Origin of the sequence: Streptomyces sp. NPDC007025, from assembly GCF_042869455.1 — a bacterium.
GTDB lineage: Bacteria > Actinomycetota > Actinomycetes > Streptomycetales > Streptomycetaceae > Streptomyces.
Genome location: NZ_JBIAFT010000002.1, coordinates 495082 through 551820 on the forward strand (window position 1 = coordinate 495082; position 56739 = coordinate 551820).

The following is a 56739-nucleotide window of genomic DNA, read 5'->3' on the forward strand; positions in this document are numbered from 1 at the left end:
GTGGCGGCGAGGTTGCGGCAGACCCGCGCGCCGTGCGCGATATGGATCTTCTCGTCCAGGATGATCGTGCGGACGGCCTCCGCCCACGGCTTGTAGCTGCTCTCCGCGAACTCGCGCAGCATCACCATCGCGGTCTCCTCGCCGATGTAGGAGTACACCCCCCGCTCGGCCCACGTGGTGCAGGAGTGCATCCGCTCGTCCGCGAACAGCATCCGCTCGGAGACCGCCTGGGTCTCCATGTAGGTGGTGTCGATGCCCAGATCGGCCAGCACCCGCTTGCCGATCTTGTAGTGGTCGTATTCCTCAGCGGCCCGCTCCGCGCACACCTGGCGCTCCTCGGCGTCCGGCGCCAGCGGCAGGAACATCTGTACATAGTCATCGCCACCCGAGAGTTCGCCCTCGGTGTTGATGGTGACCTGACTGATCAGCATCTTCTGGTAGTCGCGGGGCATCCGGTGGAACTCGTCCGGGGTGCGCACCACGACTTCCTCGTCGTCCAGGACCGCGATCGTCATAAGCGACCTCTCAGCTCTGCCTCGTCCGGCGTGCGGGAAGCAGCACGATCGCGACAGCCGCACGACGCGGCGCACGGCCCGAACCGACCCCCCGTTGTCCCTCAAGCACACAGTGCCACAACGCGCACTGCCAGGAACAGCCTTGACATCCAGGACCGGGATATGGATGCCTTGGTTCAACTGGGCGCTGTAGACGCTCAGTTCGATCGACCGGTGCGGGGCTGGAATCGCCGCCGCCACCTGCTAGCGTCGCGGCCGATGTCAACTTCCCAGCAGTCGGACGCTCACCCGCCCGGCGCGGCGGCGGAGGCGCCCGCCGGGCCGCTGCGCCGCGCCATGGAGACGATCCGCGCCCTGCGCGGCGAGCTGGCCGCACTGCGGGGAGCGCAGCGGACGGCCGTCGTCGGCACCGGTCTGCGCGCCCCCGGCGGCATCGCCGGCCGCGACGCCTACTGGCAGGCACTGTCGGCGGGGCAGGACCTGGTGGGCGAGCTGCCCGAGCAGCGCCGCCGCGCCTTCCCCGGCGGCTGGGAAGGGCTGCTGACCCGCGGCGGTTATCTGCCCGACGTCCTCGGCTTCGACGCCCGGTTCTTCGGCATCTCGCCGCGGGAGGCGCGCAGCCTCGACCCGCAGCACCGGCTGCTGCTGGAAGTGGTGTGGGAGGCGTTCGAGGACGCCGCCCTGCCCCCGGAGGACGTCGCCGAGCGCACCGGGGTCTACGTCGGCATCACCGGTCAGGACCACCGGCTGTGGGACGAGGGCGAACCCAATGCCTCCTGGCTGATCGGCAACGGCCACTGCTTCGCCGCCGGCCGGCTGGCCTACACGCTCGGCCTCCGGGGCCCCGCCCTGGCGCTGGACACCGCGTGCTCGTCGTCGCTGGTGGCGGTGCACACGGCCTGCCGGGCGCTGGCCGCCGGAGACTGCGACGTGGCCGTGGCCGGCGGCGTCAACCTGGTGCTCGCGCCCCGGTCGACGGCGGAAATCCAGCGCACCGAGGCGCTCTCGCCCGACGGCCGGTGCCGCCCCTTCGACGCACGCGCCAACGGGTTCGTCCGGGGCGAGGGCGCCGGGGCCGTGGTGCTCAAGCGGCTGGCCGACGCCGAGCGCGACGGCGACCGGATCCTCGGGGTGATCGAGGGCAGCGGGGTCAACCAGGACGGCCGCTCCTCCGGGTTCACCGCACCGGACCTATTGGCCCAGCAGACCCTGATCGAGGGCGTCCTCACCGCGGCCGGCCTCACCGGCGCCGACATCGGCTACCTGGAGGCGCACGGCACCGGCACCCCGCTGGGCGACCCGATCGAGATCGAGGCCGCCCGGGCCGCCCTGGACTCGCCGGGGCGCACCTGGCATGTCGGATCGGTCAAGGCGAACCTCGGCCATGCCGAGGCGGCCGCCGGAGTCCTCGGCCTGATCAAGGCGCTGCTCTGTCTGGAGCGGCGGCAGATCCCGCGGCAGGCCCACTTCGAGACGCTCAACCCCCGGATCCGCCTGGACGGCAGCGGCCTGACGGTACCGGCCGAGACCCGGCCCTGGGAGCCGTCGGCGGGCCGGTGCGCGGCCGTCAGCTCCTTCGGGATGAGCGGCACCAACGCGCACGTCGTCCTCTCCCGCCCCACCGCCGAGCCCGCACCGGCTCCCGCACCGGCCGCCGGATTCCCGGTGTCCGCGCACACCGAAACCGCCCTGCGCACCCTGGCGGGCCGGTACGCGCGAAGGCTGGCCGAGCCCGGGGACGCCGCGTCCGCCGGGGACGGGTACGCCGCCTTCGCCGCGACCGCGCTTCACGGGCGCACCCGCCTGCGGCGGGCCGCCTGGATCACCGCGGCGGGCTCCGAGGAGGCCGCGGACGCGCTGCGCGCCCTCGCGGCGGGCCGGGACCACCCGCGGGTGCGGATGCTGGAGACCGCCGAGCACCCCCCGCCCGGCAGCGCGGACGGCACCGCCCAGGAACGTCCGGCCCGCGCGAGCATGACAGCGCTGCCGGGCTACCCGTGGGAGCGGACGACCTACTCCAGCCGCTGAACGCGCACGCACCGCCGTCCGGTGCGCCGCCGCACGGGCGTCCGCTCCCGCCCTCAGCGCGCGCCCGCGCCGGGCCGGCTCCTCCTCCCCGGAAACGAGAAGTGCAGCGTGGCCAGGGCGACGGGACACCCGTCCAGGCTCTCGACCCGGGCCGAGACGACCGCCGTACGCCGGCCGATCCGCTCGGGCACGACGCGCGCGTGCAGCCGCTCCGGCGCGGCTGCTTCCAGGAAGCTGATGCTGCTGGAGGTGAGCATCGCCGACGGCGTCCTGCCCAGATAGGCGTTGACCGCCAGATAGCCTGCCACGTCCGCGAACGCGAACAGGGCGGGCCCGGAGACGGTGCCGCCGGGCCGCACCGTGAGCCCCGCCGGGTCCGCGGCGAACACCAGCCCGCCGGGTCCGACGTCGAGGAGATCGACGCCCGGCGGGTCGGGCAGATATTCGGCGATCAGTTCCCGGATCTCCGCGGGCCCGAGGGCCGGACGGTCACCCATGGGCCCCCGCCTCGTGCGGAGCCGGGGCAGCCGAGGGGCGGGGCTCCGGCTCCGCCTCCGCTTCCCCTCCCGGTTCCGGTCCGGCCTCCACCAGCGCGGCCAGGGCCGGGGCGAGCCGGGCCAGGGTGCCGTACTTCCACAGCAGTGTCGGACTCAGCCGCACACCCAGGAACGCCTCGAGTCTGTTGCGCAGCTCCAGCGACATCAGCGAGTCCAGCCCGAGCGCGCGCAGCGGCACATCGTGCGGCAGCTTCTCCGGCGCCAGGCGCAGCACCGCCGCCGCCGTACGGCGCACCTCCGCCTCCACCACCTCGCGCCGCCGCGCCGCCGGGATGCTCCGCAGCTCTGTCGGCGTGACCGTCCTGCCGGTCCCGGTGAGCGGCTGCCAGCTCGCCAGCGCGGCCGCCGCCGGGTAGGACTCCAGCCACTGCCGCGGATCGAGGTCGAGGCAGGCCACCTGCGCCTCGTCCGACTCCAGATACCGGCGCAGCGCCCGCCAGCACACCTCGGCCGGAACACTGCCCAGCCCGCGCGCGGCGAGCCGGTCCCCGCGCCCGGTGCCGGTGGCCATACCGGCTCCGGAGACCGGCCCCCACTGCACGCTCAGCGCCGGCAGCCCCGCCGCCCGCCGCTCCGCCGCCAACGCGTCCAGCGCGCTGTTCGCCGCCGCGTAGGCCGCCTGCCCGGCCGTGCCCACGAACGCGGCGGCGGAGGAGAACAGGACGAACAGGTCCAGCGCGTCCCCCGCGGTCAGCTCGTGCAGGACGCGTGCCCCGTCGGCCTTGGGGCGCAGCACCCGCGTCAGAAGCGCGCCGTCCAGGGTCCCCACGGTCGCGTCCGCCAGCACTCCCGCGGCATGGAAGACCCCGCACAGCGGTGGCAGTTGTGCGCGGATCTCCGCCAGCACCGTGCGCATCCGCGCCTCGTCCGCCACGTCCGCCGACCACACCCCCACCCGGACACCGCGCTCGCGCAGCGCCTCGACCCGCGCCGGGTCCCCGGGCGCCGAGCGCCCGACCAGGGCCAGGGCACCGGCTCCGGAGGCGGCCAGGTACTCGGCGAGCGACATGCCGAGCGCCCCGAGCCCGCCCGTGATCAGATAGCTGCCCGAGGCCCGGAACCGCCCCTCGGGCAGCGGCTGCGGGGCGACGGGGACCGTGCCGTCTCCGGTCGGCTCGGTGAGCACGAGCTTGCCGGTGTGCTGCCCGCGGGAGAACGTGCGGAAGGCCTCCTGCGCCTCCGTGAGGGGCCACTCGCGCACCGGCAGCGGCCGCAGTTCCCCGCCCGTCACCCGTGCCCACACGGTTGCCAGGAGCGCGGCGAAGCGTTCGGGGCGGCGGCGGAGCAGCCCGGCGATGTCCACGGCGGTGAAGGACACCGCCTTGCGGAAGGCGCCCAGCTCGACGGACGTGTCCCGATGGATGTCGCGCTTTCCGGCCTCCACGAACCGCCCGTCCTCGGCCAGCGCCTCCAGACCGAGCGGAATCGCGGCCCCGGGCAGGGAGTTGAGCACCACGTCGACGCCGCGCCCCCGGGTCGCGGTCCGCACCCCCTCGGCCCACTCCAGGGTGCGGGAGTCGAAGACGTGCTCGACACCCCGGGCGCGCAGCTGCTCCCGCTTCTCCTCGGTACCGGCCGTGGCGATCACCTCGGCACCCGCGAGCCGGGCCACGTGCAGCGCGGCGAGCCCGAGCCCGCCGGTGGCCGAGTGGACGAGCACGGTCTCGCCCGGCTCCAGCCGGGCCACCTCCATCAGCGCGTACCAGGCGGTGACCAGCACCATCGGCAGCGCCGCCGCCTGCGCCGCGGTCAGCTCCCGCGGGATGCGGGCGGTGTGCCGGGCCTCGACCAGCGCGTGCGAGGCGAGGACGCCGAAGCCGCAGGCCGCCACCCGGTCACCGACCGCCACGGTGCCGGCCCCCGGACCGACCGCGGTCACCGTGCCCGCGCAGTCCAGGCCGAGCAGTTCCCGGTCGGGGGAGTCGTCCGGGTAGACGCCCATCGCCTTCATCACGTCGATGAAGTTCAGCGACGCGGCCTCGACCGCCACCTCGACCTGTCCGGGACCCGGCCGGGGCCGCTCCAGCGGACGGGCGCACAGCGCCGACAGGTCGCCGGGCCGCGGAGTGCCCAGCCGGAACGGCTGGGTGCCCGGCCCCGTCCGCCACGGCGGGCCGGCGGCGGGCGAACCGCCGCTCACCCGCTCGCCGACCAGCCGCTCGCCGCCCGACAGCACGACCCGGTCCTCCGCGGCGGCGAGCTCCGCCACCAGATCGGCGCCGAACGTGTCGGTCTCGATCAGCCGCGTCCCGAACTGGGGGTACTCCGCCTGCACGACCGCCACGAACCCCGGGTACAGCCCGGCGTCCGGGTCGCCCCGGCGGACCACCACCGCCAGCCGCGCGGACGGGTTCTCGTCCGCGCAGCGGCTGACCAGCTCCGCCAGCTCCAGCAGCCCGTCACGGCCCTCCTGCGGCGCGACGAACACCACGGTGTCCGCCCCGGCCAGATCCTCCCCGGCCGCGTCCGGCAGCACTCCGGGCCGCCCGCGGACCACCACCCTGCCCGGCAGCCCGCCGCCCCCGGGCGGGCCGTCCGGCCCCGCAGCCGGGGCGGCGGGCCGCTCCCGGGGCATGAAGCGCATCCGGTAGGTGAGCCGCCCGGTCTCCGCCGCGTCGTCGGCGCCGCCGGGAAGCGCAGCCAGCAGCACTCCCTCCAGCCGTCCCAGCGGGCGCTGCCCGGTGTCGAAGAGCGCCAGGTCGACCTCGCCGTTCGCGCCCGGCCGGGCGTGCACCCACAGGGCGTCGGCGTCCGTCACCGCGACCGCCGCCCGCCGGACCCGGCGCGGCAGGACCGGGCCGTCGCACACGACCAGCGCGGCCTGCAGCATGCCGTCCCACAGCACCGGGTGCGGTGTCCCCGACAGCGCCCCCGAGCGGCTGCCGGGCGGCAGCTCGAGCCGGACCAGCGCCTCCCGTCCGGGCCCCGACGCGGCTTCGGCGACGTGGCCGCCGGTGACCGGCCGGAAGGCGGGGCCGTAGCCGAGGCCCTTCGCCGCGCAGTCCCGGTAGAAGCCGTCCGCGTCCAGCGGCGCGGCAACCAGCAGGTGTTCGGGGAACCCGCCGGCCGGCGGGGCGCTGTCGCGGGCGGCTGTCGCACGGCAGTGCCGCGTCCACCCGGCATCCGCCTCCGCGTCCGCGCCGGGTGCGGGCCCGGTCGCGGCCGTCTCCCGGGACCGCACCTCCAGCACGCCCGAGTCCCCGGGGCCGGGGCGCCAGGTGAGGGCGGTGCGGACCGGTTCCTCGCCCAACGCCAGCGCGGCGGTCAGCTGCACGTCCCGCAGCACGGGCGTCCCGTGCCCGGCGGCTCCGGACTCGTGGGCTTCGCCGTGCAGCGCCTGGTGGAGCAGCGCCAGGAAGCCGCCTGCCGGGAACAGCACCGTGCCGTGCACCCGGTGGTCGGCCAGCCACGGGTGGGTGCCCGTGTCCAGTTCGACGGCGCTCTCCCCGACGCCGCCCGCGGTCGAGGGCACCTCAGCCAGGGCCAGCCGCCCGCTGCGGACTCCGCTGTGCCGCCCCGGCGCGACCCAGTAGCGCTCCCGCTGGAAGGGGTAGGGCGGCGGAACGGCGTCCGGGCGCCGCGCCGGGCGCGGACCGAGCGCGGGCAGCCCCGAGACGTAGGCCTCCGCGAACGCCCGCATCAGGTCGGCGTGTTCGCCCTCGTCGCGGCGCAATGTGCCCAGCACCACCGGTGGCTCCGGCCGCTCCTCCACGAGCTGGCGCAGTGCCGCACCGAGCCCGGGATGCGGGCTGACCTCCACCAGATGGGTGACGTCCTCGTCGATCAGGGTGTCCACCGCCTCGGCGAACCGCACCGGGCGGCGCAGGTTTTCGGCCCAGTAGTGGGCATCTGCCTCCGGCCCGTCCAGCCAGGTGAGGCCGACCGTGGAGAGCAGCGGCATGTCCGCGGGGCCCGGCGCGACGGCTGCGAGCGCCTCGCGGATCCGCGGCACGAGGGGATCGACCTGCGGGCTGTGCGAGCCGTAGTCGACGTCGACCAGCCGGCAGAACACCCCGTCGGCCTCCAGGATCTCCCGCAGCAGCAGGACCGAGTCGGTGTCGCCGGACAGCACGCAGGAGCGCGGCCCGTTGTACACCGCCGGTTCTACCAGTCCCTCGAAGCCCGCGACGGCCTGCCGGGCCGCGTCCGGAGCCAGGTCCACGGCCAGCATCCGCCCGCCGCCGGCGATCTCGCGCAGCAGGTCGCTGCGGCGGCAGACCACCAGTGCCCCGTCTTCCGGGGTGAGCACCCCGGCGACCGTGGCGGCGGCGATCTCGCCCTGGCTGTGCCCGACGACGACGTCCGGCTCCACCCCGGCCGCCCGCCACGCCGCGGCCAGCGACACCGACATCGCCCACAGCGCGGGCTGCACCTCGGCCACGTCCCGCGGCGCCGGGCCGCCCGTGACCATCTCGCGTACATCGCGCGGCGCGTGCGGTGCCAGCGCCCGTGCACAGCGGTCCATGGCCCGGGTGAACGCGGCGTCGCGCCCGTAGAGGCCCGCGCCCATGCCCGCCCACTGGGCGCCCTGGCCGGGGAAGACGAAGGCGACCTTGCCCCGTCGCCCGGCGCGGCCCCGCGCGACCTCCGCCAGGCCCGGGCCCAGCAGAGCGCACCGCTCCGCGAAGTGGTCCCGGTGCCAGGCCATGGCCCGCGCCAGCTCCGGTGCGGACGTACCCGCGGCCAGCCGCTCCCGGATGCCGCGGGTCCGTTCCTCCAGCGCCCGCGGGGTGTGCCCGCTGACCGGCAGCAGGAATGGCTCACCGGCCTCCTGCCGCGCCGCCGCCCCCGGCTCCTCCGGCACGGCTGGCGCGTCCTGCTCCGGCGTCCGGTCCTGCTCCGGCGTCCGGGCGGGAGCCGGTTTCGCGGCCCGGGCGGGCGGCCGCGCGGTCGCGGCCTGCGGCGTGGTGACGACGGCGTGGGCGTTGGTGCCGCCCCAGCCGAAGGAGTTGACGCCGAGGAAGCTGCCGGGCTCCAGCGGCAGCGGATCCCGGGCGACGGCGAGGTTCAGCCCGGGGAAGTCGATGGCCGGATTGGGCACCTGCGCGTGCAGGCTCGGCGGGACGGTGCCGTGCTCCAGCGCCAGGACGGCCTTGACGAGTCCGGCGAGTCCGGCGGCCGGCTCCAGATGGCCGATGTTGGTCTTCACCGAGCCGATGTGCAGCGCACGGCCGGGCCGGGCCGCTCCCAGCACCTCGCCGAGCGCCTGCGCCTCGGCCGCGTCCCCGCGTGCGGTGCCGGTGCCGTGCGCCTCGACGTAGGCGAGCCGGTCCAGCGGGATGCGGCCGGAGGCGTAGACGCCGCGCAGCAGGTCGCGCTGCGCGGCCGGATGCGGAGTGACCAGGCTCTCGCCGCCGCCGTCGTTGTTGACCGCGCTGGCCGCCACCACCGCGCGGATCCGGTCGCCCGCGCGGAGGGCGTCCGCCAGTCGCTTGAGGTAGACGACGGCGACGCCCTCGCCGCGGACGAACCCGTCCGCGGCGGCGCCGAAGGCGTGGCAGCGGCCGGTGGGGGACAGGCCTCCGAAGTGGGTGAGGCCGACCGTCACCTCGGGCGTGAGCATCAGGTTGGAGCCGCCGACCAGGGCTCCCTCGATCTCGCCGGAGCGCAGTGCCTGGCAGGCCTGGTGCACGGCGACCAGCGAGGAGGAGCAGCTGCTCATGACCGTCAGGCTGGGCCCGGTCAGCCCGAGGTGGTAGGAGACCCGGGAGGAGACGATGTCCAGCGAGTTCCCGACGATGCTGTGCTGGGTCACCGCGGCGCCCCGATCCTTGCGCAGCAGTTCGTAGTCGTGCCAGAGCCCGCCGACGTAGACTCCGGTGCGCGAGCCGCGCAGCCCGGCCGCGGGTGCACCGGCGTCCTCCAGGGCCCGCCAGGTCGTCTCCAGCATCAACCGCTGCTGCGGGTCGAGCACTTCGGCCTCGCGCGGTGAGATCGTGAAGAAGGCCGGGTCGAACGTGTCGATGTCCTCCAGGAACGCGCCGACCCGCTGGATCTCCCGGGTCGCGTCGAACACCTCTGCCGGATCCCAGCGTTCGGGCGGCACCGGCCCCACCGCGTCTCCGCCGCCGATCAGCAGCTCCCAGAACGCCTCCGTGTCCGGCGCCTTCGGGAAGCGCCCCGCCATGCCGACGACCGCCACCGCACCGCTGTCCGCGTCACTCATCGGTCCTCCCCCGTGATCACGCCGCCGGTCCATCCTGGAGCGCTTTCCCCTCGGTGTCGACCCCCGCCCGGACCTCCCGCCCGCGTCGGCGCCTGGGTACAAAACCCCGCTGAGTCACAGGTGTTGAGGCACCCGGGTGTCCGCCCGGTGCGCCGGCGTGCGGCTCACCGGAGCGAGGAGCCCTCGGCCCGGACGGGGAACGTCTCCGTGCCGAGCACCGACAGCAGCTCCATCCGCTCGCGGGTCTCCGCGTCCGCCGGGGTGAGCACCAGCAATTGCTGCAGCCGGTCAGGGGTGACCAGGGTCTCGCAGTCCATCAGCAGCCGGCCCACGCGCGGATGGAGCAGGGTCTTGCGGTCGGCGCGCCGGACGGCCACCTCGTGCTCCGCCCACAGCCGCCGGAAGTGGTCGCTCGCGTCGCGCAGCCGGTCGACGAGGCCGGTGACCGCGGGGTCCCCGGACCGGCGGCCGACGGACGCGCGCAGGTCCGCCACGAGCTGACGGGAATGGTGTTCGTGTTCCTCGGGCGGATGGACGGCACGCACGGCGGGATCGGTGAACCAGCGGTACACGAGGTAGCGGGTGTCGCCGGAGCGGCGGGTGTGATCGCCCGTCAACAGGACGGCTGGCCGGTTCTGGGCGAGGACCTCGCCCAGATCGGACAGCACCAGCGCCGGGGTGCCGCCGAGCAGGCCGAGCATCCGCACCAGGCCGGCCCGGGCCTGCCTGGCCGCCCCGTCGCCGGGCGCGGGCTGGTGTCCCGCCAGATGGAAGAGGTGTTCGCGCTCGTCGTCGGACAGGCGCAGCGCCCGGGCCAGCGCCTCCAGCAGCCCGGCCGAGGGCCGGCTGCTGCGTCCCTGCTCGAGGCGGACCACGTAGTCCACCGACATCCCGGCGAGTCCGGCCACCTCTTCCCGACGCAGACCGGCGGTGCGGCGCCGGGGCCCGGCGGTGATGCCGGCCTCGGCCGGGTCGGTCGCCTCGCGGCGGTGGCGCAGGAAGGCGGCGAGCTGTTCGCGTTGCATGGCTCCATGGTCGTCCCCGTGGATGCGCCGATCCAGGGAGCGCCGCTCCCAGGATGCACGCTCCGCTCCCGCGGGCCGCGCTGCCGGAGCACAGTGGGAAGCCGAACGACGACGAACACGACGGACACCACGAACTCGTCGAAGGGGAAGCTCGATGCAGGCACGATCCCTGGGCAGCACCGGCCCGACCGTCTCCACGCTGGGCCTGGGTGCCATGGGCATGTCGGGCGCCTACGGTGCGGCCGACAGGGCTGAGAGCATCGCCACCGTGCACGCCGCACTGGACGCAGGCGTCACACTGATCGACACCGGCGACTTCTACGCCATGGGGCACAACGAACTGCTGCTCGCGGAGGCGCTGCGCGGCCGGAACCGGGACACCTACGCACTGAGCGTCAAATTCGGCATGCTGCGCGGGCCCGATGCGGGCTTCGGCGGATGCGACGCCCGGCCGGAGGCGGTGAAGAACTTCCTCGCCTACTCGCTGACGCGGCTGGGCACCGACCACATCGACATCTACCGTCCGGCAAGACTGGACTCCTCCGTACCGATCGAGGAGACAGTGGGCGCGATCAAGGAGATGGTCGAGGCCGGGCACGTACGGCACATCGGCCTCTCGGAGGTCGACGCGGCGACGGTCCGCCGCGCTCAGGCCGTGCATCCGATCGCCGACCTGCAGATCGAGTACTCGCTGATCTCCCGCGCGGTGGAGGCGGACATCCTGCCCACCCTGCGCGAACTCGGCGTCGGCCTGACCGCCTACGGTGTCCTCGGCCGCGGGCTCATCTCCGGACACTGGTCCCCCGGCCGCACCGCCGGCCCCGGCGACATGCGCGGCTTCAGCCCCCGGTTCTCCGAAGGCAACGTGGAACACAACCTCACCCTGGTGGAGGCGCTGCGCCGGGTCGCGGAGGCCAAGGGATGCAGCGTCGCGCAGCTGGCCATCGCCTGGGTGGCCGCCCAGGGCGACGACATCGTGCCCCTGGCCGGCGCCCGCACCCGCGAGCGGCTCGCCGAGGCACTCCCCGCGACGGAGCTGACCCTGACGCCGGAAGACCTCGCCGCCGTCGAGCGCGCCGTGCCGCCGGGTGCGGCCCGGGGAGACCGGTACCCGTCCGCGCTCATGCCCGGCCTCGGCGCGGGCAACTGATCCGGGCCGCGTTCCGGAGGCCGGTCCGGTCATCCCCCGGCACGGCCCGCGCACGCTTCGGCCTCCGCGAGGTAGCGCTCGACCGGGCCGAGGGTGAGCATGCCGCTGGCGGCGCCCGCCTGTTCGGTGCGGGCGCCGCGCAGCGCCGCTGCGGCCCGCGCGGCGGCGCCGGGCTCCTCCAGGCGGGCGGCGGCGTGGGCGGTCAGGCACCAGAGCGCTTCCTGGAGGTGGTCGTGCGGCGGCTCCGGAACGGTGGCGAGGGCTGCTCGGGCCTCCGCCGGACGGTCCCGGGCGAGGAGTACGAGCGGCGCCGCCCAGGACAGGTACGGGCCCCAGTCCAGCTGCGGGTCGGCAGGGGCCGGGCGGCCGTGCAGCAGACGCAGACCGAGCAGCGCGAGCGGCAGCAGGCCGCGGTGCAGCCCCGGCATCCCGGCCGTGCGCAGGGCGCCGTCGGCGGCGCGGTAGGCGCCCGCGGCGGCCGCCGCGGACGGCCCGTCGGGTCCGGTGCTCCGCGCTGCGGCGGCCCGGGCCCGGAACCAGGCGGTGAGGACCGGGACGAGCGGGGCCTCGTGGACGGCGGCGACCTCTTCGGCGGCGGCCGCGTGCCCGGCGGCGCCCTTCAGGTCACCGACGGCCGAGGCGGACTGCAGACGGATGAGCCAGCCCAGGATGGCGAAGGTCGGCAGCTCGTGCCGGGTGGCCAGCGCGACGAGTTCGGCGCCGATGGCGTCCCGGCGCGCCGCGAGCCCCGGGCGACCGAAGGAGTGCAGGAAGACGCCGTTGAGCGCGAAGGCCAGCAGCGCGGGATCGCCCAGGCCGCGCGCGAGCGCCTCGGCCCGGTGCGCGGCCTCGTACCCGGCCCGCAGGGCGGCCCCGCGCAGGTCGCCGCTGCGGCTCTCGACGGCGACGGTGGCCAGCAGCCGCGCCCGCAGCGCGGGAGGACCCCCGGGCCCCAGGGCCCGTAGCGTGCGCTCGGCGAGTGCCACGACGGCGCGGCACTGCTCGGGATCGTCGGCACGGCTCCAGATCGAGGGCACGTCGTAGGCGCCGACGACCCGGGCGGTCAGTTCCGCGTTCCCCGTGCGCTCGGCGGCCCGGGCGGCGGCGAGCCGGTCGCGCCGCGAGAGGACGAGCGCGTCGCTGCCCGCCAGGGCCAGGGTGCGGGCCAGTTCCACGGTGGTACGGGGGCCGAGCCGGGCAGCGGCCCCGGAGCGGAGGTCGAGGGCCGGCTCCAGGGACGCGGACTGGTCGAGGATCTCCGCCTCCAGCCGCCGCAGTTCGGTTCCGGGGTCGAGCCCCAGCTGTTCGACGAGCATCGTGCGGGCGCGGCGGAGCGTGGCCAGTGCGTCGGCCTGGCGTCCGTCCCGGTGCAGGGCGCGAGCCAGCAGCGCCCAGGCCGCCTCGCGCCAGGGGTGCTCGTCGGTGTGTGCGCCGAGTTCGGCGACGAGTCCGCCGCTGGCGCCCGCGTCGAGGAGGAGGCCGGCCCGGAGCTCGATCCCCTGCAGCCGCAACTCCTCCAGCCGGGCGCGCTCCCGCTGCGCCCAGGCGGCGTCGGGCAGGTCGGCGTAGGCCGGTCCGCGCCAGGAGGAGAGGACCTCGCCGAGGGCGGCTACCTCGCCGGGCGAGCGGCGAGCGCGGTCCAGGACGTCCTGGAACCGGTGCACGTCCACGGCCTCGCGCGGCAGCCGCAGGGCGTAGCCGGGGCCCTCCGTGACCAGGATCCGCGGCGGGGTGCGCGGTGGCCGGTCGGGTTCGACGGCGCGGCGCAGGGCGGCGACGAAGGTGCGCAGCGCGCCCGGGCCGCGGGCCGGGGGCTCGGGCCACAGGTCCGCCACCAGGGTGTCGGTGGCCACCATCCGCCCCTCGGCGGCGACGAGCCGGGCGAGCACCTCCCGGTGCCGGGGTCCGCCCAGCGCGATCGGGGTGCCGTCGCCGCGCAGCGCCCGTACCGGGCCCAGGACATCGATCCGCATGCCCCCATCCTGCGCCCGCCGGCTCCGCTCCGCTGCGCTGTACTGATCGGCTGCTCATCGGGCTGGTGCACCGTGGTCCGGTCAGTCACCCGACCTGGGGAAAGGACCCCTATGGCTTCCGCTCTGCCTGCCCTGCCCGGCTTCGACCACCTCCGCGTGCCCGGTGCGGAGGGCGTGGACCTCTCCGTCGCCACCGGCGGGAGCGGTACCCCCGTGGTGCTGCTGCACGGCTTCCCGCAGACCCACCTGATGTGGCGGCACGTCGCGCCGCTGCTGGCCGCCGAGCACACGGTGATCTGCCCCGACCTGCGCGGCTACGGCGCCAGCGACAAGCCGGCGGCCGCGGATGCGGACGTGTACGCCAAGCGCACCATGGCCGCCGACATCGTCGCCGCCGCGGCGGCGCTGGGGCATGACCGGTTCGCGCTCGTCGGTCACGACCGCGGCGCGCTCGTCGCCTTCCGGGCCGGGCTGGACCACCCCGAGACCGTCACGCACCTCGGCATCCTCGACGTGGTGCCCACGCTGGACATGTGGAATGTGTTGCAGGGAGTCTCGGCCGCGGTCGGCTACCACCTCTTCCTGATGGCCCAGCCGCCGGGACTGCCCGAGACGATGATCGCCAACAGCGCCGACGCGTTCTTCGGGTCCTTCCTCGATGCCTGGGCGGGGGACCGGGCGGCGATCCCGGATCCGGTGCGGAGCGCGTACCTGCGGGCGAGTGCCGCTGCGGTGCCCTCGATCGTGGCCGACTACCGGGCGTCCGCCGGTGTCGACGTCGACCACGACCAGGCGGACCTGGACGCCGGTTCCCAGCTCGCGATGCCCGTCACCGTCGTCCAGCAGGACTGGGGAGCGCGGCTCGGCTACGACGCCGCACAGGTGTGGCATGCGTGGGCGCCCGACCTCGACCACCGTCTCACCGGCGCGGGGCACTTCATGGCGGAGGAAGCTCCCGAGGAGATCGCGGAGGCGATCCGGGAGCTGCTGGCGCGCTGACGGTCCGCGGAGCGGTGCTCACAGCCATGCAGTCCCCAGCCAGGCGGTGGTGGCAGCGGCGCACAGGAGCGTGAGGCTGAGCGCGATCCTGCGGTCCCCGAGCCGCAGATGGACACCGATCGCACCGATCTGAAGGGCCGTGAATCCGAGGGCAGCGGCCGGGGCCGGCCAGGGTGCGATGCCGGTCGCGGGCGGCAGCACCAGCCCGAGCGCACCGAGCACTTCGAGCAGCCCGATCCCCCGGACGGCCGTCATCGGCACACTGTCCACCCAGGCCATCATCGGCCGGAGCCGTGCGCGGCTCCGGACCGCTTTCGCTCCGCCCCCGTAGAAGGAGAAGAGGGCGAGTGGACCGGCGACGAGCCAGTATGCGACGTTCACAGTTCCGCTCCAGGACGGTTGATGAAAATTGACATACCGTCACCGAGCAAACGGATGCATGGACTTCGGGCCGCCGGCGCCGGGGGCGAAGTCGGTGGCCGGTTCTGTGGCGTACCGGCTCATCGTCCGGATGTGTGCCCCGGGTGACGCCGCGTCCTCGGAGCCCAGGTCCCGGAGGTCCCGGAAGTACTGCACATAGAGGTCGGGGGTGAAGGCGCTGAGCAGCACGGCCGGCCGGTCGGAGATGTTGGCGAAGGTGTGCGGGGCTCCCGGCGGGACCATCACCAGTGTTCCCGCCGGCGCGTCGTGCTCCTGTTCTCCGACCGTGAACCGCACGGTGCCGGAGACGACGTAGAAGCCCTCGTCGTGCTCCGCGTGGCGGTGCTGCGGCGGGCCGGCGGTGCGGGGAGCGAGGACGGACTCGGCGATCCCCAGCCGGTGCCCGGTGGTGCTGCCGTCCTCGAGTATGCGCATGCGGGTGGTGCCCAGCGCGATCGTCTCGCCTTCGTCCGGACCGACCACCGATACCGCGGGGTCGGCTGCCGGGGCGCTGTTCTTCGGTTCGTCAGCCATGCCCCGATTCCACGGGCGGGGCGCCGCCTGCGTCCAAGACCTCTTCCGCACCCGCGATACCGCGGGAGTATCGTCGCAGCATGGAGCTACGCACGCTGCGCTACGTCGTGGCGGTCGCCGAGGAACTCCACTTCGGCCGGGCGGCCGCCCGGCTGCACATGAGCCAGCCGCCGCTGAGCCGGGCGATCAAGCAGTTGGAGACCGAGCTCGGCGCTGTGCTCCTCCACCGGTCGTCCTCGGGTGCCTCCCTCGCCCCGGCGGGAGAGGTGCTGCTCGACGACGCCCGGAGGCTGCTCGCCCGGGCCGACCGGGCCCGCGCCCGGGTGGCCGCGGCGTCCGGTGCCGCCGTCCTCACCGTCGGACTCCTCGGGGACAGCGCCGACCCCGCTGTACGGCGGCTGGCCGCCACCTGCCGCCGGCGCCATCCGCAGCTGGAGGTCAGGCTCCGCGAGACGGACCTGAGCGATCCCACCTGCGGGCTGCACCGGGGCCTGGTCGATCTGGCCCTCACCCGCGCCCCGTTCGACGAGACCGGCCTGGCCGTGCGCGAGTTGCGTGCCGACCCGGTGGGAGCGCTGCTGCGCAGCGACGACCCGCTGGCCCGCCGGGGGCGGTTGCGGTCGTCCGAGGTCGCGGACCGCCGCTGGTTCCTCTTCCGGCAGGCACCGACTCCCGCTGGCAGGCGTACTGGAGCGGAGGCGAGCGCCGTGAGGGGCCGGTGGTGCGCACCGTCCAGGAGTGCCGGCAGGCCGTCCTGTGGAACGGCACGGTGGGCATGACGCTCTTGGAACACCGGCCTCCGGAGGGGCTGACCGGGGTGCCGCTGACCGACCTGCCGCCGAGCCGTGTGGTGGTGGCGTGGAAGCAGGGCGACCGGAATCCGCTGATCCGCTCCTTCGTCCGGACCGCGCTCGAGGTCTACCGCGGCTGAGCTGCCGCACCGGTGGACGGCGGGCGCGGGAGGTCAGGTGACCGCCCAGGCCGCCTCGATCATGCGGAAGACCTCGTCCACCGCCGCCTGCGGATCGGCCGACTCGCGGGCCAGTGAGTAGGCGTCGACCGTGAACCTGGCGAGCGTCCGGCAGGCGGTGCTGGTCCGGGCCAGGCCGGGGTCCGCTGCCATGGCCGCCGCCAGCGATTCCGCGTGGCGCAGCCTCATCGACTCCTCGTACGCACGCAGCGCGGGCGAGGAGTCGATCATGTGCCAGACCGGAGAGGCGCTGTCGGCTGTGCAGTGCCGCACCAGGGCGTGGATCTCCCGGCGCAGGGCGGAGACGAGGGGCTCCTCGGGTGTCCGGTCGGTGACCGCCCGGACGAGGCGCTGCTCGAAGTCGGCGTCCTGCTCGAACACCAGCGCCTCTTTCGAGGCGAAGTGGGAGAAGAGCGTGGTGACGGCCACGTCGGCCTCGGCGGCGACCTCGCGGATGCCCACCGCGTCGTATCCGCGCTCCAGGAACAGCCGGAGGGCGGTGTCCGCGATCTTCTGACGGGTCGCCGCCTTCTTGCGTTCGCGGCGTCCGGGCGGCGTGGTCATGCGCTGAAGCTACCAGATGTGAAACCCTAACCGTTTCGGAAAACTAACCGTTAGTGCTACGGTCTGCCTCATGAGAAAAGTGAGCTTCGCCGAGTTCGGCGGTCCGGAAGTGCTGCGTCTCGTGGACGCCGACGAGCCCCACGCGGGTCCCGGCCAAGTGCGGGTCGCCGTCCGCGCTGCCGGTGTGAACCCCGTCGACTGGAGGATCCGGGAGGGGCAGATCCTGCAGGCCCATCCGATCGAACTGCCCGCCGGAGTCGGGCTGGACGCCGCCGGAGTGGTGGACGAGGTCGGCGAGGGCGTCGAAGGCGTCGAGGCCGGGGACCCGGTGTTCGGCGAGGGGGCCGACACCTACGCCGAGTTCGCCGTGCTCTCGGCCTGGGCCCCGATACCCGAGCGTCTGACCTTCGAGGAGGCGGCCGGATACCCCTCCGTCGTGGAGACCGCGCTGCGCATCATCCGCGAAGTCGGGGTGCGGCCCGGCCAGATCCTGCTGGTCAGCGGCGCGTCCGGGGGAGTCGGCTCGGCCGTGCTGCAGATCGCCCGCGACCGCGGCATCGCGGTGATCGGCACGGCCGGGGCGGCGAACCAGGACTATCTGCGCGGCCTGGGCGCCACCGCCACCACCTACGGCGCGGGCTGGACAGAGCGGGTCCGGCGACTCGGCCGCGTCGACGCGGCGCTCGATCTCGCCGGTGCGGGCGTCCTGGCCGAACTCGTCGAGCTGACCGGGGACGCGCGGAAGGTCGTCTCCATCGCCGACCTCGCCGCACCGGAGTTCGGTGTCCGGTTCTCCGGGACGGCCGGGAGCGTCCCGGCGGCGCTGGCCGAGGCCGGCCGCCTCATCGCGCAGGGAAAGCTCCACATCCCGGTCGAGAAGTCCTACCCGCTCGCCGAGGCCGCGGCCGCGCACATCGACAGCCAGGCGGGCCATACCCGCGGGCGCCGGGTCCTGGTCGTCTGAGCCGTCCCCGGCCCGGTCACGCCGCCCGGTGCCGTCACTTGCCGGCGCCGACGGGGCCGACCGTGACCCCGGACTCGGTGGTTTCGGAGACCGGCAGGTTGAAACTGATCGGCAGGGTCTGCGAGCTGGTCTCGTTCGGCGGAGTGACCACGAGGCCGGTGACGTCCACGCCGCTGCCGCCGGTGTCGTTGGGCGGGTAGTGCAGGGTGAACCGGGTCGACTCACCGGGGCTGACGCGGACCGTCGGGGCGGCGACGCCGTTCCGGGCGGCGTTCATGGTGCCCGCTTCGCTCTGCAGGTCGACCCCGGGGTATCCGTGCATCGTGCACGCCGTGGCGGTGGTGTTCTTGAGGTTCACCAGGAAGCTGCCCCGGGCCATGCCGGGCGAGGTGCTGAAGTCGAGTCCGGAGGTCTTGCAGGGGCCGATCTCGGGCGTCCCGCCATCGGGACCGCCCTGCCCTCCGGAGGAGCCCGCCCCCTCGCTCTTCCCCGAGGAACCGGACGTCTCCTTGCCGGAGTTCTCGCTGCCACCGTCCCGGGTGCGGGACGAGGGCGAGGGGGAGGTGCCGCTCTCCTTCCGCGAGCTGTCCTCGGACGAGTCGCCGGGCACGGGGGCCGCTTCGCCGGCCACCTTCTCGGGTGCGTCAGCCGCCTGTTCGCCGCATCCGCTCAGCAGGGCCGCCGTGAGTCCCACCGCGAGCCCGGCCGCGAGCCGCGCGCCCCCCGTGCCGCGCGACCTTCCGGACCTGCCCCCCGCGGCCCTCCGGGCCGCCCGCACCGCATGCTGCTCTCGTTCGCTCATCGCCGCCACGCCCTGATCATCCCATCGTGTGTCCATGCCGGATGCGGGGGAGTCACTGCCCGGACCGCCCCGTGCCGTACGAGTTCGATGCCGGAGGCCGGGGAAAAGTTCACAACGGGGCGCATGCGGCGGTCCGTTGCGGCGGGGATCCGGTGTCGGACCGCGCAACTCGCTGCTCCCGGCAGTACGTTCTCCGTTCCCGGGGGAAGCGTTCGCGGGCGGCACGGCCACCGTCCACCGCGTTCCCCTCGCGGGGCCGGGGCACCGGCCGGTCGCGGCCGGGCGGCCCGGGGGTCAGGTGTTCCGCGCGCAGGACGAGAGGCGGTCGGCGAGCGCTGTGACGAGGTCACGCAGCTCCGCGGGGCGCTCGATGACGAACGGCCGGTCCAGCGAGGCGAGGACGGGCGGCAACCAGCCGAGCTCCGCCACCCGCAGCTCGGCCCGAAGCCACCGCTCGGCCGGAGCGTCCGTGCCCTCCGCGGGCTCCGTCAGGCGCGCGACCGAGGCGGGCAGACCGGCGCGGATCTGCTCCACGGTCCCGTGGATCCGCAGGACCACCTCGTACCGGTACTCGGCCGTCGCGAAACCGTCCAGTACGCGCTGCGCCGGGTCGGTCCCGGCCGGGATCCCGAAGGTGCCGGGCAGGGGCCGGGCGCCCTCGATGCGGTCGAGGCGGAGGGTCCGGTCCTGCTCGGCCCCGGGATCCCTGCCCGAGACGTACCACCGGCCCGCGTGGGCGACGATGCCGTAGGCGTGCAGGGTGCGTTCGCTGTGCCGGCCGTGGCGGTCGCGGTATCCGATCGAGAGCGGCCGGCGGTGGCGTACCGCGTCGGCCACGGTCAGCAGGACCTCGGCGTCCGGGGTGGTGAACTCGCCGGGTGCGGAGGTGAAGGCGAGGGACTCCAGGACCGTGTCGAGTCTGCGGGCCACATGCCTGGGCAGCACCCTGCGCACCTTGGCCGCCGCGGTCTCGCCGGCCGTGCCCGCCGCCGTCGTCAGCCCCGCCCGGCGCCCGGCGACCAGGCCGAGCAGCACGGCGAGGGCCTCGTCGTCGCTGAGCATCAGCGGAGGCAACCGGTGCCCCGGGGCGAGCCGGTATCCGCCGTAGCGGCCCCGCACCGTCTCCACGGGTACGTCCAGGTCGATCAGCTGGCCCACGTACCGCCGCACGGTCCGGCCGTCGACGCCGAGCCGGTCGGCGAGTTCGGCCACCGGCCGGATGCCGCCCGACTGCAGAAGTTCCAGCAGGGTCAGCACGCGCCCGGTGGGTCGAGACATGGCGGCAGCCTAGCGCGCATACCGGACCGATTCCGTCCGCTATCTGTCCTAGCGTGCGCAGCGCAGCCGCTTCACCGGCACTTCACCGACTTGGGAGAACACCGTGGACTTCGTTTCGATCCGCATCATCACCGGCGACGTCGCGCGCCTCGTCGCCTTCTACGAGAGGGCCACCGGGGTGTCGGCGGCCTGGGCGACCGAGGAGTTCGCCGAACTCGTCACCCCCAGGGCCACCCTCGCGATCGGCGGTACCCGCACCGTCCCGATGTTCGCACCGGACTCCGCGCGTCCCGCGGCGAACCACAGCGTGATCATCGAGTTCCTCGTCGAGGACGTGGACCGGGTGCACGGCAACCTGAGCGGCCTGGTGGAGGAGTTCGTCGCCGGGCCCACCACCATGCCCTGGGGTAATCGGGCGCTGCTCTTCCGCGACCCCGACGGCAACCTCGTCAACTTCTTCACGCCGGTCACCCCGGCCGCCGTGGCGAAGTTCGCCCGCTGACCCGGCGCCCGGCCCGCGCACGCCGCGGGCCGGCGGCGTGTCCCGTCGGGCGCCGCCGGGCACCGGCCCCGCGCGGCCCCGTGCGGGGCCGCGCGGTTCTGCCCCGTTGCCGCTGCGCGGGGTGAGGGGCGCCCCCCGGGTGCGGGGAGGCGCGGTGGCGCGCCCCTCAGAAGGAGGTCACCAGGAGGACTTGGTCACTCCGGGGAGTTCACCCGCGTGCGCCATCGCGCGCATACGGACACGGGAGAGACCGAAGGCCCGCAGGTGGCCGCGGGGACGGCCGTCGACGCCGTCCCGGTTGCGTACCCGCGTCGCACTGGCGTCCCGCGGCTGCCGCCGCAGTTCCCGGAGCGCGGCCCCGCGTTCGGCGGGTGTGGAGCCCGGGTGGCGGAGGATCTCCTTCAGCTCGGCCCGGCGCCGTGCGTACCGCGCCACGACCGCCTTGCGCTTCTCGTTCTTGGCGATCTTGCTCTGCTTGGCCATCAGACTTTTCCTCCTCGTGCGCGGATCCGCGCGACGGCGGCCTCGACGCCGATGACGTCGACCGTCCGGATCCCTTTCGCGCTCAGGGTGAGGCGCACGTGACGGTTCTCATCGGCGAGCCAGTAGCGCTTGCGCTGGATGTTGGGGTCGAAGCGCCGGTTGGTGCGCCGATGGGAGTGGGAGACGGACTTGCCGAACACCGGCTGTGCGCCGGTCAACTGGCAGTGGGCGGACATGGGAGACCTTTCTCTCGGTGGAGCAGACTTGGTAATGGTAACCATTTCCATATACTGGTCTCATGGCACGCGACGAACTCCGCCCGATCATCAAGCTCACCTCCACCGCCGGAACCGGCTACACCTACGTGACCCGCAAGAACCGCCGGACCACTCCCGACCGGCTGACGCTGCGCAAGTACGACCCCGTCGCCCGCCGGCACGTCGACTTCCGCGAAGCCCGCTGATCGCTGACCCCCTCCCGCACACCTGGCACCGACCCCAGCAGAAGGACACCGCTGTGCAGCCCGGAATCCACCCCGCCTACCGGCCTGTCGTCTTCCGCGACACCGGCTTCGCCTTCCTCACCCGCTCCACCATGACCGGCGACGCGACCGTCGCATGGGAGGACGGCAACACCTATCCCGTCGTCGACGTCGAGATCTCCTCCGCGAGCCACCCCTTCCACACCGGGGCCGCACGCGTCCTGGACACCGCCGGACGGGTCGAGCGGTTCGAACGCCGCCACGGCCGCCGGGGAGCCCGCTGATGGCCGCCGACCGCACCCTCCCCGTCGTACTGGTCGGCGGACTGCACGCCGAAGCGCGCACCGAGGTCGTCCGACGGCTGCTCGCCTCGATGCCCGGCAGCGTCTCCCTGCACCACGATCTCGCCGCCGGGCCACAGGGCACGGTGCTGCGGACGGTCCGCGACCGCGACGGCCTGCGCAGCGCCTCCGAGGCGCCGCTGGTGAACAACTGTGCGTGCTGCGCACTCCGCGAGGACCTGATCCCGGAGCTGACCCGGCTGGCCGGCGACGGCACCACCCGCTGCGCCGTCGTCGAACTGTGGGACTCGGTGGAGCCCAGGGCCATGGCCGAGGTCGTCGCCGCGCACAGCCACGGCGTGCTGGAACTCACCGGCGTCATCACGGCGATCGACCCGGCCCTCGTGCTGCCCTTCCTCGCCAACGGCGACGATCTCGCCGAGGCCGGTCTCGCCGCGGCACCGTCCGACCGGCGCACCGTCGCCGACACCTGGGCCAGGCAGCTCGAATACGCCGCCGTGCTGGCACTCGTGGAGGACGAGGAGTGGCCCGCCGACGAGGAGGACCGGGCGCTGCTGGCCCAACTGCATCCCACGGCACGCCAGGTGGACGCCGCCTCGGGCGAACTGGTGGCGGCAGCCCTGGCGGGCTTCGACGCCGAGGCCGCCGCGGCCGCGCAGCACCCCGCGTGCGCGCTGCTGCCCCAGGCAGCCGACGAGGCGGGCGTCGCCACCTGCGTATGGCACCGGGACCGCCCCTTCCACCCCGAACGGCTCTACCAGGCGCTGGAGGAACTCACCTGCGCCGCCGCGCGCAGCCGCGGCCGTTTCTGGCTCGCCGACCGGCCCGACACCCTCCTCTCCTGGGACGCGGCGGGCGGGGCGCTGTGCGTCGAGGAGGTCGGCCCCTGGCTGGCCGCCCTCCCCGACGCCGCCTGGGAGATGGTGCCCCCGGTACACCGCGCCGCCGCTGCGCTGGACTGGCACCCCGAACACGGCGACCGCTGCCAGCACCTTGTCTTCACCGCTCCCGGCCTGGACCGGGACGGGCTGGCCGAGGTCCTGGAGTCCTGCCTGCTGACGGACGCGGAGTTCGCCGCGGGGCGCGAGGCGTGGAAGCACCTGCCACCCGCCTTCGACGCCCTCCTCGACCCCGTTCCCTGACGTACCCAAGCGCCCCCCGCCCCGCAAGCGAAGGACTCCCCATGGCTCAGCGCCCCGGCGCCCGCAAGGCCCGTGCCCCCGACCGAACCCGCTGGACACTGCGGGCATCACCCGCGTCGACCACAAGGACACCGACCTGCTGCGCACGTTCCTCTCCGACCGCGGCGAGACCCGCTCCCGCCGCGTCACCCGCCTCACCGCCCAGCAGCAGCGGCAGGTGGCGCGTGCTGTCAAGAACGCCCAGCGAGATGGCGCTCCTCCCGTACCCCACCGCTGACGGTACGGGCCGTGCCCGACGCGCCGACGGGGACTCCCGACGCCGACGGGCGGTGCCGGGGAGGAGCCGACGCCGCCGCAGAGCTTCCGGCCCGCCGAGGGCTCCGCCGCCCGGTGGCTGTCGAGGCGCGGCCGCCGCGGTCCTGTCCGACAGCTCACCCACTGCTACTTTTGTGACGTGATCATTGCTGACACCGAGAGCGCGCGGCGCGATGCCGAACTGGTCCTCGACTTCTTCTCGACCGTGCTCTCGGGCGACCGCGACATCTCCGCCGTCCGGCGCTTCCTGGCACCGGACTTCGTCGACCACGACTCCGAAGGCGACCCCGGCAGGACGGGAGTCGCCGCGAAGCTGACCGCGCTGTGGAACGCCCGGCCCGCCGCGGCCTTCCACCCGCACCAGGCGATCGCGGCGGGTGGCTACGTCGCCGTACGGTCCACGCTCGAAGGCGGCGAGCGCCCGGTGCCGTTCGCCGACACCTACCGGGTCGCGGACGGCCGGCTCACCGAGCACTGGCACGTGGTCGGCGCCTGACGTGCCGAGCACCGGCGCCGGGCCGCGGGGGAGCACCGCCGGGCCCCGCAGCGGGGAGCCGGCCCTCACACCCTGAAGACGGTGCCCAGGAACTCCTTCAGCAGCCTTTCCTTGAGCGGCCCGGGCAGCGCGTCCAGGAGCATCAGGACAGGTGCGGTCCGGGCCGGAAGCCCACCCTCGCCGTCCAGTCCGGCATGGGCGAGCACGGCCTCGACCTCCTGCGGCCCGAGCAGGTCCGGATCCAGCCCGGCGGCGAGCTCGGCGAGCCCCGGGTCGACCGCGGCGCGCGGCAGCCGGCGGGCCGTGCGGAGCGCGGCGGCGAGATCCCCGAGCAGGCCCTCCACCCGGTCCACGGTCGCCGGGGTCAGGGTGAGGTGCAGGTTGGGCGGCATGCCCGCGTAGGAGAGCTGCGGTTGCAGGTACCAGCCGGCAGCGCGCATCTCGTCGGCGGCATGCAGCACGAGGCCCGGATCCGGCTCGGCGCCGCTCGCCCCGCCGAGCACGGTGAACGCCACCACCCCCGCGACCGGTTCGCCCAGCACCCGCACCCCGTCGATCCCGCGCAGCCCCGCCAGCAGCCGCTCCGAGGCGTCCGCGACCCGGGCCGCCAGCGCGGTGTACCCCGTCTCGCCCACGTGCTGGAGCACCGCCCACGCCTGGGCCAGCAGACCGGCGGACTTCGTGCCCTGCGCGGTCGGGTTCACCACCGGGTAGCCCGGCCACGCCGCGTGCGCGAAGTACTGGTGGCGGCGCAGCTCCGCATCGGCGTAGAGGACGACGGAGGCCCCCTTGTCGGTGTACGCGTACTTGTGCAGGTCGACGGAGAGCGAGGTGACGCCGGGAACCGTGAGGTCGAAAGCGGGTACCTGGTGCCCGGTGCCGCGCAGCCAGGGCAGCAGCCACCCGCCGAGACAGGCGTCGACATGGCACAGCACGCCCCGCGCGGCGGCCGACGCGGCGATCCCGGCCACCGGATCCAGTACCCCGTGCGCGTACGACGGGGCGGAGGCCACCACGAGCGCCGTGCGGTCGGTGAGCGCGGCGGACATCGCGGCGGCGTCCGCGCGGAAGGTGGCCGGGTCGACCGGAACCGTGACCGCCTCCAGCCCCAGATAGTGCGCGGCCTTGTGGAACGCGGCGTGCGCCGTGGCGGGCAGGACCAGTTGCGGCGCGGTGATCCCGCGCGCCGCACGGGCGTGGTCCCGGGCCGCCTTCACGGCGAGCAGGATGCTCTCGGTGCCGCCGCTGGTGAACGTCCCCTGGGTGCCCGGTGCGCCCAGCAGGGCTGCGGCGGCGCGGACCACGTCGTTCTCCAGCCGCGCCACGCTGGGGAAGACGGTCGGGTCGAGGCCGTTGACGGTCGCGAACTCCGTGTAGGCGGCAGCCGCGAGTCCGTCCACCTCGGCGCGCCCCGCGTCGTAGACGTAGGCGAAGGTGCGTCCGCCCCGGGTGGGTGCGTCCGCCTCGCGCAGTGTCCGCAGCTCGGCGAGTACCTGCTGCGCGGACCGGCCGTCGGACGGCAGGCGGGTGGGGTCAGTCGGCACGGCCGGGCTCCTTCTGCGCGGATGCGGATGCGGTGGGTACGGGCGCCGCGGGGGACGGCAGCCGCGCCGCCGCCTCGTCCCCCCGGTAGTGGTGCAGCAGCGGCAGACTCGCCGCGGCGCACACGGCGGGCAGCACACTCATGCCCAGCGTGATGGCCGTCAGCGCGGCGGTGGGCTGGGCGACGAACCGGTCGGCGTCCGAGGAGCGGAAGCCGGTGACCGCCAGCAGCAGCGCGAACACCCCCGCGCCCAGGGCGAACGCCAGGGTCTCGGCCGCCGTCCAGAGCCCGGTGAAGGTCGCGGCCCGTCGTCTGCCGGTGCGCACGGCGTCAGCGGCGAGCGTCTGAGCGAGCATCGTCAGCGGCAGCAGTTGCAGACCCGCGTAGGCGATGCCGACCACCGCCGCGGCCCCGTGGCCGAACGCCGTACCGGCCAGCGGGGTGAGGCCCAGCAGCAGCGCCCCGGTGAGGAAGAGCAACGAGGCGCACCACTGCGCCCGCTGTACCCCACACCGGTCAGCAAGCCGGTTCCACAGCGGCATCGCCAGGACCAGCGGACCGATCAGGCAGCCGAACAGCGAGGTGACCGCGGCGGCCGAGCCGATCGTGTAGGTGGCGAAGTACTGGACCCCGGCGAGCATCACCCCGACGGCCAGCGCCTGCAGCGTCCACATCCCCGCCAGGAAGCCGAAGGGCCGGTGCGAGCGCGCCGCGGCCAACTGGGCCCGCAGCGAGGGCTCGGCCCGGCTGCGGGCCACCGCCGGAGCCCGCGCGGTGCAGAACCAGGCGCCGAACATACCGAGCGCCAGCAGCGCCGCCACTGCCACGCCCATCGTCCGGTAGCTGCCCGGGCCGCCTCCGCCGCGGTGCGCCAGCGCCGGAGCCAGCGCCCCGGACACCAGGATCGCCGCGCCGAGGAAGCCCACCCGCCAGCCCAGCACCCGCCCCCGTTCGGCCGGGTCCTCGGTCATCTCGGCCGGCATCGTCACATACGGCACCTGGAAGACCGCGTAGGCGGTGGCTGCCAGCAGGAACAGCAGCGCCACGTATCCTGCGGCCGCCGCTCCGCGCAGCGGCGGCGCGGCGAAGAGCAGCGCGAAGGCCGGCGGCAGCGTGCAGGCGCCGATGAGCAGGAAGGGACGGCGTGGTCCGCCGCGCAGCGTGCTGCGGTCCGAGGCGGCGCCCACGACCGGATTGACCAGGATGTCCCATGCCTTGGGCAGGAAGACCGCGGCACCCGCCACGGCGGCCGGGACGGCGAGCACATTGGTGAGGTAGTACAGCAGGATCAGCCCCGGCACGGTGGCGAAGGTGCCCGTGCACAGCGACCCCAGGCCGTACCCGACGCGCACCCGGCGCGGCAGGGGCGAAGCCGCCGCGCCGCCTGCCCCCGTGACTGCCATGGCGCCGATCATGGGGGAGCGGCCGAGCCCCGGCAAGAGGCGTGCGGCACGCGGTCCGGCCACCGCGGAAGGCGCCTGCGGCGCATTGCGGACGCGGCCAGTGGGACACAGGGGCACTGGTGGACGGGGCGCGGTGTTAGGAATGAGTCATGAAACTGCCTCTCCGCCGCCCCGGGAACCGGCCGGCGCGGCCCGCCACCCGCTCCGCGGACAAGGGCCGTTCGCTGCTCCGCCTGCGCAGCGCGGCCGGTCAGGTGTTCGTGCTGCAGGTCGTCCTGGTCCTGCTGCTGGTCGCCGCGGCGGTGGCGGCCCAGGTCGTGCAGGCGCAGCGGGACGCCACGAGCCGGGCCCGCGAGAAGTCGGTCGCGGTGGCCCAGGCGTTCGCGCACGCCCCGGGGGTGGCGGAGGCGATGCGGGGCCCGCATCCGGCCAGGGAGCTCCAGCCGCGCACCGAGGCCGCCCGCAAGGACGCCGGTGTCGACTTCATCGTGCTCATGAGCCGGAAGGGGATCCGCTACACCCAGCCCAATCCGTCGCTGATCGGGAAGAAGTTCGTCGGCACGATCGAGCCCTCGCTCCGCGGCCGCACCACGGTGGAGCGGGTCACCGGCCCGCGCACCGGCGGGGACACCAACGTCGTGCAAGCCGTCGTGCCCGTCCGGGACTCCGACGGCACCATCGTCGGCCTGTCGTCGGCGGGGCTGGCGGTACGCAACGTCGCGGGCATGACCGACCAGCAGCTGCCGATCATCCTCGGCGCGGGCGGCGTCGCCCTGGTGGCCGTCATCGGCGGGACGGCCCTGGTCTCCAGGAGGCTGCTGCGCCAGACGCACGGCCTCGGGCCCGCGGAGATGACGCGGATGTACGAGCACCACGACGCCGTGCTGCACGCGGTGCGGGAGGGCGTGCTCATCCTCGACGCCGACGGGCGCCTCGTGCTGGCCAACGACGAGGCCCGCCGGCTGCTGGACCTGCCCCCCGGCACCGAGCGGCGGCATGTGGGCGAACTGGACCTGGCCGAGGGCATCGCACGGCTGCTGGTGTCGGGCGAGCCGGTCACCGACGAGGTGCTGCTGTCCGGGGACCGGCTGCTGGCGGTCAACATACGTCCCACCTCCCGGCACGGGGGAGCGCTCGGCTCCGTGGTGACACTGCGTGACACCACGGAGCTGTCGGCCGTGTCGGGCCGTGCCCAGGTGGCGCGGGAGAGGCTGAAGCTGCTGTACGAGTCGGGGGTGCGGATCGGCACCACGCTGGATGTGGCCCGCACGGCGCGGGAGCTGGCCCAGGTGGCGGTGCCCGGGTTCGCCGACCTGGCGGCCGTCGACCTGCTGGACGAGGTGGTGCGCGGCCAGGAACCGGCGCCGCAGGCTCAGCGCCGGGTGCGCCGGGTGGCGGTCGGCGAACGGCCCGAGGGACTCCCGCTCTACGAGGTCGGGGAGGCCATCGTCTTCCGGCCCGGTTCTCCGCAGGCCCGCGCGCTCGACGCGGAGCGGGCGGTGCTGGAGGCGGATCTGCACCATGCGGAGGAGTGGCTGCGGCACGATCCGGAGCGCGCGCGGCGGACGCTGGAGTTCGGCGTGCACTCGCTGATCACCGTCCCGCTGCGGGCCAGGGGAGTGATTCTGGGCATCGCGCACTTCTGGCGCAGCGGCGACTCACCGGCCTTCGACGAGGACGACGTCTCCTTCTCCGAGGAGTTGGCGACCCGGGCCGCCGTGGCCATCGACAACGCGCGCCGCTACACCCGCGAGCACGCCATGGCCGTGACCCTGCAGCGCAGCCTGCTGCCGCGCGGGCTGCCCAAGCAGGCGGCCCTGGAGGCGGCCTGGCGCTACGTGCCCGCGGAGGCGGGCGTGGGCGGCGACTGGTTCGACGTCATCCCGCTCTCCGGCACCCGCGTCGCGCTGGTCGTCGGCGACGTGGTGGGGCACGGACTGCACGCGGCCGCGACGATGGGGCGGCTGCGCACCGCCGTGCACAACTTCTCCACCCTCGACCTGCCCCCCGACGAACTGCTCGCCCACCTGGACGAGCTGGTGGCCCGCATCGACGACGAGGAGAGCGACGCCGACCCGAGCGGGCGGCAGTACGAGGGTGTGGCCGGAGCGACCTGCCTGTACGCGGTGTACGACCCGGTGACGGGCTCCTGCACCCTCGCCCGTGCCGGACACCACTGCCCCGCGGTGGTGTATCCGGACGGCACGGTCAGTTATGCGGACGTTCCCGCCTCCCCGCCGCTCGGTCTGGGCGGCCACCCCTTCGAGACCACGGAGCTGCACCTGCCCGAGGGCGCCCAGCTCGTCCTGTACACCGACGGCCTGGTCGAGAGCCGGGACCGGGACATCGACACCGGTCTGGAGATCCTCCGCTCCGTGCTGGAGGAGACCGCGGGCGCGGGCCCGGACGAGACGGCCCGCGCGGTCGCCGGTTCCGTCATGCCGGCCCACCCCTGCGACGACGTCGCCCTGCTGGTGGCCCGCATCCGCAGGCTCGCCCCGGACCAGGTCGCCAAGTGGCAGGTCGACCCCGACCCGGCGGCCGTGGCCCCGGTCCGCGCCGAGTGCGCGGCGCGGCTGCGGGAGTGGGGCCTGGAGGAGATCGGGCACACGACCGAGCTGATCCTCAGCGAACTGATCACCAACGCCATCCGGTACGGGAAGGAGCCGATCCAGGTCCGCCTCCTGCACGACGAGGACAGCCTCATCTGCGAGGTCTCCGACGGCAGCGGAACCTCCCCGCACCTGCGCCGCGCCTCGACCACCGACGAGGGCGGCCGCGGTCTCTTCCTCGTGGCCCAGTTCGCCCAGCGCTGGGGCACCCGCTACATCCCCGGCGGCAAGGTCATCTGGACCGAGCAGCAGTTGCGCGGCGGCGGCTCCGCGCGCCTCGCCGAGCAGCTGCCGGCCGACACGCTGCTGGACCAGTTCGACGACGGGGGCTGGTGAGCGCGCCGGGGTGGTGCGGCCGCCGGGCCGCACCACCCCGTGCGGTCCGCTCCGGTGCCGGGTCACACCGCGGGGCTGCCGCAGTGGCCGCCCGTCAGACAGGCCCGGAAGGTGAGTCCCTTCAGTCCCCGGTAGTCGGCGGAGAAGGTACCCTTGTTGGCGGCGGTCTGGACGGGCTTCCATCCCCTGCCCGCCCACTTCGCCTGGAGGATCACCCACTTCCCGTCCTTGGCGTGGTCGTAGAAGGTGCCCCAGTAGCTGCCGTAGTACGAGCCGCCACCGGAACTGCGGTACCAGGACCAGCACACGCGGATCGAACCCTTGCCGTTGCTGGTCCACACGGTCGCGCACGTACTGCTGCGGGCGGACGCCGCATCCTGCCCGGCGGCGACGGCGCTGCCGCCGCAACCGGTGGTGAGGACGGCCGCTGCCGCCAGTGCCGCCGCCAACACTCCGACCTTGGACATATTTCCTCCTGACGCGGTCACCTCTGGTGATCCTGGCTTTCTGCCGGGTGTGCGTCGAGCATGCCGGTGCCGCCCCGGTCCGGGCATTCCGCCGCGGTTCGGTGTCCGCCTCGTCCGCACGCGGTAGTGCGCCCGAGCGGCCGTGCGGCTTCATCCTCCCGCTGTAGTACGACGGTTCGGCCGACGCGGTATGCCCACCGGCCCGCCGGGGAGTGGCTGCGTGTCCGGCCGCCGGGTGCGAGGCGGCCTGCCCGCGTGCGCGGTCGTCGTCAGGCCGCGGCGGTGCCGGCTCCGGCAGCGGCGAGGGCGGCGTCCGTGTCGGCGGCCGCCAGATCGGCATTGATCCGGGCGCCTGCCAGCGCGCCCGCTGCGGCGGAGGCACCCACCTGGGCGGTCGGATCGGCGGCATTGCCCGCCACCCACACTCCGGGCACTGTGGTGGCCCCGGCCGCGTCCGCGGTGAACCGGCGGCCCATACCCTCGGGCAGGTCCTCCATCGGCAGACCCAGACCGGTCAGGCCCTCGGTGCGGGCGCGCATCGAAGTCGCGACCGCGAGCACCCGGCGGGCCACCACCTGGCCGTCCGCCAGCCGCACCCCGGCGATGCCGCCGTCGCCGTCCTGCACGACCTGCTCGACCGGGGTGCCGACGACCCGGATGCCGCGGGCGTCGAACCGTGCGCGGCTGTCCGCGTCCAGCCCGGCGCCACGGGTGAAGTAGACCAGATCCTCGGTCAGCTGCCGGAAGAGCAGCGCGTGGTGGCGGGAGGCCGGGCCGGTGGCGAGGACGCCGACCGGCTCGTCCCGCGCCTCCCAGCCGTGACAGTACGGGCACTGCACCACGCTCCGCCCCCAGTGCTCCGCGAGCCCGGGGATGTCGGGCAGTACGTCCCGCAGCCCGGTGGCCACCAGCAGCCGGCGTGCCGTCAGCGTGCGGCCGTCGGCCAGGGTGGCGGTGAAGCGCGGGTCGCCCGCGGCGGACGGGTCGGCCGGTTCGGCGCGGGACACCTCGCCGGGCATGAGCACGCCGCCGTAGCGCCGCACCTCCTCCCGGCCCCGCCCGTAGAGCTCGGCGGGCGGCACGCCGTCCAGGCCCAGCAGACCGTGCACACCCTCGGCCGGCGTGTTGCGGGGTGTGCCGCTGTCCACCACGACGACCGAGCGGCGGGAGCGGGCGAGCATCAGGGCGCCGTTCAGTCCCGCGGCGCCGCCGCCGATCACCACTGTGTCGACGGTCTCCCCCGAGAGCGGGCCGGTCCCGGCAGTCGTTCCAGGCATGGTGCGTGCCCTCCTCCAGGTACGGGGCCCGGCCGCTCCGGGCCCGCTGTGCACGACGCTAACCAGACTTTGCACTCTCGGCATAGGATATTGCCCATGACGCAAACAGATGGCGAGCTGGACAGCCTGGTACGCAAACGGATCAGGGCGATGCGGGTGGCGCAGGGCTGGTCCCTGGAAGAACTGGCCACCCGCGCCCGGCTGAGCCAGTCCACGCTCAGCCGCATCGAGAACGGCCGTCGACGGCTGGCGCTGGACACCCTCGTCACCCTCGCCCGCGCCCTGGACACCACCTTGGACCAGCTGGTGGAGACCGCCTCCGACGACGTCGTCACCAGTCCGGTCGTCGACAGCGCGCACGGGATGCTGCAGTGGCCGCTCAAGAGCGACCCGGGCGTGACCGTTGTGCGCCAGCGCATGACCGACCCGCCCCCCGACAATCCCGCACGGATGCGCGCGCACCCCGGCCGTGAATGGCTGGTCGTCCTCTCCGGCACCGCGGTCCTGCTGCTGGGACACCGCCGCCTGCGGGTCGAGACCAACCAGGCCGCGGAGTTCCCCACGATGCTGCCGCACGCCATCGGAGCCGACGGCGGCCCCTGCGAGATCCTCGGAATCTTCGACCGCGACGCCCGCCGGGGCCACCAGCGGGACCGCGGCGAGCGCGACGCATAGCGCCCGCCGGGGCCGGCGCCCCGCAGGGCCGGCCTTGCGTGTCCCGGCGGCCTTGCGCTTTCGGCAGTCCACGGTGCCCTCGGCTTGCGTATCCCGAAAGGAATCGTGCCGTACTCGCATGGCCGTCCTAGCGTGGCGGTATGCCGCACACCTACGCGTCCGCGCCCCGTCGGGACGCCTCCGACGCCCACCAGCCCCAGGACCACGATCAGGCCGAGCTCCTCGACCTGGACGCTAAGGTCCTCGCCGAACACCTCGCGACCATCACCGCGTGGCTGCCCCTCGAAGCGCCCCCGCGCCGGATCGCGGACCTCGGCTGCGGCACGGGAGCCGGCACCTTCGCCCTCCTCGACCGCTACCCCGACGCCCACGTCACGGCCGTCGACTCCTCGACCGAGCACCTGCGACGCCTCCGGGAGAAGGCGTGTGCCCAGGGCGTGGCGGAGCGCGTGCACCCGGTGCGCGCCGACCTGGACGACGCCGACTGGCCCGGTCTGGGCACCCCGGACCTGGTGTGGGCCTCCGCCTCGATGCACCACATGGCCCACCCCGATCACGCACTGCGCCGGATCCACGACGTGCTGCCGCCCGGCGGGCTGTTCGCCGTGGTCGAGCTGGCGGGCTTCCCCCGTTTTCTGCCGCCCGACGCGCCCGAGGACCGGCCCGGTCTGGAAGAGCGCTGCCATGCGGCGAACGACCGGCACCACGCCGCGCACATGCCCCACCGCGGCGCCGACTGGGGGCCGAAGCTGACCGCCGCCGGATTCGCGCTCGACGGGCAGCGCACCCTCGAGGTGAACATCGCGGGCTCCCGCGACGAGGCCGTTGCCGCCTATGCGCTGAGCAGCCTGCGACGCATGCGCGGCAGTCTCGCCGACGCGCTCCCCGCGGAGGACCTCGCCGCACTCGACCGGCTGCTGGACACCGGTGGCCCGCACAGCATCACGCGCCGCCACGACCTCGCCGTCCGTACCGTACGCACCGTCTGGGCGGCCCGGCGCGGCGACTGAACCGGCACGCCGGGCCGCGCCGTTCGACCCCGGGGGTTCCCACCGGTCCGCCGTCCGCCGCCGAGTGCGCGGGGCCCCGGCCCGGCCGGGTGAGGGCTCAGCCCTCCGCGGCCGGGCCGGGCGCTGCCGGCGCGGCGGGCTCGGACCGGATGGGCCGCATGTTCACGAGTACCGCGGCGAGCACCGCGCCGAGCAGCATCACGCCCACCGCCACCCAGGTCGCGGTGGTGAAACCGTGCACCACGCCCTCCCGGACCACCGTCCGGCGCATGCGCGGATCGTGCAGATGGTCGCGGACGTAGTGGTTGGTGACGCTGGTCGCCACGGTGTTGAGCAGCGCGGTGCCGATGGACCCGCCCACCTGCTGCGCGGTGTTCACGGTGGCCGAGGTGACCCCCGAGTCGCGCGCGGCCACGCCCTGCGTAGCCGTGGAGATGACCGGCATGAACGTGCAGCCCAGCCCCAGCCCCAGGAGCAGTTCGGCGGGGAGCAGATGGCTGACGTAGGAGGAGTCGGTGTCCAGTTGGGTCAGCACGGCCATGCCCGCCGCCGCCAGCAGCATGCCCGGCGCCATCAGCAGCCGCGGCGGGACCAGCGGCAGCAGCCGGGCCGAGATCTGGGTGGAGCCGAGGATGATCGCGCCGCTGATCGGCAGATAGGCCAGTCCGGTGCGCAGCGGCGAGTAGCCGAGGATGCCCTGCATGTAGTAGGTCAGGAACAGGAAGACCCCGAACATCCCCAGGGTGGCCATGCCCATGGTGAGGAAGCTGCCCGCACGGTTGCGGTCCTTGACGATGTGCAGCGGCAGCAGCGGAGTGCGCGCCCGGGCCTGCCACAGCACGAAGGCGGCCAGCAGCAGCCCGCTGCCGCACAGCAGCCCCAGCACCATCGCGCTGCCCCAGCCGCGGGGTTCGGCCTCGCTGACTCCGTAGACGAGCGCGAGCAGGCCCCCGCAGCCCAGCACCGCTCCGGGAAGGTCGAGCCGTGCCTCCGCGTGCCCAGGACGGTCGTGCAGCAGCGTCAGTGCGCCCAGCACCGCGGCCCCGGCGAACAGGATGTTGACGTACAGGCACCAGCGCCAGTCCAGATACTCGGTGAGGACTCCGCCCATCAGCAGCCCGATGGCGGCCCCGGCGCCGGCGATGGCGCCGTACACACCGAACGCCCTGCTCCTCTCCCTGGGGTCGGTGAACGTCGTCGACAGCAGGGAGAGCGCGGAGGGGGCCAGCAGGGCTGCGAAGACGCCCTGCAGCGCGCGGGCGCCGAAGAGCATTCCGGAGCTGCCCGCGGCGCCGCCGAGTCCGGATGCGACGGCGAAACCGATCAGCCCGATGACGAAGGTGCGCTTGCGGCCCACGAGGTCGGCCACCCGCCCGCCGAGCAGGAGCAGCCCGCCGAAGGCGAGCGTGTAGGCCGTGATGACCCACTGGCGGTTGTTGTCCGACATGTGCAGCTCGCGCTGCGCGGAGGGCAGTGCCACGTTCACGATCGTCGCGTCCAGCACGACCATCAGCTGGGCGATCCCGATGACGATCAGGGCCCACCACCGGTGCGGGTCCACCGGGTCGGGTGCCTGGTCTCCGTTGGTGTGCACCCGAGCATCGGACATAAGCCTCAGACAACCATCCAGTGGTGCATTCCGCATCCGCAGCGGGGGCCGGGCGGCGGCGCGCGGCCCCCGGCGGGCCCCGAGCGGACAGGGCCCGGTCCCGGTCTCACCCCCGGCCCGGGGCGCTGGCCGCGGTGCCCGTCGCCCGCCGCTCCCGCGCCCGGGCGAGCCGGTGGCGGAGCACGGCCAGGACGACATGGGCCGGCGGCAGGGTCAGCACCCCGGTCAGCAGCAGCGCGGCGGCGATCGGGGCGAGGATCCCGACGCAGTAGGCGGTGTAGGTGTTGTCCGTGCCCCACGCCAGGAAGAGTGCCGAAGCCCCCGGGCGCAGCGGCCGGGCGGCGGCGTGCAGCATGAGGTACGCGCCGACGGTGAGCGCGCCCAGCGGCAGCGCGGCGGCCAGGGTGCGCAGCCAGGCGGTGGCCCCGCCCCACACCAGCGACCAGGACCGGCGCAGCGAGCCCAGCGGGCCCAGCTGCTCCGCCGCCGCGGCCGCCGGAGCCAGGGCCCAGCCGAGCCGGAGTACCAGCGTGATCGCCAGGCCCAGCAGGGGTGCGCCGTCATGCAGCAGCGCGAACCGGGTGGGGTATTCCCACTTGGGGACGAGCGCCGTGTACTCCCTGAACAGGGTGGTGGTGAAGTACTCGGACACCAGGATTCCGGTCACCAGCGGTGCCCACACGCCCCCTGCGCGCAGCAGATACGCCCCCAGCACCGCGCCGAACCGTCCGCGCTCCCGCCCTCCGGCCGGGTGCGCGGAGACGTCCGTGGCGGGGGAGCCGGCGCGTCCGCGGAGGCCTTCCGGGTGGTCGCCGTCCTCCCGGTCGGCCACCGCCCGAGAGGCGGCGGTCTGCACGGCCGCGCAGCCCAGATGCAGCAGCAGCACCAGGAACGGCAGTCCGGCCAGAGTGATCAGCCACAGGTCCTGGACCAGGAGTCCGGACGGAGCGTAGGAGTCCTCCATGCGGCGGGCCGTGATCGCTCCCCGGCGCATCTCGATGAACGCGGGCCAGGCGACCAGGAAGCCGAGGGCCGTGACCAGCAGGCCGCCCAGCGCTGCCAGTCCGGCCGCCCGTGCCGCCAGGCCGAACAGTCGGCGTCCGTCGCCGTACAGGACGGCGCACGCCGTCCGCGGCACGCCGCGTCGCGGCGCGTGTCCCGCGCCGTCTCCTCGCCCCTGGCCACGGCTCGCCGTTCGCCCGTCGTCCGCCGTCCCGTTCCGCACGTCCACCGCCAGTTCGCCTGCTCTGTCCGCATCCGCTGCCCGAGGGCCGGGTCAGCGCCTGGTGTGTTCGATGCGGGTGAGCGGCGAACGGTTCTCCGGCGGGAGGGGAAATCGCTGCGCACTCAGCGCATTATGGTCCAGACCTATTGACGAATGGTCTGGACCGCAGAACTCTTTGGGGAACCCCACACCAGGCGGAGGGAACACGCCATGCACCCAGCGCCCGCGCGCAGACGACGCCCCCGGTACCTGCTCGGTATCGGCGTGGTGGTCGCCTGTGTCGTCCAGCTCCTCACCGCCGCGGCCCCGCACGCGGCCGAACGCCCGCACCCCGCGGCACCGGACGGCCGGGCCGCCGAGACCTGCCCGGTGCAGGGCAAGCCGTCCGGAAAGGTCCTCCAGGGCTACTGGGAGAACTGGGACGGCGCCGCCAACGGCGTCCATCCGCCCTTCGGCTGGACTCCCGTCACCGACTCCCGGATCCGCTCCCACGGCTACAACGTCCTCAACGCGGCCTTCCCCGTCATCCGTTCGGACGGCACCGTGCTGTGGGAGGACGGCATGGACTCCACCGTCAAGGTCGCCAGCCCGGCCGAGATGTGCCGGGCCAAGGAGCAGGGCCAGACGCTGCTGATGTCCATCGGCGGTGCCACGGCGGGCATCGACCTCAGCTCGCGCGCCGTCGCCGACCGGTTCGTGGAGACCATCGTGCCGATCCTGAAGGAGTACAACTTCGACGGCATCGACATCGACATCGAAACCGGCCTCACCGGCAGCGGCGACATCAGCCGGCTCTCGACCTCGCAGGCCAACCTCGTCCACATCATCGACGGCGTCCTGGACCGGATGCCGCCGCAGTTCGGCCTGACGATGGCGCCCGAGACGGCGTATGTCACCGGCGGCAGCGTCGTGTACGGCTCGATCTGGGGCGCATACCTCCCGATCGTCAAGAAGTACGCCGACAACGGCCGGCTGTGGTGGCTGAACATGCAGTACTACAACGGCAGCATGTACGGCTGCAGCGGCGACTCCTACTCCGCGGGCACCGTCCAGGGCTTCACGGCGCAGACCGACTGCCTCGACAGAGGCCTGGTGATCCAGGGCACCACGATCCGCGTGCCCTACGACAAGCAGGTCCCCGGTCTGCCCGCGCAGCCCGGCGCGGGCGGCGGCCACCTGGCGCCCTCCCAGGTCGCCCAGGCGTGGCATCACTACGACGGCCGGCTCAAAGGCCTGATGACCTGGTCACTGAACTGGGACGGCTCGAAGAACTGGACCTTCGGCGACAACGTCAAGGCGCTCCAGGGCCGTTGACGGACCGGCCGGGGCTCCGGCGGCCCGGGCTGACCCGGGCCGCCGGAGGGCAGAGCTGATCCTGCTGCCGTGCCGACCAGCCGGCAGGGATCCGGTTGCCCCTACCGGCTCTCCGGTTCCGCTTTCCAGTCCTCGACGAGGAGCCCGAGCACCACCTCGTCCAGGAACTCGCCCAGCACCCAGGCCGACGAGCGCAGCACGCCCTCGCGCACGAAGCCGTTGCGCTCCGCGGAGCGCAGCATCGCGGTGTTGTCCGGCAGCGTCTCGACCTGCAGTCGCCGCAGGCTGCGCACGACGAAGCCGTAGTGGCACAGCGCCGCGACCACGTCGGTGCCGTAGCCCTTGCCGCGCGCGGACGGCAGCAGCCCCAGGCCGATGTGCGCGGACCGGTGGTGGCTGTCGATGCCCCACAGCGTCGCGGTGCCGATGAGGGTGCCGCCCTCCAGCTCGACCACGGAGAACTGGACCCACCCCTGCGCGGTGTCGTCCACCACGAGCCGCGGGTCCTTGGTGCCGGGTGTGAGCGGCCGCCAGGGCTCGCCCTCCGCCCGTGCTGCGTTGACCACGTCGTCGTAGAGCTCGGTCCGCAGGACCGGGATGTCTTCCTCGTGCCGGGCCCTGAGCCCGATCGTTCGCCCTCTCAGCACACGAGCTTCCTATCCGAGCGGACAGCGCACGGGCAACCGAATAGTTCCGGGCCCTGCGTGCGGCATGCGGGGCGCTCCGCGGCTCCGCGAAGACGTCCGGCCCGACCAGTGGCGGGCACTGGCCGGGCTGCGAGAGGGCGGCAACCGGTCGGTCGGCCGACGCGGTCCAGCTCAGCTCATCTGCGGGTCACTTCACCGAGCCGGCCATGACCCCCTGGACGAAGTGCCGCTGGAAGGCGAAGAAGACCGCCACCGGCACCACGAGGGACAGGAAGGCGCCGGGCGCCAGCACGCCGATGTTGCTGCCGAACTGCCGCATCTCCGACTGCAGGGCCACCGTCAGCGGCTGCGACTGGCTGTCGGCGAAGATCAGCGACACCAGCATGTCGTTCCACACCCACAGGAACTGGAAGATCGCCAGGGACGCGATCGCCGGACGGCCCAGCGGAAGCACCAGCCGGACGAAGATCCGCCACTCGCTGCCGCCGTCCATCCGGGCGGCCTCCAGCATCTCGCGCGGGATCTCCGCGAAGTAGTTCCGCAGCAGGAAGACGGCGAACGGCAGCCCGTAGGCGACGTGGAAGAGGACCACGCCCGGGATCGTGCCGAAGAGCCCCACCGCGCCGAACATCTTGGCCACCGGCAGCAGGCCGACCTGGACGGGCACCACGAGCATGCCCACCACGACCAGGAAGATCGCGTCCCGGCCGGGGAAGTCCAGCCAGGCGAAGGCGTATCCGGCCAGCGCCGCCACCACCACGACGGTGACCGTGGCGGGCACCGAGATCATGACGGTGTTCCAGAAGGAGTCGACGATGCCCGAGTTCTCCAGCAGCGCACTGTAGCCATCGAAGGACAGGCTGCCGGGGTCGGTGAGAGCGTTCCACCAGCCGCTGGCCGCATTGTCCTCGTCCGGTCGCAGTGAGCCGATGAAGAGCCCGAAGGCCGGGGTGAGCCACAGCAGTCCGACGACCACGAGGAGGAACTGCACCAGGCCGCGGCTCAGTTGCCGCAGCAGCCAGGTCACCGGCCGCGCTCGCCCGGGCCTGGTGGGAGCCGAGGTGGGGAGGGCGGTCATGAGTTGCTCCTGCGGAAGCGTCGAATGTTGAGGATCATGGCGGGTACCACCAGAAGCAGCAGCAGGACGCCGAGCGCACTTCCCAGGCCCTGGTTGTTGCCGCCGCCGAAGGAGACCAGCCACATCTGCAGCGCCAGGACGTTGGCGTCCTGCTGCACCGGACCGGGGGCGATGATGTAGACGAGGTCGAAGACCTTCATCACATTGATCACCTGGGTCACGAAGACCACCCCGAGCACGGGGGCCAGCAGCGGCACGGTGATCCTGCGGAAGATCTGCCACTCGTTCGCGCCGTCGATCTTGGCGGCCTCGATCACATCCCGCGGCATGGCGGAGAGCCCCGCCCCGATCAGCACCAGCGCGAAGCCCGTCCAGATCCACAGGTAGGCGCCGATGATCGCCGGGGTGATGAGAGTGGGACCGAGCCACTCCACGCCCCCGTAGGGCTCGGCGAAGTTCTTCGCGGGCAGCCGGACGGCGTAGTCGCCGCCCGAGAGGCCCTGGAAGCGGTAGGAACCGTCGGCCGCGGTGGTCGTCTCGGCCACGACCTTCCCGTACGCGTCGACCGCCTCCAGCGCCAGTTGCGGCAGGCCCTTCTCCTTCGGGTCCACCTGTCCCGGCCTGCCACCGCCGCCGAGGGTGAAGTCCACCCAGACCACGCCGCGCAGCTCGTCACCGCCGGCGGTGGCCTTCGACGCGGCGCGCGCGGGCTCGGCGTCCTCGGGCAGGTCCTTGGGCGGGACGCCGACCAGGCCGAGGTTGACCGTGTTGCCCGGCGACGCCTTGTCCTTCGTCGTGTACGCACCGCCCTTGTCCTTGGCCAGCGCGGTGGCGTCCTTGGGGCGCGCGTTCGGATAGCCGGCGCTCTCGTCGAAGGCGTCGTGCACACCGACGGCGACCGCGTTCAGCACACCCCGGTCGGGGTCCTGCTCGTAGACGACGCGGAAGATGATGCCCGCGGCGAGGAAGGAGATCGCCATCGGCATGAACAGCACCAGCTTGAACGCGGTGGCCCAGCGGATCTTCTCCGTCAGCACGGCGAGGATCAGGCCGAGCCCGGTCAGCACCAGCGGCGCGATGACGACCCAGATGGTGGTGTTGCGTATCGCCTTGAGCGTGGCCGGGTCACGGAACATCTCCGTGTAGTTCTCCACGCCGACGAAGCGTGTGCCCGAGGCGTCGAAGAGGCTGCGCCCGGCGGTGAAGAGGATCGGGTACGCGACCAGGGCCCCGAGCAGCAGCAGCGCGGGGAGCAGGAAGAGCAGGGCGATCAGGCGCCGGCGGTGCGCGGCCCGGCGGCGCGGGCTGTCCTTCGGTTCGCCGGCGGCCGGCCCCGGCCCGCCCGGCAGCGGTGCCGGGCGGTCGGGGGCCTGCACAGGAGTGGCTGGCATCCGGGCCTCAGTCCTTGTACGCCTTGGCCGCGGCGGCCTCGAGCTTGCGGGCCGTGCCCTTGGGGTCGGACGGGTCGCGCAGGAAGTCCTGCAGCAGCTTCCACTCGCCGGTGCCGGCGGTGCCGCCGAAGGCGGCCGGTGCCTGGTCCGACATGTCGAAGCGGACTGCGTTCCCGGCCTTGATCAGCGAGTCGGCGGTCTTGCGGGTGACGTCGTCCTGGTACGCCTCCGGCTTCACGCTCTTGTTGGGGGAGAGGAAGCCTCCGGCCCCGGCCCAGATCTCGGCGGCCTCGGGCGTCGCGAGGAACTCGACGAGCTTCATCCCGGCCTTGCGGTGCTTGCCGGACTTGAGGACCGTGGCCGCGTCACCGCCGCCGACCACCGGCGGCTTCCCGTCCGCGACCGCGGGGAAGGGGAAGAACTTCGCGTCCTCGCCGACCTTCTTCTTCAGGTCCCCGGAGATGGTGGCGCCCACGAAGTCGCCCTCGTAGACCATCCCGGCCTTGGGGTCGTCGCCGAAGACCTGCTCGACGGACTCGGGGAAGGTGGTGCGCAGCGCGCCCTTGCCGCCGCCGGCGACCAGCTTCTTGTCCTTGAACAGCTCGGAGAGGGTGGTCAGGGCCTTGACCACGCTCGGGTCGGTCCAGGAGATCTTGTGCGCCGCGAGCTTGTCGTAGTTCTCGGGTCCCGCCTGGGAGAGGTAGATGTTCTCGAACCAGTCGGTGAGGGTCCAGCCGTCCTCTCCGGCGACGGAGAAGGCGGGCAGCCCGGAGTCGGAGACCGTCCGCCCGGCCTTGAGCATCGCGTCCCAGCTCTTCGGTGGCTGGACGCCGGCCTGCGAGAGGGCGTCGGGGCTGTACCAGACCGTCGACTTGTTGGAAGCCTTGAAGTAGAGGCCGTAGTACTTGTCGCCGATGGTGCCGTAGTCCTGCCACACCGGTGCGAAGTTGCTCTCGGCCGTGTCCCGGACCTTGGCGGACAGCGGCTGGAGCCAGCCCTTGCCGGCGAACTGCTTGAGCACGCCGGGCTGCGGCACCATCACCACGTCGGGTGCGTTCCCGCCCTCGATCTTGCTGCCGACCACGGTGGAGACGTTGTCGCCGGTGGAGATGAACTTGGTGGTGGCGCCGGTCTTCTCGGAGAAGGCGTCCAGCACCTTCTTGAAGTTCTTCTGCTCGGTGCCGGTCCACACCCCGGCGACCGTGACCGTCTGGCCCTTCAGCTCCTGGGAGCCCGAGCCGGAGCTGCTGTCGCTGCCGCCGCAGGCGGTCGCGGTGAGGGCGAGGCCGAGCGCCGCGGCGGTGGCCGTCGCTGTCCGTCGTCTGGTGCGGGTGCTGCTCATGGTGTGTTTCCCTTCGGGGAGTGTGCGGAGTGGTCGGGCAGATCGCTGATCCACCAGGCGGTGGTGGAGCCGGGAAGGATTCCCGGTGGGCAGTCCCCGCTGGCGAGCAGCGGAGTTCCGGTGACGGGCGCCGGTACCGGGTCGAGGCCGAAGTTGACCGCGCAGACCAGGCCGTCGCCGCGGACGAAGGCCAGGACCTGGGGTTCGGTCTCCAGCCAGCGCAGGCTTCCCTCGCCGAGCTGCGGCAGACCGCGGCGCAGCTGCAGCCCGTCGCGGTAGAGGTGCCAGAAGGAGCGGGTGTCGGCGAGCGCCCGTTCGGTGGCGTGCTCGGCGAACCATTCGGGCTGCGGCAGCCACGGCCGCGCGGTGCTGTCGGTGGTGGTGAAGCCGAACGGCGAGGCGTGTCCGGACCACGGCAGCGGCACCCGGCAGCCGTCCCGGATGTGCCGGCGGCTGCCGGTCCTGAGGTAGATGGGGTCGGTGAGCACCTCGTCGGGCAGGTCGACCACCTCGGGCAGGCCCAGTTCCTCGCCCTGGTAGATGTAGGCGGCGCCGGGCAGCGCCAGCATCAGCAGCGCGGCGGCCCGGGCGCGGGCGGGACCGACGGTGGTGCTCTCCCCGGCGTACCGGGTGACCGTCCTGACCTGGTCGTGGTTGTTGAGCACCCAGGTGACGGTGGTGCCGGTGCCGGCGATGTCGGTGAGCGCCTCGGAGATGGCCTTCCGGAAGGCGTCCACGTCCCATTCGGCGCTGAGCAGGTCGAAGAAGAACGCCTGGTGCAGTTCGTCCGCGCGGACGTACTCGGCGTGCTCGCGGGCGGTCGGCACCGACACCTCGCCGACCAGCAGCCGGTCGGCCCCGTCCCGCGCGGCGTACTCGTCGCACACCGCCCGCCAGTCGCGCCACACCTGGTGCACCTCGGGCTGGTTCCAGGCCAGGGGGTTGACCGAGTCGCGGGCGCGCTCGTCCGCCTCGGGGTCGGGGGAGTCGGGGAGTGCTGGGTGTTTGTACAGACCCGCGGCGACGTCGATGCGGAAGCCGTCGACGCCGCGGTCCAGCCAGAAGCGCAGTACGTCGGTGAATTCGCTGCCCACCCGCGGATCGCGCCAGTTGAGGTCGGGCTGGTCGGGGGTGAACAGGTGCAGATACCACTGGCCGGGGCGGCCGTCCGGTTCGGTCACCCGGGACCAGGCGGGGCCACCGAACATGGCGCGCCAGTTGTTGGGCGGCAGCGCGCCGTCCGGTCCGCGCCCGTCGGCGAAGTGGAAGCGGGCGCGGTCCAGCCCGCCGGGGCGGTCCGCGAGCGCGGCGCGGAACCAGGGATGCCGGCTGGAGCAGTGGTTGGGGACGATGTCGAGCACGATGCGCACGCCGAGCCGGTGGGCGTCCGCCACCAGGAGGTCGAACTCCCGCAGGTCGCCGAAGAGCGGGTCCACGTCGCGGTAGTCGGCGACGTCGTAGCCGTGGTCGTGGTGCGGCGAGGGATAGAACGGGCTGAGCCAGACTCCGTCCACGCCCAGCTTCTTGAGGTACGGGAGTCCGGCCCGGACCCCGGCCAGGTCTCCGACGCCGTCCCCGGTGCTGTCGAGGAAGCTGCGGACGTAGACCTGGTAGATCACCGCGTCGCGCCACCAGCGCTGGGATGTGGTGGCCGTGGCTATGTGCATGCGTGGCGCCTGTTCTCGTTGATCGCACGTTATGCATGCATGTTATGTAGCCATGTCGAACAGGTGTCAATGAGTTGACGTGAAACTCCGCGGTAACATGCGGGTATTGCCCAGGTATGCCCAACGATTCCTGGGTCTGGTGCTACTGAACGCGTAAGTAGCCGGGAGAGGAGAGAGGGAACTGCGGTGCGGATGTTCAGCCGCGGCGGACGATCGCCTCGAGCTCCCGCTCCAGCCGGGCCACCGCCTGCTTCGGCGTCACCCGCTGCGCCATCGCGTCGTGCACGACGGCCTGCACCGCCAGATTCACCTGCTCGTACCGAGGGCTCTTGGGCCGCGGCTGGGCCGCGAGCACGCTCTTGCGGAGCGTGGGCAGATACGGATACCGGCGCACCAGCGCCGGATCGGTGTAGAGGTCGGCCCACACCGGCGGCAGCGCGCCCTCGGTCAGCACCCGCCGCTGGACTTTTTCACTGGTCAGATAGCTCAACAGCGCTGCGGCCGACGCCTTGTGCCGGGAGTGCGCGTTGACGGCGAGGTTGGAGCCGCCCAGCACCCCGGCCGCCGGCCCGTCGGGCCCGGGCAGCGGCACCACCCCGAACTTCCCCGCGACCTTCGAGTCGGCGGCGCCGGCCGTCTTGTGCACATACGGCCAGTTGCGCAGGAAGAGCAGCTTCCCCTCCTGGAAGGCGCGGCGGGACTCCTCCTCCTTGTAGGCGAGCGCCTCCTTCGGGATCCACCCCTCCCGCACGCCCCGGGCCAGGAAGCCGATACCGACCCGGGCGGCGGGGGAGTCCACCGTGACCCGCTCCCCCTCGTCGGCGAGGAAGGAGCCGCCTGCCGACCGCACGGCCTCGACCGCGTTGACCGTGAGCCCCTCGTAGGGCAGGAACTGCCCCGCGTAGCCGTCCAGTCCGTACTTCGGCGCGACCGTCTTCGCGAGCCGCTCCAGCTCCGCCCAGGTGCGCGGCGGCGCCTCGCCCTCCCGTTCCAGGATGTCCTTGCGGTAGTAGAGCAGGCCCGCGTTGGTCACATACGGCAGCGCGTGCAGCCGCCCGCCGAAGGTGGCGGTGTCCACCACGGGCGGCAGGAACCGATCGAGCGGGAAGCGGCCGGAGTCGAGCGGGGCGATCCAGCCCGCGGCGGCGAACTCGGAAGTCCAGGCGACATCGATGTTGAGCACGTCGTACCGGTCGCTGCCCGAGCGCAGGCTCGTCGCCATCTGCGCGCGGACCTCGTCCGCGCCCTCCGGCAGCTCGACCAGCGTGACCTTCTCGGCCGGATGCCCGCGGTTCCAGTCGTCCAGGACGCCGCGCAGATAGCCGGTCAGATCCCCGCCCGTCACCAGCGTCAGCGGCCCGCGGCCCGCCGCGGAACCCGCCCCGGAGGCGCCGACCGCAGGATCACCGGCCCGGCCACCCGCGCCCGTGTACCCGGCCAGGACCAGCACCGCGGCCAGGAGCCCCCTACCCGCGGCTCGCCTCCACCGCATAGGTTCCTCCCTGGCGCACCGGCGCCGACCTGCCCTCGTCGGCGTCCGCCCCTGTATACCTGTTAGGCATGCGCGATACTAGACGTCGCGGACGGATACGGGGGCGATCCGGCTCACAACCAGGGAGCGGACGGCTGACGCGAAGGTAACGGCGACCACGGAGGAGGGCGAGCGTGCGTCTGACCCTGCTGGCGCTGCTCGCCAGGGGCCCGGCCCACGGATACGAACTCAAGCAGGCTCTTGAGAAGCTCCTGGGCGCCGCGTACCCTCAGCCCAACATCGGGCAGGTCTACGTCACCCTCGGCAGACTTGAGAAGGCCGGACTCATCGAAGGCGAGGACATCGCACAGTCGAGCCGGCCGAACAAGCGCACCTACCAGCTCACGGACGCGGGACGGGAAGCGGTGGCCGCGTGGCTCGACGAGCCGACCGAGGAACCCCGGGTACGGGACGAGTTCTTCATGAAGCTCGCCGCCGCCCCCGGCACGGGGATGGCCGACCAGGTCACCCTCATCAACAAGCAGCGCCGCCACTACCTCAACGCGATGCGTGATCTCTCCAGACTCGCCGCGGCCGAGGACCGGGACAACCGGGTCGCACAGCTGCTCATCGAAGGGGCGATGCTGCACCTTCAGGCGGATCTCGACTGGCTCGAGCGCTGCCAGGAGGAGCTGGAACAGCTGGAGGAGCAGGAATGAGCCGCGAGGTTCGGGGGGCGCGGGACGCCGACGGCGAAGGCATACCGGCCCAGGCCGCCACCCCGGTCGTGCTGGCCGAGGACCTGGTCAAGATGCACCGAACCGAGGCCGGCGCCCCCGTCAAAGCCGTACGGGGCGTGGACCTGCGGATCGAACGCGGCGAGTTCGTCGCGATCACCGGCCCGTCCGGAGCGGGCAAGTCCACCCTGCTCCACCTGCTGGGCGGACTGCACAAGCCCGACCGCGGACGCATCTGGCTGGAGGGCGAGCGGGTCGACACCTACAGCGAGGCCCGCTGGGCCGTGCTGCGCAGGCGCCGCATCGGCATCGTCTTCCAGTTCTTCAACCTCATCTCCCACCTGACCGTGGCCGACAACGTCGAACTGCCCGCGCTGCTCGCCGGGAGCACCCCGCGCCAGGCCCGCGCCAAGCGCGCCGAACTGCTCGACGACCTCGGCCTGGAAGGCAGGGAGAACAGCACCCCCGGCGAACTCTCCGGCGGGGAGCAGCAGCGCGTCGCACTCGCCCGCGCGCTGGTCAACCGCTCCAGCCTGCTGCTGGCCGACGAACCCGCCGGCAGCCTGGACAGCAAAGGCACCCGGGAGGTGCTGCGGCTGCTGTCCCGCTACCACCAGCGCGGCCAGACCATCGTCCTGGTCACCCACGACGCGCGCGTGGCCAGCGCAGCGGACCGGGCGATCAGCCTCTTCGACGGCCGGATCGTCGACGATGCGGCACTGGGCGGCGGATCCTCGGCCGGCCGGCCCGCGGGTGGCGTGTCCGGCACGCTCGAGCTGAAGGGCTGACCCGGTGCGGGCCATGGCGCGCTGGGTGCGCGCCGATCTGCGGGCGCGCCGCGGCGAGGCGCTGTTCCTTCTCCTCGCCACCGCCGGGGTCACCATGTCCCTGCTGCTGTCGGGCGCGTTCCTCGCCTACGGGGCCAGCCCCTGGCAGCGGGTGTTCACCGAGTCCAACGGCGCGCACATCTGGATCCAGACCACGACCGAGGCCGACGCGGGCGCACTGGCCGGACTCGAAGGCGTGGAGTCCGCCTCCCGCGCGTTCCGCACCGCGTCCGCCACCGCGGAGCTCGGCGGCACCAGGGCGAGGATCCAGCTCCGCGGCGCAGGCCCCGAACCGCCGAAAGTGGCCCGCCCGCTGATCACCGAGGGCCGCTGGCTCCAGGAGGACGACGCGGCCGGTACCGGCCGGCGGACCCCGACCGGTACCGCCGCACCGGATGCCGGGGCCCGGCCCCCGCAGGCGGCGCGCCGCAGCACGGACGCGATACGCGCGGCTCCCGCCGAGCGCGCCCCCGCGCACCCGGCCGAGGGCATCGTGCTGGAGAGCTCGCTGGCCCGCGCCCTGTGGGCCGAACCCGGTGACGTGCTGCGCGTTCACGACTCCCGCGGCACCGCGCACGCCCTGCGCGTCACCGGCGTCGCGGAATCCGCCGAGGAGCGGTACAGCCCGGGCCGCGCCCCCGGCATCGGCTGGGTGCTGCCGAACACCCTGCCGCACATCGAGCACGAGGACGACCAGCTCGGGCAGACCATCGGGCTGCGGCTCGACGACCCGGAGGACACCGACTTCGTCGTCCAGCGCGCGGTCACCCAACTCGGCGACGACCGGATCGTCACCGTCTCCACCTGGCAGCAGGCGCGGGAGGAAGCCGAGGGAGGCGGCCGGCTCCTGGGGCTGCTCCTCGGGCTCTTCGGCCTCAGCGCGCTGCTCGCGGCCTCGCTCGCCGTCGCCGGAGCCATCAGCACCAGCATCCGGGGCCACCTGCGGGACATCGCGATCCTCAAGGCCATCGGCTTCACCCCCGGCCAGCTCATCCGCACCTTCTTCCTCGAACACGCAGCGCTCGGTCTGCTCGGTGTGGCCTGCGGCGCCCTGCTCACCGAAGTCCTCGGGCCGCGGATGCCCGGACGGCTCGGCGAAGCCATGCGGCTGTGGCAGGCGCTCCCCGCACACGCCTGGGTGCCGCTGGCGATCCCGCTCGGCGCGCTGCTCCTGATCACCGGTACGACCGCACTCGCCGCCTGGCGCGTCGGCCGGGTCCCGCCGGTACCGGTCGCCCGGCCCGCCACCCCCGCCGTCCGCCGGATGCCCGGCACCGTACGGCGCGCCCTCGGCCTGCGGCTGCCACCCGCGCTCGTCCTCGGCTGGCGGGGCGCCTTCCACTCCCGCGCGCGATCCTGCGCCGCGGTCGCGCGGCTGGCCGTCCCTCTGCTGCTGATCACCATCGTGCTGGGCGCCTGGACCACCCTGGACCGGTTGGAGCACCACCCGGAGAAAGTGGGCATCCCCGCCGCGCTCACCGTGCGCGGCGACAACCTCGACGACGACGCCGCGGCGCGGATGGTCGCCGAGCGGCCTGAGGTGACCGCGGCCTACCCGGGGGCCGAGGCCAAGGCGCTGGTGCCCGGCCAGACCAGCACGATCACGCTACGGGGCCTCGGCATGGACCGGGACCCCTACCCGCTCACCATCGCCGACGGGCGTGCCCCGCACCGGTCCCACGAGGCGGTCGCCGGACAGGGCCTGCTCGACCTGCTGGACGTGCGGGTCGGCGACTGGGTGCGGGTGACGGTCGGCGGCCGTCCGCAGGTGCTGCACCTCGTCGGGCGCAGCATCGAACCGGAGGAGGACGGCCGGGTCATCTCGACCACCCTCGACACCCTGCGCGCGGGCGGTGCCGCTCCGCACCCCGGCTTCTACCACCTCGTCCTGGACCAGGACGCCGACCCCGCCGCCGTCGCCGCCGGACTCTCCTCGGCGGCCGAGGGCCGGGTGGACGTACGGGAGATCCCCAACCCGGTGCACGAACTGCTGCCCGTGCACGGAGTGCTGGGCGGACTGGTGACCGTGCTGGCACTGATCGGCCTGGCCGAACTGTCGACGACGATCGCCGCGGGAGTACGCGACCGGCGCCGGGACCTGCTCGCCCTCCGGGCCGTCGGGCTGACGCCACGGCAGATCATCGCGGTGATCGTGGCCGGGACCAGCTTCACCGCCCTGGCCGCGGCCCTGGTCGGCACGGCGGCGGGCGTCCTCGTGTCGGGATGGCTGATCGACCTGCAGGGCCGCTCCAGCGGCATCGGCGCCGGGATCGCCCAGTACCCTCCGCCCGCGGTACTGCTCCTCCTGGTGGCGGCAGTGGTGACGGGCGCGGTCGCCGTCTCCCTGCTCCCGGCCTCGCGCGCGGTACGGCAGCGCCTCGCTGACACCCTCGGCGACTCCCTCTGACCGCCTGTGGTCTGCTCCGGCCGGCCGGCCCGCCGGGTGTCCCAGCGTCGGCTGGTCCGGGAATCGCGGACGAGGACAGGGCCACAAGTCCGTGTCGATCGTGGTGCCGGCGGGGCAGCGTGGCGACCCGCCGCAGTTCGAGACGGTGCTGGAGAAGGTCGGCCTGCCCCGCATCGGGGCAGGCCGGATCCCCGGCAAGGCGCGCCTACCCGGCTGCCTTGGGGCTGACCAGTCCGGTTTCGTAGGCCGTGACCACGGCCTGGACGCGGTCACGGAGTCGGAGCTTGGCCAGGATGCGGCCGACATGGGTCTTCACGGTCGTCTCGGACAGGAAGAGACGCTCGGCGAGTTCGGCGTTGTTCAGGCCCTGGGCCAGCAGGCGCAGGACTTCCAGTTCGCGTGGGGTGAGCGCTTCCAGGTCGCGGTGCGGGGGGCTGTCGGGGGCGGGCGCGGCGGCGGGGCGCGCGTAGCGCTCGACGAGGCGGCGGGTGATGGCCGGTGCGAGCAGGGCGTCGCCGGTGCGGACCAAGCGGACGGCGGCGACCAGGTGCTCAGGGGTGACGTCCTTGAGCAGGAAGCCGCTGGCTCCGGCGGCGAGCGCGGCGTAGACCAGATCGTCGAGGTCGAAGGTGGTCAGCATGATCACGCGGGGCTCGTCGGGGGCGCCGGTGAGGATGTGGCGGGTGGCCTCCAGGCCGTCCAGCTCGGGCATGCGGATGTCCATCAGGACGACGTCGGGCCGGGTGCGGGCCACGGCCTCGACCGCTTCCTCGCCGTCTGCGGCCTCGGCGACCACCTCGATGCCGTCGGCCATGAGGATCAACCGGAAGCCGGTGCGTACGAGCGCCTGGTCGTCGGCGACCACCACACGCAGAGGCGCATTCACACGGTCTCCACAGGAGGCAGGGGGATGTGGGCCCTGACGCGGTAGCCGCCGGTCAGGCGGCGCCCGGTGTGCAGGGCGCCGTCGTAGACGGACAGGCGCTCGCGCAGGCCGAGCAGGCCGCGGCCGTTGCCGGTGGCCGCAGTGGGCGAGGGGGCGCCGCCGGTATCGGCGATCTCGACCTTCAGGTGGTCGTCGGCGTAGTCGACGTTCACCTTCGCCTGCGCTCCATGGGCGTGCTTGACGGTGTTGGTCAGGGCTTCCTGGACGACGCGATAGGCGGTCAGTCCGATGCCCGAGGGGACGTCGCGTGGGGTGCCGGACATGGTGAGGGTGACGGGCACTCCGGTGTGGCGCATGCGGTCGACGAGGGAATCCAGCTGGTCGAGACCTGGCTGTGGGGTGAGGTCGGGGGCGGTCGGCTGGTCGGGATCCGGTGGGTCGTTCATGGAGAGCAGGCCCATGGTGTGGCGCAGTTCGGTCAGCGCCGAGCGGCCGGCCGCCTCGACGGCGAGGAGGGCCTCGCGGGCCTCGTGGGGAGCGAGGTCCATGACCTTGCGGGCGGCGCCCGCCTGGATGGTCATCATGCTCACGTTGTGCGTGACGACGTCGTGCAACTCGCGCGCGATGCGGGCTCGCTCCTGCTCGGTGGCGCGGCGCAGCTCCTCGGCACGTTCGCGTTCCAGGGCCGACACCCGGTCCTGGCTCGCTGCGGTACGCAGCTTCCAGGTGCGCATGCCGTTCGCCGCGAAGATCAGCGGGATGAGGATGAGCAGCGGGACGTACTGGGTGGGGACGATGGGCGGCGAGGTCATCGCGCCCATGATGCGGGTGTGCTCGTCCGTGCCGATGGTGCACACGGTCACCGGCAGGCTGAGCAGTGCGGCGGCCCGGTAGGGGCTGTAGACGGCGGCCGTGTAGGCGGCGATGACGATCGCGTAGAAGGTGGTCCGCTGTGCGCCGGCCGGCGTCAGCACGGCCGCGGCCGTCACGATCCACAGCACTGCCAGGGGGTATCGGCGGCGGAGGACCAAGGGCGCCCAGGCGAGAACTGTCAGCGCCACCACGGTGATCTCGATGCCGATCTCCGAGCCGAGCACGAGTGTGGCGATGCCGTCGGGCGAGTTGCGCAGCTGTTCCGCGCCGTTGTGCACGGCCCAGTGGAGTACGACGCCGCCGATGGCCAGGGCGAGCAGCACGTCGAAGACCAGGTTGCGCCGGGCAGGGCAGTGCGGCGGACCTGTCGGTCGCCGTAGCAGGGCGATGCCGTCGCTCAGCCTGGCTGCCACGGGCGCTGTGTTCATCGGGCCATTCTCGCCGAGCAGCCCTGCGCCTGGCATCGTTCCCGCAGATCACTCGCGTACGCCGCACGACTACTCCTCAAGGAGGACCCATGCCGGGATGTCGTCCTCGCGTTCCGCCGACATGGGTCCGGCTGCCGACGCGGCGTGGCTCTCCCCGCTCCTAGCGTCGGTCGGGCCCAGCCGGGCGGAACATCCGGACTCGAGGAGAACCCCATGCCCACCACGCCAGTGGTCCAACTGCGCGACGTGAGCCGCCGCTACGACGCAGCTTCCGAGGGACTGCCCGCCCTGCAGGACACCTCCTTGACCGTGCAGGCCGGTGAGGCCGTCGCGATTCTCGGGCCGTCGGGCAGCGGCAAGTCCACACTGCTCAATCTGATCGCGGGCCTGGACCGGCCGGACGCGGGGACGGTCACTGTGGACGGCGTGCGGGTCGACGGGCTCGGTGAAGCGGCGGCGGCCCGCTTCCGGCGGGCCAAGATCGGCATGGTGTTCCAGTTCTTCCATCTGCTCGACGATCTGACCGTCACCGACAATGTGGTGCTGCCCGCCCAACTTGCCGGTATGGCGCGCGGCTCGGCGTACCGGCGGGCGGCGGAGCTCCTGGAGAGCCTGGGCATCGACCGGCATGCCCGCGCCCATCCCGGCCGGCTCTCGGGTGGTGAGCAGCAACGCGTCGCGGTGGCACGGGCGTTGATGAACCGGCCGCCGCTGCTGCTGGCCGACGAGCCGACCGGGGCCCTGGACTCGGCATCCGGCGAGGACGTCAGCGACCTGCTGCGCGCTCTGCACGCCGACGGCCAGACCGTTGTCCTGGTCACCCACGATGTGGCCCTGGCCCAGGCGTGCACGACCCGTACGATCCACCTCGCCGACGGCAGGATCGCTGCCGACTCCTGTGCGGAGGCGGTCCGTTGAGCGCCGGACGCCGAGGGCCGCTGCGTGGACACGCGGGCGCCCTGAGTCGTGTCGTCCGCTCCGGGGTCGGGCGGCGACGCGTGCAGACTTTGGTGATCGCGCTCGCCGCGCTGCTGGCCGTGGCCTCTTCCGTGCTCGCCGGATCGCTGCTTGCTGCCTCCAGCGGGCCGTTCGACGCTGCCTTCGCGCGGCAGGACGGTGCGCACCTGTCCGTGCAGTACGCGCCGGGCACCGGCGACGCCGAACTGCGGGCCACCGGCGACGCCGCCGGGGTGAGTGCCGCGGCGGGTCCCTTCCGTACGGCTACGCTCACCCCGCGCTTCTCCGACGGCTTCCCCGAGGTGCCGATGAGCGTGGTCGGACGAGCCGAGCCGGGCGGAACCGTCGACCGCCTCGCCCTGACCGCGGGCCGATGGGTCACCGGCCGGGGCGAGATCGTGCTGCCGGCCGGCGGCTGGAACTCCTCGGTCGTCGGCCGGCAGGTCACCTTCCCCGATCTGCCGGGCAGTCCGGCCCTCGAGGTGGTCGGCACGGCCCGCTCCGCGACCGGCACCGCCGAAGCCTGGGTCACCCCGGCGCAGCTCACCGCCCTCACCCCGCCCGGGCAGGCGAACGGCCGCCAGATGCTGTACCGCTTCGCCGCGGCGGACACCGCCGGCCAGGTCGCGGCCGGCCGCAAGGCGGTGACCGCACAGCTTCCCGCGAAGGCGGTCGCCGGGTCCCAGTCGTGGCTCACCGTGAAGAAGCACGCCGAACGGGACACGGCGCTCTATGTCCCCTTCCTGGTGGCGTTCGGGGTGCTCGGTCTGGTCATGTCGGTGCTCATCGTGGGCAATGTGGTCGCTACCACGGTCGGCTCCGGCATCCACCGGATCGGCATCCTCAAGGCGATCGGCTTCACTCCCGCCCAGGTCGTACGCGCCTACCTGGGCCAGGCCCTGCTGCCGACGCTCATGGGCACGGCGCTCGGCGTGGTGACGGGTCACCTGCTCGCCGTCCCGATCCCGTCCGACGCCGAAGACGTCTACGGCACCAGCGGGTTGGGGGTGGAGCCGTGGGTGGACGCGGCCGTGATCGCCGGGGTGCTCGGTCTCGTGACCGCGACCGCGTGCGCCGGCGCCTGGCGGGCGGGCCGACTGCGTACCGTCGACGCGCTCGCCACGGGCCGCGGCCGGCAAGCAGGCCGCGGCCGGCGGGCGGCACGCCTGGCGGCACGGCTGCCCGTGCCCCGTCCGGTCGCGCTCGGCCTGACGCGGCCCTTCGCCCGGCCCGCCCGCACTCTGGCCATGGGCACGGCGATCGTGTTCGGCGCCATCGCCGTCACCTTCACGGTGGGCCTGGGCTCCTCTCTCGGAGAGGTGATGGCGGCCCGGGACCACGACGCCGCGGATGTCACCATCGGCGTCCTCCACCCCCCGTTCCCGGGCAAGAAGACGCGGCAGGCCGATCCGAGCAAGGTGATCGGGGAACAGCCCGGCACCCGGGCATACTTCGGCACGGCCACCACCTCGGCGACAGTGGCCGGTGTGTCCGGCTCGACCCGTGTCACCGCGTTCACCGGCGATGCCTCGTGGGCCGGGTACGCGATGGTCGGCGGACGCTGGTTCCACAAGCCCGGGGAGGCCGTCGTACCGACCGGATTCCTCACCGCGACCGGGCGGCAGGTGGGCGACGTCGTCACCCTCGACGGCCGCCGGGCGCCCGTCACGGTGCGCATCGTGGGCGAGATCCTCGACCCTCGCCACGACGGCATGCAGGTGCTCACGGACGCGGCGACGCTCAAGTCCGCCGAACCGGGCCTCGCGCCCACGGCCCACCACATCGCGGTCACGTCCGGTACGGACGCGAGCAGTTACACGGACGCCCTGAACAAGGAACTGCGCCCGCTGGGTCTGACCGCTGACGTGGGCGGCTCCGAGGGCGGAAGCGAGATGGTCGTCACCCTCAACTCCCTGTCCGCGCTGCTGACCCTGATGCTCCTTGCGGTCGCCGCGCTCGGTGTACTGAGCGGTGTGCTCCTCGACATCCGTGAGCGGGTCCGCGAGCTGGGCATCCACAAGGCGCTCGGCATGACTCCGCGCCAGACCACCAGCATGGTCCTCACCTCGGTCGTCGTGACCGGCCTGGCCGGCGGCGCCCTCGGGGTGCCCCTGGGGGTGGCCCTGCACGGCTGGGTGCTGCCCGCGATGGGTGACAGCGCGGGACTGCGCCTGCCGGATACGGTGCTCGCCGTGTATCAGGCGCCGGAGTTGGTGCTCTTGTGCCTGGGCGGGCTGGTCATCGCTGTCCTCGGGGCGCTGTTGCCGGCCCGGTGGGCGGCCCGGATGCGGACGGCTGCCGCCTTGCGCACGGAGTAGGCGCACCGCGGACCACCGCCCGGCGCGGTCATGAGCGAGTCCTCCGCCGTCGGGCACGGACACGCACCCGCCGGAAGTCCCGGACGCCCCGGTCTCCGGGAGACCGGGGCGTCCGGGCTGGGCGCACCTCGGGCGGCTGCCGGCCCGTGGCCAGCCCCTGGGATGCCCCAGTCCTGCCCGCCACGGGGGTGCAGTGCTGACGGTCATCGGGACTCTTGTACAGGCGTTCAGTCCCTCGGTACGAGATTGATGACCGCGGAGCTCCTCGGAGGCCGTCGTGAGGGGATCCCCCAGCGAACAGATGCGGAACATCCACCGGTGGGCTCGACTGCCGGGCCTGCGGCGGGGGGATCTCAGCGGGCCAGCTGCCGGTGGATCGCGCGGGACGCGGCCTCGACGGTGTCGACACCATCGGCCATCGTCCTGTTGTCCTGGGACAGCACGGCGATTCCGTAGTCGTGGCCGCCGTCGGTGAAGGCGCCGACACTGTTGATGCGCCAACCATGGGTGGCACGCGGCAGCCACCCGTTCTTCACCTGCACCGTGGCGTCCTCCGGCGCACCGGCGGGGGTACCCCAGCGCTGGCTGGGAACGACCTCGCCCATCAGGCCGAGCGCGTACGCACGGGATCCGGCGCCCAGCACCCGGTTGCCCGAGGTGAGCAACTCGAGCAGCTTCACCTCATCCCGGGCCGTGACCTGGGTGAGTCCCCAGCTGCCCCGGGGGCCCGGCTCGGTGTCCCGCATACCGGCCAGGTCCAGGAAGTGCTGTACTCCGGCGCGCCCGACCTGGTTCCACAGCGCGCTCGTGGCGTCGTTGTCCGAGGTGGTGATCATGGCAGTGGCGCGCTTCTTCTCTTTCGGTGTGAGCCCGCGGTGGTCTTCCTCGGCATGCCGCAGCAGCGCACCGAGCAAGGTGGCCTTCACGACGCTCGCCGAGTCGTACCCGGTGCTCGCGCGGAACGCGCACGAGGTGCCGGACGAGCGGTCGTACAGCGCGACCGCCGTCGTGCTGTGGTGCGGGCGCAGAGCTGCGGCGACTGCCCGGGAGAGCTTGTGCGCCAGAGCACCGTCGTGCGATCTGCACACCATGTGGGAGTTGCCCACCCGCGCGCGGGCCGTGGTCTTCGCGGCGCCGTCGGCTGCGACGGATGCTCCCGTGCTGTCCGCCGCGGCAGGCGCTCCGGCGGCCGTTCCGCAGAGCAGGACAGCCGCCGTCAGGCCGAGGGCACGACCCGCTCGGCGCCGCTCGCCGGTGCGGCCCGGCCCGTAGGCGGCGCGCCGCCTACGGCCTCCCGCGGCGCCACCGGAGGCCGGGGCCGGGCGTGCAGGACGCAGCGCAGTCGATATTCCGCTCTTCCTCATGCCGTTCTTCCCGTTTCGGTGCGTGGTCCGGGTCGGGACCTGGCGTGCTCGGTGGGACGGGGCCGGCCCCTCGGCCGGAGCGCCGGACGTGTGTCCGTGCCGACGGCTCGCTGTCCGGGGTGCGGGGGCTCCGGGCCGGGACGGGCTTCCGCGCGCTGCCTCAGCGGCTGAGGTGCTGTCGTGCGATGTCCGCGCACGGACTGTCACCGGAGGGATGCGGGGAGACGACCCCGCATCCCCGCCCGACCGAAGAGGCTACGGGGAGTGCGGCGGTCCGGGGCGGGTCCGGGCGCCAGGAGAGAGAATCTTCACGGCCGCCGCATCGGCCGGTGTCACGTCGCAGTGCCGCACAGTGCACACGGAGTGACGGTCTCGCCTCGTCGGCGGCGAGCCCGCGGGCCGGTCGCCGGGAAGGATCACTCGCGGGAGTCCATCAACGCGCACCACAGCCCGTGCCGCGGCCGGCCGTCGGAAGCCGTCCACCCGACGGTGACGTGAGCAGCGGATTCGGTCGTCTCCGGCACGTCGTGGGCTGTCGGTACGCGCAGGAACCGGAGCCACAGCAGCCCCCCGACGGGGAGGACGAGATCGACGTCGGTGGAGCGCGTCCCGTGGATCACCGCACCCGTACCGGCGTCCTCGAGGGGCACGCCGGTGGCCGCACGCACCCCGACGGTGCGGTCCGGGGTGTCGCTCTCGCTCTGCGCCTGGGCCTCGGCCCGCCCGGTGAGCAGCGCGTACAGCTGCGCCACCGCCACCGGATCACAGGTGGCGTCGTAGACCCAGCGCTTGCCCAGCACGCCGTGCTCCAGCGTGCCGATGAGTGCGTCCTCCGCACCGGCGAGCGGCGCAGCCCGGTAGGTCATCGGCGTCTGATAGGTCACCGGTTCGCCCCCGGCGCTGTCCGTGACCGCCAGGAACTCGATGCCCACCTCGCCGGAGGGGTCCTCCAGCCGGAATCCTCCGGCCTTGACGAGAGCGGGCTGCTCCCCACCCGCGGCGCCACCCGCGCGGAACCACGGCCGGGACGGGAGCCACCGGGTGAGCAGCTCCAGCTTGGTCGGGCTCAGCGTGGTGTGATGGATGATCGCCATTACCGGTGCCTTCCGTTCGGATCCGGCCCGTATCCTGCCAGCCTCGCCACCGGACCGGTACGCGGCCCGCACCGGTCACCCGGTTCCGGACGGCGCGGCCGTTCAGGGCGCGGCG

General features: G+C 73.6%; 47 protein-coding genes and 2 pseudogenes (2 of these 49 cut by a window edge). 20 read left to right on the plus strand and 29 right to left on the minus strand.

All coding sequences use genetic code 11. The features are described 5' to 3' along the window. Positions 1 to 515, minus strand: partial view of a Phenylacetic acid catabolic protein gene (locus tag ACFYMO_RS05830; protein WP_019359626.1) — the 5' portion only. Its footprint begins 205 nt before the window's first position; 515 of the gene's 720 nt are visible here — the first part of the coding sequence; its start codon is at positions 513 to 515; its stop codon lies beyond the left edge, outside the window. Between the two features lie 258 nt (positions 516 to 773). Here ACFYMO_RS05830 and ACFYMO_RS05835 point away from each other — a divergent pair, with 258 nt between their 5' ends. Next, positions 774 to 2543 (plus strand): beta-ketoacyl synthase N-terminal-like domain-containing protein, encoded by a 1770-nt coding sequence (locus ACFYMO_RS05835; RefSeq protein ID WP_366772771.1) that lies wholly within the window; start codon positions 774 to 776, stop codon positions 2541 to 2543. Positions 2544 to 2596: 53 nt separating this feature from the next. Here ACFYMO_RS05835 and ACFYMO_RS05840 read toward each other — a convergent pair whose 3' ends face one another. From ACFYMO_RS05840 to ACFYMO_RS05850, 3 genes are all read right to left on the minus strand, one after another. Continuing rightward, positions 2597 to 3040 carry a PaaI family thioesterase gene (locus ACFYMO_RS05840; RefSeq protein ID WP_366772773.1) on the minus strand — a complete coding sequence of 148 codons (444 nt, stop codon included), beginning with the start codon at positions 3038 to 3040 and terminating at the stop codon, positions 2597 to 2599. Next, positions 3033 to 9266, minus strand: a complete 6234-nt coding sequence (locus tag ACFYMO_RS05845) for an SDR family NAD(P)-dependent oxidoreductase (RefSeq protein ID WP_388544461.1) — start codon at positions 9264 to 9266, stop codon at positions 3033 to 3035. Before ACFYMO_RS05845 ends, ACFYMO_RS05840 begins: the two co-directional genes overlap by 8 nt. 164 nt (positions 9267 to 9430) lie before the next feature. Further along, on the minus strand, positions 9431 to 10291 hold the full coding sequence (locus tag ACFYMO_RS05850; RefSeq protein WP_366772775.1) for a helix-turn-helix transcriptional regulator: 861 nt from the start codon (positions 10289 to 10291) through the stop codon (positions 9431 to 9433). A gap of 154 nt (positions 10292 to 10445) precedes the next feature. Here ACFYMO_RS05850 and ACFYMO_RS05855 point away from each other — a divergent pair, with 154 nt between their 5' ends. Then, positions 10446 to 11441, plus strand: coding sequence for an aldo/keto reductase (locus ACFYMO_RS05855; protein WP_388544465.1), 996 nt, complete (start codon positions 10446 to 10448; stop codon positions 11439 to 11441). Between the two features lie 29 nt (positions 11442 to 11470). Here ACFYMO_RS05855 and ACFYMO_RS05860 read toward each other — a convergent pair whose 3' ends face one another. After that, positions 11471 to 13414, minus strand: a complete 1944-nt coding sequence (locus ACFYMO_RS05860; RefSeq protein ID WP_388544468.1) for a BTAD domain-containing putative transcriptional regulator — start codon at positions 13412 to 13414, stop codon at positions 11471 to 11473. A 111-nt stretch (positions 13415 to 13525) separates the two neighbouring features. Between ACFYMO_RS05860 and ACFYMO_RS05865 the strand changes: the two genes are divergently transcribed. Continuing rightward, entirely contained in the window at positions 13526 to 14413 is an 888-nt protein-coding gene (locus tag ACFYMO_RS05865) for an alpha/beta fold hydrolase (protein ID WP_366772778.1), read from the plus strand. 18 nt (positions 14414 to 14431) lie between these two features. Here ACFYMO_RS05865 and ACFYMO_RS05870 read toward each other — a convergent pair whose 3' ends face one another. Together ACFYMO_RS05870 and ACFYMO_RS05875 are read right to left on the minus strand one after the other, a co-directional pair. Then, positions 14432 to 14794, minus strand: coding sequence for a DoxX family protein (locus ACFYMO_RS05870; RefSeq protein WP_388544471.1), 363 nt, complete (start codon positions 14792 to 14794; stop codon positions 14432 to 14434). A 39-nt stretch (positions 14795 to 14833) separates the two neighbouring features. Further along, positions 14834 to 15367 carry a cupin domain-containing protein gene (locus ACFYMO_RS05875; protein WP_388544474.1) on the minus strand — a complete coding sequence of 178 codons (534 nt, stop codon included), beginning with the start codon at positions 15365 to 15367 and terminating at the stop codon, positions 14834 to 14836. An 80-nt stretch (positions 15368 to 15447) separates the two neighbouring features. On the opposite strand from ACFYMO_RS05875, the pseudogene ACFYMO_RS05880 reads away from it, so the two are divergent. Beyond that, a pseudogene (locus ACFYMO_RS05880) lies at positions 15448 to 16298 on the plus strand (LysR family transcriptional regulator). A gap of 33 nt (positions 16299 to 16331) precedes the next feature. Here ACFYMO_RS05880 and ACFYMO_RS05885 read toward each other — a convergent pair. Then, positions 16332 to 16901: a helix-turn-helix domain-containing protein gene (locus ACFYMO_RS05885; protein ID WP_366772781.1), complete on the minus strand. Its 570-nt coding sequence runs from the start codon at positions 16899 to 16901 to the stop codon at positions 16332 to 16334. Between the two features lie 70 nt (positions 16902 to 16971). Here ACFYMO_RS05885 and ACFYMO_RS05890 point away from each other — a divergent pair, with 70 nt between their 5' ends. After that, positions 16972 to 17865: an NADP-dependent oxidoreductase gene (locus ACFYMO_RS05890; protein WP_388544477.1), complete on the plus strand. Its 894-nt coding sequence runs from the start codon at positions 16972 to 16974 to the stop codon at positions 17863 to 17865. A gap of 34 nt (positions 17866 to 17899) precedes the next feature. On the opposite strand, the gene ACFYMO_RS05895 is transcribed toward ACFYMO_RS05890, so the two are convergent. Continuing rightward, positions 17900 to 18667, minus strand: a complete 768-nt coding sequence (locus ACFYMO_RS05895) for a DUF4232 domain-containing protein (protein ID WP_388544480.1) — start codon at positions 18665 to 18667, stop codon at positions 17900 to 17902. 294 nt (positions 18668 to 18961) lie between these two features. Further along, the gene (locus ACFYMO_RS05900) at positions 18962 to 19945 is read right to left on the minus strand and encodes a WYL domain-containing protein (RefSeq protein ID WP_366772784.1); all 984 of its coding nucleotides are present in this window, start codon (positions 19943 to 19945) and stop codon (positions 18962 to 18964) included. 103 nt (positions 19946 to 20048) lie between these two features. Between ACFYMO_RS05900 and ACFYMO_RS05905 the strand changes: the two genes are divergently transcribed. Beyond that, on the plus strand, positions 20049 to 20447 hold the full coding sequence (locus ACFYMO_RS05905) for a VOC family protein (RefSeq protein WP_366772785.1): 399 nt from the start codon (positions 20049 to 20051) through the stop codon (positions 20445 to 20447). Positions 20448 to 20624: 177 nt separating this feature from the next. Here ACFYMO_RS05905 and rpsN read toward each other — a convergent pair whose 3' ends face one another. Together rpsN and rpmB are read right to left on the minus strand one after the other, a co-directional pair. Then, positions 20625 to 20930: a 30S ribosomal protein S14 gene (rpsN, locus tag ACFYMO_RS05910; RefSeq protein WP_366772786.1), complete on the minus strand. Its 306-nt coding sequence runs from the start codon at positions 20928 to 20930 to the stop codon at positions 20625 to 20627. Further along, positions 20930 to 21166 (minus strand): 50S ribosomal protein L28, encoded by a 237-nt coding sequence (gene rpmB / locus ACFYMO_RS05915; protein WP_366772787.1) that lies wholly within the window; start codon positions 21164 to 21166, stop codon positions 20930 to 20932. The genes rpsN and rpmB overlap by 1 nt, the downstream gene beginning before the upstream one ends. A 62-nt stretch (positions 21167 to 21228) precedes the next feature. Here rpmB and rpmG point away from each other — a divergent pair, with 62 nt between their 5' ends. The 5 genes and pseudogenes from rpmG (at position 21229) to ACFYMO_RS05940 (ending at position 23666) form a co-directional block, all read left to right on the plus strand. Then, positions 21229 to 21393, plus strand: a complete 165-nt coding sequence (gene rpmG / locus ACFYMO_RS05920; RefSeq protein WP_366772788.1) for a 50S ribosomal protein L33 — start codon at positions 21229 to 21231, stop codon at positions 21391 to 21393. 53 nt (positions 21394 to 21446) lie between these two features. Further along, positions 21447 to 21695, plus strand: a complete 249-nt coding sequence (locus ACFYMO_RS05925) for a type B 50S ribosomal protein L31 (protein ID WP_366772789.1) — start codon at positions 21447 to 21449, stop codon at positions 21693 to 21695. Beyond that, entirely contained in the window at positions 21695 to 22855 is a 1161-nt protein-coding gene (locus ACFYMO_RS05930; protein WP_388544486.1) for a CobW family GTP-binding protein, read from the plus strand. Before ACFYMO_RS05925 ends, ACFYMO_RS05930 begins: the two co-directional genes overlap by 1 nt. Before the next feature lie 91 nt (positions 22856 to 22946). Next, positions 22947 to 23121 (plus strand): annotated as a pseudogene (rpsR, locus tag ACFYMO_RS05935) (30S ribosomal protein S18); the annotation flags it as partial. Positions 23122 to 23309: 188 nt separating this feature from the next. Beyond that, positions 23310 to 23666, plus strand: coding sequence for a nuclear transport factor 2 family protein (locus ACFYMO_RS05940; protein WP_366772791.1), 357 nt, complete (start codon positions 23310 to 23312; stop codon positions 23664 to 23666). Between the two features lie 65 nt (positions 23667 to 23731). Here the strand turns inward: ACFYMO_RS05940 and ACFYMO_RS05945 are convergent, their stop codons facing one another. Beyond that, a complete protein-coding gene (locus tag ACFYMO_RS05945) occupies positions 23732 to 25210 on the minus strand; it encodes an aminotransferase class V-fold PLP-dependent enzyme (protein WP_366772792.1) in 1479 nt (492 codons plus the stop codon). Further along, on the minus strand, positions 25200 to 26612 hold the full coding sequence (locus tag ACFYMO_RS05950) for an MFS transporter (protein ID WP_388544490.1): 1413 nt from the start codon (positions 26610 to 26612) through the stop codon (positions 25200 to 25202). The genes ACFYMO_RS05945 and ACFYMO_RS05950 overlap by 11 nt, the downstream gene beginning before the upstream one ends. A 149-nt stretch (positions 26613 to 26761) precedes the next feature. Here ACFYMO_RS05950 and ACFYMO_RS05955 point away from each other — a divergent pair, with 149 nt between their 5' ends. Beyond that, entirely contained in the window at positions 26762 to 29560 is a 2799-nt protein-coding gene (locus ACFYMO_RS05955) for a SpoIIE family protein phosphatase (protein WP_388544493.1), read from the plus strand. 62 nt (positions 29561 to 29622) lie between these two features. On the opposite strand, the gene ACFYMO_RS05960 is transcribed toward ACFYMO_RS05955, so the two are convergent. Next, positions 29623 to 30027, minus strand: a complete 405-nt coding sequence (locus tag ACFYMO_RS05960; RefSeq protein ID WP_366772795.1) for a hypothetical protein — start codon at positions 30025 to 30027, stop codon at positions 29623 to 29625. 269 nt (positions 30028 to 30296) lie between these two features. Continuing rightward, positions 30297 to 31304: an NAD(P)/FAD-dependent oxidoreductase gene (locus ACFYMO_RS05965; RefSeq protein ID WP_366772796.1), complete on the minus strand. Its 1008-nt coding sequence runs from the start codon at positions 31302 to 31304 to the stop codon at positions 30297 to 30299. 96 nt (positions 31305 to 31400) lie between these two features. Between ACFYMO_RS05965 and ACFYMO_RS05970 the strand changes: the two genes are divergently transcribed. Both ACFYMO_RS05970 and ACFYMO_RS05975 read left to right on the plus strand, forming a co-directional pair. After that, entirely contained in the window at positions 31401 to 31979 is a 579-nt protein-coding gene (locus ACFYMO_RS05970) for a helix-turn-helix domain-containing protein (RefSeq protein WP_388544498.1), read from the plus strand. A gap of 140 nt (positions 31980 to 32119) precedes the next feature. After that, on the plus strand, positions 32120 to 32989 hold the full coding sequence (locus ACFYMO_RS05975; RefSeq protein WP_388544501.1) for a class I SAM-dependent methyltransferase: 870 nt from the start codon (positions 32120 to 32122) through the stop codon (positions 32987 to 32989). Positions 32990 to 33086: 97 nt separating this feature from the next. Here the strand turns inward: ACFYMO_RS05975 and ACFYMO_RS05980 are convergent, their stop codons facing one another. Then, positions 33087 to 34598 (minus strand): MFS transporter, encoded by a 1512-nt coding sequence (locus ACFYMO_RS05980; protein ID WP_366772799.1) that lies wholly within the window; start codon positions 34596 to 34598, stop codon positions 33087 to 33089. A 106-nt stretch (positions 34599 to 34704) separates the two neighbouring features. Then, on the minus strand, positions 34705 to 35736 hold the full coding sequence (locus tag ACFYMO_RS05985) for a hypothetical protein (protein WP_366772800.1): 1032 nt from the start codon (positions 35734 to 35736) through the stop codon (positions 34705 to 34707). Between the two features lie 297 nt (positions 35737 to 36033). On the opposite strand from ACFYMO_RS05985, the gene ACFYMO_RS05990 reads away from it, so the two are divergent. Beyond that, a complete protein-coding gene (locus ACFYMO_RS05990; RefSeq protein ID WP_366772801.1) occupies positions 36034 to 37137 on the plus strand; it encodes a chitinase in 1104 nt (367 codons plus the stop codon). A gap of 101 nt (positions 37138 to 37238) precedes the next feature. On the opposite strand, the gene ACFYMO_RS05995 is transcribed toward ACFYMO_RS05990, so the two are convergent. The 6 genes from ACFYMO_RS05995 to ACFYMO_RS06020 all read right to left on the minus strand — a co-directional run bounded on the left by ACFYMO_RS05995 (position 37239) and on the right by ACFYMO_RS06020 (position 44754). Next, on the minus strand, positions 37239 to 37784 hold the full coding sequence (locus tag ACFYMO_RS05995; RefSeq protein ID WP_388544506.1) for a GNAT family N-acetyltransferase: 546 nt from the start codon (positions 37782 to 37784) through the stop codon (positions 37239 to 37241). A gap of 187 nt (positions 37785 to 37971) precedes the next feature. Next, positions 37972 to 38862, minus strand: a complete 891-nt coding sequence (locus ACFYMO_RS06000; RefSeq protein WP_366772803.1) for a carbohydrate ABC transporter permease — start codon at positions 38860 to 38862, stop codon at positions 37972 to 37974. Then, complete coding sequence (locus ACFYMO_RS06005; protein ID WP_388544509.1) at positions 38859 to 40253, minus strand: ABC transporter permease subunit; 1395 nt, start codon at positions 40251 to 40253, stop codon at positions 38859 to 38861. The genes ACFYMO_RS06000 and ACFYMO_RS06005 overlap by 4 nt, the downstream gene beginning before the upstream one ends. Positions 40254 to 40260: 7 nt before the next feature. Beyond that, a complete protein-coding gene (locus ACFYMO_RS06010; RefSeq protein WP_366772805.1) occupies positions 40261 to 41595 on the minus strand; it encodes an ABC transporter substrate-binding protein in 1335 nt (444 codons plus the stop codon). Beyond that, positions 41592 to 43262, minus strand: coding sequence for an alpha-amylase family glycosyl hydrolase (locus ACFYMO_RS06015; RefSeq protein ID WP_366772806.1), 1671 nt, complete (start codon positions 43260 to 43262; stop codon positions 41592 to 41594). Before ACFYMO_RS06015 ends, ACFYMO_RS06010 begins: the two co-directional genes overlap by 4 nt. Before the next feature lie 196 nt (positions 43263 to 43458). Further along, positions 43459 to 44754: an ABC transporter substrate-binding protein gene (locus ACFYMO_RS06020; RefSeq protein WP_366772807.1), complete on the minus strand. Its 1296-nt coding sequence runs from the start codon at positions 44752 to 44754 to the stop codon at positions 43459 to 43461. Positions 44755 to 44927: 173 nt separating this feature from the next. Between ACFYMO_RS06020 and ACFYMO_RS06025 the strand changes: the two genes are divergently transcribed. Genes ACFYMO_RS06025 through ACFYMO_RS06035 form a run of 3 tightly spaced genes read left to right on the plus strand, consistent with a single transcriptional unit; the run spans position 44928 to position 48704 of the window. Further along, positions 44928 to 45452 (plus strand): PadR family transcriptional regulator, encoded by a 525-nt coding sequence (locus ACFYMO_RS06025; RefSeq protein WP_019359665.1) that lies wholly within the window; start codon positions 44928 to 44930, stop codon positions 45450 to 45452. Further along, on the plus strand, positions 45449 to 46258 hold the full coding sequence (locus tag ACFYMO_RS06030) for an ABC transporter ATP-binding protein (protein WP_388544513.1): 810 nt from the start codon (positions 45449 to 45451) through the stop codon (positions 46256 to 46258). Before ACFYMO_RS06025 ends, ACFYMO_RS06030 begins: the two co-directional genes overlap by 4 nt. 13 nt (positions 46259 to 46271) lie before the next feature. Further along, positions 46272 to 48704: an FtsX-like permease family protein gene (locus ACFYMO_RS06035; protein WP_366772809.1), complete on the plus strand. Its 2433-nt coding sequence runs from the start codon at positions 46272 to 46274 to the stop codon at positions 48702 to 48704. A gap of 205 nt (positions 48705 to 48909) precedes the next feature. Here the strand turns inward: ACFYMO_RS06035 and ACFYMO_RS06040 are convergent, their stop codons facing one another. Together ACFYMO_RS06040 and ACFYMO_RS06045 are read right to left on the minus strand one after the other, a co-directional pair. Then, positions 48910 to 49590 (minus strand): response regulator, encoded by a 681-nt coding sequence (locus ACFYMO_RS06040; protein WP_388544516.1) that lies wholly within the window; start codon positions 49588 to 49590, stop codon positions 48910 to 48912. Next, a complete protein-coding gene (locus tag ACFYMO_RS06045) occupies positions 49587 to 50891 on the minus strand; it encodes a sensor histidine kinase (RefSeq protein ID WP_388544519.1) in 1305 nt (434 codons plus the stop codon). Before ACFYMO_RS06045 ends, ACFYMO_RS06040 begins: the two co-directional genes overlap by 4 nt. Positions 50892 to 51104: 213 nt before the next feature. Here ACFYMO_RS06045 and ACFYMO_RS06050 point away from each other — a divergent pair, with 213 nt between their 5' ends. Together ACFYMO_RS06050 and ACFYMO_RS06055 are read left to right on the plus strand one after the other, a co-directional pair. Next, complete coding sequence (locus ACFYMO_RS06050) at positions 51105 to 51809, plus strand: ABC transporter ATP-binding protein (RefSeq protein ID WP_366772812.1); 705 nt, start codon at positions 51105 to 51107, stop codon at positions 51807 to 51809. An 80-nt stretch (positions 51810 to 51889) separates the two neighbouring features. Then, a complete protein-coding gene (locus ACFYMO_RS06055; protein ID WP_388544522.1) occupies positions 51890 to 54166 on the plus strand; it encodes an ABC transporter permease in 2277 nt (758 codons plus the stop codon). A 353-nt stretch (positions 54167 to 54519) separates the two neighbouring features. On the opposite strand, the gene ACFYMO_RS06060 is transcribed toward ACFYMO_RS06055, so the two are convergent. The 3 genes from ACFYMO_RS06060 to ACFYMO_RS06070 all read right to left on the minus strand — a co-directional run. Beyond that, positions 54520 to 55530, minus strand: coding sequence for a serine hydrolase (locus ACFYMO_RS06060; protein ID WP_388544525.1), 1011 nt, complete (start codon positions 55528 to 55530; stop codon positions 54520 to 54522). 416 nt (positions 55531 to 55946) lie between these two features. Continuing rightward, positions 55947 to 56624, minus strand: a complete 678-nt coding sequence (locus tag ACFYMO_RS06065) for a 1,4-alpha-glucan branching protein (RefSeq protein ID WP_366772815.1) — start codon at positions 56622 to 56624, stop codon at positions 55947 to 55949. 102 nt (positions 56625 to 56726) lie between these two features. After that, positions 56727 to 56739, minus strand: the 3' end of a protein-coding gene (locus ACFYMO_RS06070; protein WP_366772864.1) for an NAD-binding protein. Its footprint extends 1874 nt past the window's final position; only the last 13 of its 1887 coding nucleotides appear in the window; its start codon lies beyond the right edge, outside the window — the gene reads right to left on this strand; the stop codon is at positions 56727 to 56729.

Coding starts and splice junctions, on each gene's coding strand:
- ACFYMO_RS05855 (WP_388544465.1), top strand. CDS start 10,446: ATGCAGGCACGATCCCTGGGCAGCACCGGCCCGACCGTCTCCACGCTG.
- ACFYMO_RS06045 (WP_388544519.1), bottom strand. CDS start 50,891: ATGAACACAGCGCCCGTGGCAGCCAGGCTGAGCGACGGCATCGCCCTG.
- ACFYMO_RS05890 (WP_388544477.1), top strand. CDS start 16,972: ATGAGAAAAGTGAGCTTCGCCGAGTTCGGCGGTCCGGAAGTGCTGCGT.
- ACFYMO_RS06060 (WP_388544525.1), bottom strand. CDS start 55,530: ATGAGGAAGAGCGGAATATCGACTGCGCTGCGTCCTGCACGCCCGGCC.
- ACFYMO_RS05835 (WP_366772771.1), top strand. CDS start 774: ATGTCAACTTCCCAGCAGTCGGACGCTCACCCGCCCGGCGCGGCGGCG.
- ACFYMO_RS05865 (WP_366772778.1), top strand. CDS start 13,526: ATGGCTTCCGCTCTGCCTGCCCTGCCCGGCTTCGACCACCTCCGCGTG.
- ACFYMO_RS05840 (WP_366772773.1), bottom strand. CDS start 3,040: ATGGGTGACCGTCCGGCCCTCGGGCCCGCGGAGATCCGGGAACTGATC.
- ACFYMO_RS06015 (WP_366772806.1), bottom strand. CDS start 43,262: ATGCACATAGCCACGGCCACCACATCCCAGCGCTGGTGGCGCGACGCG.
- rpmB (WP_366772787.1), bottom strand. CDS start 21,166: ATGTCCGCCCACTGCCAGTTGACCGGCGCACAGCCGGTGTTCGGCAAG.
- ACFYMO_RS05895 (WP_388544480.1), bottom strand. CDS start 18,667: ATGAGCGAACGAGAGCAGCATGCGGTGCGGGCGGCCCGGAGGGCCGCG.
- ACFYMO_RS06065 (WP_366772815.1), bottom strand. CDS start 56,624: ATGGCGATCATCCATCACACCACGCTGAGCCCGACCAAGCTGGAGCTG.
- ACFYMO_RS05990 (WP_366772801.1), top strand. CDS start 36,034: ATGCACCCAGCGCCCGCGCGCAGACGACGCCCCCGGTACCTGCTCGGT.
- ACFYMO_RS06010 (WP_366772805.1), bottom strand. CDS start 41,595: ATGAGCAGCACCCGCACCAGACGACGGACAGCGACGGCCACCGCCGCG.
- rpmG (WP_366772788.1), top strand. CDS start 21,229: ATGGCACGCGACGAACTCCGCCCGATCATCAAGCTCACCTCCACCGCC.
- ACFYMO_RS05845 (WP_388544461.1), bottom strand. CDS start 9,266: ATGAGTGACGCGGACAGCGGTGCGGTGGCGGTCGTCGGCATGGCGGGG.
- ACFYMO_RS05885 (WP_366772781.1), bottom strand. CDS start 16,901: ATGACCACGCCGCCCGGACGCCGCGAACGCAAGAAGGCGGCGACCCGT.
- ACFYMO_RS05970 (WP_388544498.1), top strand. CDS start 31,401: ATGACGCAAACAGATGGCGAGCTGGACAGCCTGGTACGCAAACGGATC.
- ACFYMO_RS05930 (WP_388544486.1), top strand. CDS start 21,695: ATGGCCGCCGACCGCACCCTCCCCGTCGTACTGGTCGGCGGACTGCAC.
- ACFYMO_RS05860 (WP_388544468.1), bottom strand. CDS start 13,414: ATGCGGATCGATGTCCTGGGCCCGGTACGGGCGCTGCGCGGCGACGGC.
- ACFYMO_RS05900 (WP_366772784.1), bottom strand. CDS start 19,945: ATGTCTCGACCCACCGGGCGCGTGCTGACCCTGCTGGAACTTCTGCAG.
- ACFYMO_RS05965 (WP_366772796.1), bottom strand. CDS start 31,304: ATGCCTGGAACGACTGCCGGGACCGGCCCGCTCTCGGGGGAGACCGTC.
- ACFYMO_RS05950 (WP_388544490.1), bottom strand. CDS start 26,612: ATGGCAGTCACGGGGGCAGGCGGCGCGGCGGCTTCGCCCCTGCCGCGC.
- ACFYMO_RS06035 (WP_366772809.1), top strand. CDS start 46,272: ATGGCGCGCTGGGTGCGCGCCGATCTGCGGGCGCGCCGCGGCGAGGCG.
- ACFYMO_RS06020 (WP_366772807.1), bottom strand. CDS start 44,754: ATGCGGTGGAGGCGAGCCGCGGGTAGGGGGCTCCTGGCCGCGGTGCTG.
- ACFYMO_RS06005 (WP_388544509.1), bottom strand. CDS start 40,253: ATGCCAGCCACTCCTGTGCAGGCCCCCGACCGCCCGGCACCGCTGCCG.
- ACFYMO_RS06030 (WP_388544513.1), top strand. CDS start 45,449: ATGAGCCGCGAGGTTCGGGGGGCGCGGGACGCCGACGGCGAAGGCATA.
- ACFYMO_RS05960 (WP_366772795.1), bottom strand. CDS start 30,027: ATGTCCAAGGTCGGAGTGTTGGCGGCGGCACTGGCGGCAGCGGCCGTC.
- ACFYMO_RS05955 (WP_388544493.1), top strand. CDS start 26,762: ATGAAACTGCCTCTCCGCCGCCCCGGGAACCGGCCGGCGCGGCCCGCC.
- ACFYMO_RS05850 (WP_366772775.1), bottom strand. CDS start 10,291: ATGCAACGCGAACAGCTCGCCGCCTTCCTGCGCCACCGCCGCGAGGCG.
- ACFYMO_RS05975 (WP_388544501.1), top strand. CDS start 32,120: ATGCCGCACACCTACGCGTCCGCGCCCCGTCGGGACGCCTCCGACGCC.
- ACFYMO_RS06050 (WP_366772812.1), top strand. CDS start 51,105: ATGCCCACCACGCCAGTGGTCCAACTGCGCGACGTGAGCCGCCGCTAC.
- ACFYMO_RS06000 (WP_366772803.1), bottom strand. CDS start 38,862: ATGACCGCCCTCCCCACCTCGGCTCCCACCAGGCCCGGGCGAGCGCGG.
- rpsN (WP_366772786.1), bottom strand. CDS start 20,930: ATGGCCAAGCAGAGCAAGATCGCCAAGAACGAGAAGCGCAAGGCGGTC.
- ACFYMO_RS05875 (WP_388544474.1), bottom strand. CDS start 15,367: ATGGCTGACGAACCGAAGAACAGCGCCCCGGCAGCCGACCCCGCGGTA.
- ACFYMO_RS05980 (WP_366772799.1), bottom strand. CDS start 34,598: ATGTCCGATGCTCGGGTGCACACCAACGGAGACCAGGCACCCGACCCG.